This window comes from Salmonella sp. NW1250, from assembly GCF_051812965.1.
Taxonomy (GTDB): Bacteria; Pseudomonadota; Gammaproteobacteria; order Enterobacterales; family Enterobacteriaceae; genus Salmonella; species Salmonella enterica.
The window spans coordinates 1-40,872 of record NZ_JAMNDD010000021.1 but is presented as its reverse complement, the minus strand read 5'-3'; the positions used below and the strand labels follow the sequence as shown (position 1 = coordinate 40,872).

At 53.7% G+C, this 40,872-nt stretch carries 39 protein-coding genes, 1 tRNA gene and 2 pseudogenes; 32 read left to right on the top strand and 10 right to left on the bottom strand.

Translation table 11 applies throughout. The features are described from left to right. The first annotated feature begins 240 nt into the window (after window positions 1-240). Window positions 241-1,044 (top strand): 2,5-didehydrogluconate reductase DkgB, encoded by an 804-nt coding sequence (dkgB, locus tag NBA72_RS23470; RefSeq protein ID WP_000154871.1) that lies wholly within the window; start codon window positions 241-243, stop codon window positions 1,042-1,044. A 20-nt stretch (window positions 1,045-1,064) separates the two neighbouring features. Here dkgB and yafC read toward each other — a convergent pair whose 3' ends face one another. Next, the gene (gene yafC, locus NBA72_RS23465; protein ID WP_000648534.1) at window positions 1,065-1,979 is read right to left on the bottom strand and encodes a DNA-binding transcriptional regulator YafC; all 915 of its coding nucleotides are present in this window, start codon (window positions 1,977-1,979) and stop codon (window positions 1,065-1,067) included. 104 nt (window positions 1,980-2,083) lie between these two features. Between yafC and NBA72_RS23460 the strand changes: the two genes are divergently transcribed. From NBA72_RS23460 to NBA72_RS23450, 3 genes are all read left to right on the top strand, one after another. Beyond that, on the top strand, window positions 2,084-3,259 hold the full coding sequence (locus tag NBA72_RS23460) for an MFS transporter (RefSeq protein ID WP_042948242.1): 1,176 nt from the start codon (window positions 2,084-2,086) through the stop codon (window positions 3,257-3,259). Between the two features lie 131 nt (window positions 3,260-3,390). Continuing rightward, window positions 3,391-4,191 carry an endonuclease/exonuclease/phosphatase family protein gene (locus NBA72_RS23455; RefSeq protein ID WP_001230970.1) on the top strand — a complete coding sequence of 267 codons (801 nt, stop codon included), beginning with the start codon at window positions 3,391-3,393 and terminating at the stop codon, window positions 4,189-4,191. A gap of 77 nt (window positions 4,192-4,268) precedes the next feature. Beyond that, window positions 4,269-5,039, top strand: a complete 771-nt coding sequence (locus NBA72_RS23450) for a class I SAM-dependent methyltransferase (RefSeq protein ID WP_042948241.1) — start codon at window positions 4,269-4,271, stop codon at window positions 5,037-5,039. 55 nt (window positions 5,040-5,094) lie between these two features. Here the strand turns inward: NBA72_RS23450 and mltD are convergent, their stop codons facing one another. Together mltD and gloB are read right to left on the bottom strand one after the other, a co-directional pair. Further along, a complete protein-coding gene (mltD, locus tag NBA72_RS23445; RefSeq protein ID WP_000644706.1) occupies window positions 5,095-6,462 on the bottom strand; it encodes a murein transglycosylase D in 1,368 nt (455 codons plus the stop codon). A 71-nt stretch (window positions 6,463-6,533) separates the two neighbouring features. Next, a complete protein-coding gene (gloB, locus tag NBA72_RS23440) occupies window positions 6,534-7,289 on the bottom strand; it encodes a hydroxyacylglutathione hydrolase (protein WP_001052773.1) in 756 nt (251 codons plus the stop codon). A gap of 34 nt (window positions 7,290-7,323) precedes the next feature. On the opposite strand from gloB, the gene NBA72_RS23435 reads away from it, so the two are divergent. After that, window positions 7,324-8,046: a class I SAM-dependent methyltransferase gene (locus NBA72_RS23435; RefSeq protein WP_000801242.1), complete on the top strand. Its 723-nt coding sequence runs from the start codon at window positions 7,324-7,326 to the stop codon at window positions 8,044-8,046. On the opposite strand, the gene rnhA is transcribed toward NBA72_RS23435, so the two are convergent. Next, window positions 8,043-8,510 carry a ribonuclease HI gene (rnhA, locus tag NBA72_RS23430; protein WP_042948239.1) on the bottom strand — a complete coding sequence of 156 codons (468 nt, stop codon included), beginning with the start codon at window positions 8,508-8,510 and terminating at the stop codon, window positions 8,043-8,045. The genes NBA72_RS23435 and rnhA overlap by 4 nt on opposite strands. Window positions 8,511-8,573: 63 nt before the next feature. On the opposite strand from rnhA, the gene dnaQ reads away from it, so the two are divergent. Together dnaQ and NBA72_RS23420 are read left to right on the top strand one after the other, a co-directional pair. Further along, the gene (dnaQ, locus tag NBA72_RS23425) at window positions 8,574-9,305 is read left to right on the top strand and encodes a DNA polymerase III subunit epsilon (protein ID WP_001670675.1); all 732 of its coding nucleotides are present in this window, start codon (window positions 8,574-8,576) and stop codon (window positions 9,303-9,305) included. 133 nt (window positions 9,306-9,438) lie between these two features. Then, window positions 9,439-9,515, top strand: a tRNA-Asp gene (locus tag NBA72_RS23420). A 320-nt stretch (window positions 9,516-9,835) separates the two neighbouring features. On the opposite strand, the gene NBA72_RS23415 is transcribed toward NBA72_RS23420, so the two are convergent. From NBA72_RS23415 to tagK, 6 genes are read right to left on the bottom strand one after another with little or no spacing between them, the layout of a single operon-like run. After that, a complete protein-coding gene (locus NBA72_RS23415; protein ID WP_042948237.1) occupies window positions 9,836-10,891 on the bottom strand; it encodes an ImpA family type VI secretion system protein in 1,056 nt (351 codons plus the stop codon). Between the two features lie 10 nt (window positions 10,892-10,901). After that, window positions 10,902-11,897 (bottom strand): type VI secretion system baseplate subunit TssG, encoded by a 996-nt coding sequence (gene tssG / locus NBA72_RS23410; protein WP_042948235.1) that lies wholly within the window; start codon window positions 11,895-11,897, stop codon window positions 10,902-10,904. Further along, the gene (gene tssF, locus NBA72_RS23405; RefSeq protein WP_023254759.1) at window positions 11,894-13,777 is read right to left on the bottom strand and encodes a type VI secretion system baseplate subunit TssF; all 1,884 of its coding nucleotides are present in this window, start codon (window positions 13,775-13,777) and stop codon (window positions 11,894-11,896) included. Before tssF ends, tssG begins: the two co-directional genes overlap by 4 nt. A gap of 15 nt (window positions 13,778-13,792) precedes the next feature. Continuing rightward, window positions 13,793-14,287 carry a type VI secretion system baseplate subunit TssE gene (gene tssE, locus NBA72_RS23400; RefSeq protein ID WP_000108007.1) on the bottom strand — a complete coding sequence of 165 codons (495 nt, stop codon included), beginning with the start codon at window positions 14,285-14,287 and terminating at the stop codon, window positions 13,793-13,795. After that, complete coding sequence (locus NBA72_RS23395; protein ID WP_023223890.1) at window positions 14,284-15,108, bottom strand: type VI secretion system accessory protein TagJ; 825 nt, start codon at window positions 15,106-15,108, stop codon at window positions 14,284-14,286. The genes tssE and NBA72_RS23395 overlap by 4 nt, the downstream gene beginning before the upstream one ends. Next, complete coding sequence (gene tagK, locus NBA72_RS23390) at window positions 15,095-15,997, bottom strand: type VI secretion system-associated protein TagK (RefSeq protein ID WP_001524811.1); 903 nt, start codon at window positions 15,995-15,997, stop codon at window positions 15,095-15,097. Before tagK ends, NBA72_RS23395 begins: the two co-directional genes overlap by 14 nt. 367 nt (window positions 15,998-16,364) lie before the next feature. Between tagK and tssH the strand changes: the two genes are divergently transcribed. From tssH to NBA72_RS23265, 25 genes and pseudogenes are all read left to right on the top strand, one after another. After that, window positions 16,365-19,004 carry a type VI secretion system ATPase TssH gene (gene tssH, locus NBA72_RS23385; protein ID WP_042948232.1) on the top strand — a complete coding sequence of 880 codons (2,640 nt, stop codon included), beginning with the start codon at window positions 16,365-16,367 and terminating at the stop codon, window positions 19,002-19,004. A 99-nt stretch (window positions 19,005-19,103) separates the two neighbouring features. Beyond that, the gene (tssB, locus tag NBA72_RS23380; protein WP_000996815.1) at window positions 19,104-19,646 is read left to right on the top strand and encodes a type VI secretion system contractile sheath small subunit; all 543 of its coding nucleotides are present in this window, start codon (window positions 19,104-19,106) and stop codon (window positions 19,644-19,646) included. A gap of 23 nt (window positions 19,647-19,669) precedes the next feature. After that, a complete protein-coding gene (gene tssC, locus NBA72_RS23375) occupies window positions 19,670-21,178 on the top strand; it encodes a type VI secretion system contractile sheath large subunit (RefSeq protein WP_000013884.1) in 1,509 nt (502 codons plus the stop codon). Between the two features lie 14 nt (window positions 21,179-21,192). Next, window positions 21,193-21,351, top strand: a complete 159-nt coding sequence (locus tag NBA72_RS23370; protein ID WP_139764317.1) for a BPSL0067 family protein — start codon at window positions 21,193-21,195, stop codon at window positions 21,349-21,351. 12 nt (window positions 21,352-21,363) lie between these two features. Continuing rightward, window positions 21,364-21,810 (top strand): STY0301 family protein, encoded by a 447-nt coding sequence (locus NBA72_RS23365; RefSeq protein WP_001662106.1) that lies wholly within the window; start codon window positions 21,364-21,366, stop codon window positions 21,808-21,810. 253 nt (window positions 21,811-22,063) lie between these two features. After that, complete coding sequence (locus tag NBA72_RS23360) at window positions 22,064-22,549, top strand: Hcp family type VI secretion system effector (protein WP_042948231.1); 486 nt, start codon at window positions 22,064-22,066, stop codon at window positions 22,547-22,549. A gap of 67 nt (window positions 22,550-22,616) precedes the next feature. After that, window positions 22,617-22,811, top strand: a pseudogene (locus tag NBA72_RS23355) (type VI secretion system lipoprotein TssJ); the annotation flags it as partial. A gap of 42 nt (window positions 22,812-22,853) precedes the next feature. Then, complete coding sequence (locus NBA72_RS23350; RefSeq protein WP_001081550.1) at window positions 22,854-23,339, top strand: type VI secretion system amidase effector protein Tae4; 486 nt, start codon at window positions 22,854-22,856, stop codon at window positions 23,337-23,339. After that, the gene (locus NBA72_RS23345) at window positions 23,324-23,707 is read left to right on the top strand and encodes a type VI secretion system amidase immunity protein Tai4 (RefSeq protein ID WP_077917535.1); all 384 of its coding nucleotides are present in this window, start codon (window positions 23,324-23,326) and stop codon (window positions 23,705-23,707) included. The genes NBA72_RS23350 and NBA72_RS23345 overlap by 16 nt, the downstream gene beginning before the upstream one ends. A gap of 142 nt (window positions 23,708-23,849) precedes the next feature. After that, the gene (locus NBA72_RS23340) at window positions 23,850-24,335 is read left to right on the top strand and encodes an Hcp family type VI secretion system effector (RefSeq protein WP_000119443.1); all 486 of its coding nucleotides are present in this window, start codon (window positions 23,850-23,852) and stop codon (window positions 24,333-24,335) included. Between the two features lie 66 nt (window positions 24,336-24,401). Next, window positions 24,402-24,938, top strand: a complete 537-nt coding sequence (tssJ, locus tag NBA72_RS23335; RefSeq protein WP_001045936.1) for a type VI secretion system lipoprotein TssJ — start codon at window positions 24,402-24,404, stop codon at window positions 24,936-24,938. Window positions 24,939-24,941: 3 nt separating this feature from the next. Beyond that, window positions 24,942-26,285, top strand: a complete 1,344-nt coding sequence (gene tssK / locus NBA72_RS23330) for a type VI secretion system baseplate subunit TssK (RefSeq protein ID WP_023205893.1) — start codon at window positions 24,942-24,944, stop codon at window positions 26,283-26,285. Further along, on the top strand, window positions 26,282-27,586 hold the full coding sequence (gene tssL / locus NBA72_RS23325) for a type VI secretion system protein TssL, long form (RefSeq protein ID WP_000132483.1): 1,305 nt from the start codon (window positions 26,282-26,284) through the stop codon (window positions 27,584-27,586). Before tssK ends, tssL begins: the two co-directional genes overlap by 4 nt. A 4-nt stretch (window positions 27,587-27,590) precedes the next feature. Next, window positions 27,591-28,364 (top strand): Rap1a/Tai family immunity protein, encoded by a 774-nt coding sequence (locus NBA72_RS23320; protein WP_023165879.1) that lies wholly within the window; start codon window positions 27,591-27,593, stop codon window positions 28,362-28,364. A gap of 202 nt (window positions 28,365-28,566) precedes the next feature. Next, window positions 28,567-28,998 (top strand): Shiga-like toxin A subunit SciR, encoded by a 432-nt coding sequence (gene sciR / locus NBA72_RS23315; protein ID WP_077905250.1) that lies wholly within the window; start codon window positions 28,567-28,569, stop codon window positions 28,996-28,998. Between the two features lie 33 nt (window positions 28,999-29,031). Beyond that, window positions 29,032-32,901 carry a Type VI secretion protein IcmF gene (gene icmF / locus NBA72_RS23310; RefSeq protein ID WP_042948227.1) on the top strand — a complete coding sequence of 1,290 codons (3,870 nt, stop codon included), beginning with the start codon at window positions 29,032-29,034 and terminating at the stop codon, window positions 32,899-32,901. Beyond that, window positions 32,901-33,668 (top strand): TagF domain-containing protein, encoded by a 768-nt coding sequence (locus NBA72_RS23305; protein WP_001254130.1) that lies wholly within the window; start codon window positions 32,901-32,903, stop codon window positions 33,666-33,668. Before icmF ends, NBA72_RS23305 begins: the two co-directional genes overlap by 1 nt. Window positions 33,669-33,710: 42 nt before the next feature. After that, complete coding sequence (locus NBA72_RS23300) at window positions 33,711-34,181, top strand: glucosaminidase domain-containing protein (RefSeq protein WP_000501517.1); 471 nt, start codon at window positions 33,711-33,713, stop codon at window positions 34,179-34,181. Continuing rightward, window positions 34,166-34,627, top strand: a complete 462-nt coding sequence (locus NBA72_RS23295; RefSeq protein WP_001529547.1) for a hypothetical protein — start codon at window positions 34,166-34,168, stop codon at window positions 34,625-34,627. The genes NBA72_RS23300 and NBA72_RS23295 overlap by 16 nt, the downstream gene beginning before the upstream one ends. A gap of 8 nt (window positions 34,628-34,635) precedes the next feature. Continuing rightward, window positions 34,636-34,758, top strand: a pseudogene (locus tag NBA72_RS23290) (TagF domain-containing protein); the annotation flags it as partial. Then, window positions 34,755-35,171 carry a DUF2195 family protein gene (locus NBA72_RS23285; RefSeq protein ID WP_001596567.1) on the top strand — a complete coding sequence of 139 codons (417 nt, stop codon included), beginning with the start codon at window positions 34,755-34,757 and terminating at the stop codon, window positions 35,169-35,171. The pseudogene NBA72_RS23290 and the gene NBA72_RS23285, both read left to right, overlap by 4 nt. A 23-nt stretch (window positions 35,172-35,194) precedes the next feature. After that, window positions 35,195-35,716: a DUF2778 domain-containing protein gene (locus tag NBA72_RS23280; RefSeq protein WP_023994364.1), complete on the top strand. Its 522-nt coding sequence runs from the start codon at window positions 35,195-35,197 to the stop codon at window positions 35,714-35,716. A 395-nt stretch (window positions 35,717-36,111) separates the two neighbouring features. Then, on the top strand, window positions 36,112-38,301 hold the full coding sequence (locus NBA72_RS23275; RefSeq protein WP_042948222.1) for a type VI secretion system Vgr family protein: 2,190 nt from the start codon (window positions 36,112-36,114) through the stop codon (window positions 38,299-38,301). A gap of 23 nt (window positions 38,302-38,324) precedes the next feature. Further along, on the top strand, window positions 38,325-38,771 hold the full coding sequence (locus NBA72_RS23270) for a DcrB-related protein (RefSeq protein ID WP_000375832.1): 447 nt from the start codon (window positions 38,325-38,327) through the stop codon (window positions 38,769-38,771). An 18-nt stretch (window positions 38,772-38,789) separates the two neighbouring features. Beyond that, the coding region (locus NBA72_RS23265) for a DUF6531 domain-containing protein (RefSeq protein ID WP_439005033.1) at window positions 38,790-40,872 on the top strand (2,083 nt) is incomplete at its 3' end.

Genomic DNA, 40,872 nt, shown 5'->3' with positions numbered 1-40,872 from the left:
GAGCGGTAGTTCAGTTGGTTAGAATACCTGCCTGTCACGCAGGGGGTCGCGGGTTCGAGTCCCGTCCGTTCCGCCACTTATTAAGAGCCCTGAGCATTAGCTCAGGGCTTTTTCTTTGCATGTCATTTAATTATTGCTCAATTCGCAAAAATCCTCTGCATTTCTCGCTCTTTTTCTACAAAGCGCTGAAGGTCATAATTCCCTCAGTTAACGAACATAGTGATTAAAAAGAGGAATTCTATGACTATCCCTGCATTCGGTTTAGGTACTTTTCGCCTGAAAGACGACGTGGTTATCGCTTCTGTTAAAACGGCGCTTGAACTGGGCTACCGTGCTGTCGACACTGCACAGATCTATGATAATGAAGCGGCTGTTGGACAGGCGATTGCTGAAAGCGGTGTACCACGTAATGAGCTGTACATCACCACCAAGATCTGGATTGAAAACCTTAGCAAAGACAAGCTAATCCCAAGCCTGAAAGAGAGCCTGAAAAAACTGCGTACCGATTATGTCGATCTGACGCTGATCCACTGGCCATCTCCGGGTGATGCCGTGTCTGTCGAAGAATTTATGCAGGCATTGCTTGAAGCTAAAAAACAAGGGCTGACTCGCGAAATTGGCATTTCAAACTTCACCATTCCGTTGATGGAAAAGGCTATTGCCGCGGTGGGCGCAGACAATATCGCCACCAACCAGATTGAGCTATCTCCGTATCTGCAGAATCGTAAGGTGGTTGACTGGGCGAAAGCGCACGGTATCCATATCACCTCTTATATGACGCTGGCATACGGTAAGGCGCTGAAAGATGAAGTGATTGCGCGCATTGCGGCTAAACATAATGCGACCCCGGCGCAGGTTATTCTGGCATGGGCAATGGGTGAAGGTTACTCGGTGATCCCTTCATCCACCAGGCGTGAAAACCTGGCAAGCAACCTGCTGGCGCAGGATCTGCATCTGGATGCCGAAGATAAAAATGCGATCGCGGCACTGGACTGCAACGATCGTCTGGTTAGCCCGGAAGGACTGGCTCCTGCCTGGGATTAATTACCCGATCCTTTGTACCTTTAACCCTCTTTCACAGCTCCTGCGGGGGCTGTTCTTATATATTCGCTCAAAAAGTCGATAAATGCCCGAATGCGTGTGCTGACGGCGCGATCGCTGTAGTAAACGGCGCTGAAAGGCATTTCTACCGGCAGACGTTTATCGGCCAGCAGTTCCACCAGTTCTCCCCGCGCGATCTCTTTATCAATCATATAATCTGAAAGACATGCAATGCCGTTACCGTTCAGGCAAAGTTGTTTTAACGTTTCCCCGCTGTTGGAAGAAATCCCACATTTGATCTCATGGAGCTGCCCGTCGCTACAGGCAATCGGCCAGGTATTGAGCGAAACAGGTTCTGAGAACCCCAGGCACAGATGCCGTTTTAACTCTTCAACGGTCTCTGGCTTGCCAAAACGGGCAATATAATCCGGTGAAGCGATAATCTTACGATAACTGGTAAATAACGGACGCGCGCGCAGACTTGAATCTGTCAACGTGCCTGCGCGTATCGCAACATCCACTTTTCGTTCAATAAGATTGATGAACGTTTCTGAGGAGACAAGAGACAACGTTATTTCCGGATACCGTTCACGAAAAGGTTTAATCAGCGGCATCAGGAAATGCAGCATTACCGGCGTTGCCGCATCAATACGCAGTAAGCCGCGCGGGGTATTACGCGACTCCATGATTTCCGTTTCTGCGGCGGCCATTTCTTGCAGTATCTGCTGCACGCGCCTGAAGTATCGCTCTCCTTCTTCAGTCAGGCTCAGCTGTCGGGTCGTACGATTAAGCAGACTGACGCCGAGCTTCATCTCCAGCTTTTTAACTGCCCGGCTGACAGCGGAATTGGCCTGTCCAAGCTGCTCTGCCGCCCGGCTGAAGCTGCCGCTTTCCACGACAGCGACAAAAATTGCGAGTTCTTCGGAGGTGGCTTTCATTTTTGCTCCTGAAGCAAAATTAAATTGATATTTTGGCTATTTTTGTCATTAAAACATCCAGGCATACTGCGTGTCATCTGATTACTGCTGTTATGGAGTTATGTATGCCTCTCGCTTTATTTGCACTGACAATAAGTGCTTTCGCTATCGGTACGACTGAGTTTGTGATTGTCGGCCTGGTGCCGACCATTGCACAACAACTGGCTGTTTCGTTACCTTCCGCCGGAATGCTGGTTTCAATCTATGCGCTGGGTGTGGCTATTGGCGCGCCGGTGCTGACCGCGCTGACCGGACGCCTGCCGCGTAAACAGTTACTGGTCGCGCTGATGGTCTTGTTTACGGCGGGGAATTTGCTGGCATGGCAGGCACCGGGCTATATGACATTAATCGTCGCCCGTCTGCTGACGGGCCTGGCGCACGGCGTGTTCTTCTCGATTGGATCTACCATCGCGACAAGTCTGGTGCCAAAAGAGAAAGCGGCTTCTGCGATCGCTATTATGTTTGGTGGTTTAACGGTAGCGCTGGTCACGGGCGTGCCGCTGGGAACATTTATCGGTCAGCATTTTGGCTGGCGTGAGACCTTCCTTGCGGTATCACTGTTAGGCGTGATTGCGCTGATGAGCAGTCAATTGCTGATTCCGGCCAATATTCCCGGTCGGGCGGCCGCCAGCATTCGTGACCAGGTGAAAGTACTGACTCATCCTCGTCTGTTGCTGATTTACGCCGTTACGGCGCTGGGCTACGGCGGGGTATTCACGGCATTCACCTTCCTGGCGCCAATGATGCAGGATCTGGCGGGATTCTCCCCGGCAGCGGTAAGCTGGATCTTACTGGGGTATGGCGTATCAGTGGCTATCGGCAATATCTGGGGCGGTAAACTGGCGGATAAGCATGGCGCCGTGCCGGCGCTGAAATTCATTTTCGCCGCACTGTTTGTTCTGCTGATGGTCTTCCAGGTGACGGCTTCCACGCAGTATGCCGCGCTGGCTACCATTCTGGTGATGGGGATCTTTGCTTTCGGTAACGTACCAGGGTTGCAGGTCTACGTGGTACAGAAAGCGGAACAATTCACGCCTAATGCGGTAGATGTGGCGTCAGGTCTGAACATTGCGGCGTTTAACATTGGTATTGCGCTGGGCTCCGTGATTGGCGGGCAAACGGTGGAGCATTACGGTTTGGCGCAGACGCCGTGGATTGGCGCCCTCATTGTTCTGGTGGCTTTCCTGCTGATGGGTGTCAGCGGACGTCTTGATAAACCTGTACGCATTGCTCTGGAGTAAATTATTGATGTAAGCGCCTACTTACAAAACAAACTGCAATTGTTCGTTGAAAGTGAGTGCTAAAATCCCTATAACAGAAGAACCAGTCCGGTTGAGGACTGGTTGACGTTACAGAGGTTTGAAAGTCAAAAGTGCGAAAAAACACCTATGCGATGCGCTATGTTGCCGGACAGCCCGCCGAGCGGATTTTGCCGCCAGGGTCGTTTGCGAGCATTGGCCAGGCATTGCCCGCCGGGGAACCGCTAAGCAGTGAAGAGCGGATCCGTATCCTCGTGTGGAATATATTCAAGCAGCAGCGAGCCGAATGGTTATCGGTGCTGAAGAACTACGGCAAAGATGCGCATCTGGTCCTGTTGCAGGAGGCACAGACGACGCCTGAACTGGTACAGTTTGCCACCGCTAACTATCTTGCCGCCGACCAGGTTCCCGCTTTTGTACTACCTCAGCATCCGTCTGGCGTCATGACGCTTTCTGCCGCCCATCCTGTTTACTGCTGCCCTTTACGGGAAAGAGAACCGATTTTACGTTTGGCGAAATCAGCCCTGGTGACGGTATATCCCTTGCCGGATACCCGTTTATTAATGGTAGTAAATGTTCATGCGGTAAATTTTAGTCTGGGCGTGGACGTATACAGTAAGCAGTTACTTCCGATCGGCGACCAGATTGCGCACCATAGCGGCCCTGTCATTATGGCGGGTGATTTTAATGCCTGGAGCCGCCCACGTATGAATGCGTTGTACCGCTTTGCACGTGAGATGTCGCTGCGCCAGGTGCGTTTCACTGACGATCAGCGCCGTCGTGCGTTTGGACGACCGCTGGATTTTGTTTTTTATCGTGGGTTAAACGTGAATGAAGCCTCCGTACTGGTGACGCGCGCTTCCGATCACAATCCGCTACTCGTTGAATTCAGTCCCGGCAAACCTGAGCAATAAAGGTGAGTCAGGTCTGCCGTGGGGCAGGCCTCTGCGGGTACTGCCCTATATTTTTCTCATAACAGAAGGGCACTACCATGACAACGCATTCCCACCATGACAATGTTGAAAAGCAGTTTGGTTCACAGGCGAACGCCTATTTACATAGCGCCGTTCACGCAGCGGGTCGTGACTTAGCGCGGCTGGCGCAAAGGCTGTCTGATTTTTCCCACGCGAACGTACTGGATATGGGATGTGGAGCTGGACACGCGAGTTTTGTCGCTGCGCAACATGCCTACTCGGTCGTGGCATACGATTTATCCGCCAGCATGCTTGAGGTTGTCGCTGGAGCGGCGGAAGAAAGACATTTAAGTAATATTACTCTCCGCCAAGGCTATGCCGAAAAACTGCCCTTTGAAGATGCATCGTTTGAGGTGGTGATTAGCCGCTATTCCGCGCATCACTGGCACGACGTTGGTCAGGCATTGCGTGAGGTTTATCGTGTATTAAAACCCGGCGGCGTGCTGATTATCATGGATGTCATGTCGCCTGGACATCCTGTACGCGATATCTGGCTGCAAACGGTGGAGGCGTTACGCGACACGTCGCATGTCCGTAACTATTCCAGTGGCGAATGGCTGGCGATGGTCAATAATGCGATGCTGGTAACGAATACCGTGATAACCGATCGTTTATCGCTGGAGTTTCGCTCATGGGTAACGCGGATGCGTACGCCAGCGCCGTTGGTTGAGGCGATTCGATTATATCAGGCGAGCGCCCCGGTAGAGGTGAAGCGTTATTTTGAGTTGCAGGATGACGGCTCGTTTAGCAGCGATACTATCATGCTGGAAGCGCATAAAGCGGTATAGCAATTTAAAAGGCGCCGGGGGAAGCGGCGCCTTTTGGCTTTTTCGTCGGACAATATCAGGAGTCTGGCGTGCTATTGTCCTTCACAAACAACGTAAGCTGATCGCCCGGTTGTAGATTATCCGTATCATGGTTCCAGCGCATCACATCTTTGATATTCACCCCGTGACGTCTGGCGATACTGGAAAGCGAATCGCCTTTACGGACACGATAGGTAATGCTATCGCTATTGTTTGCCAGTCGTTGTGCGCTGCTGCCAGCGCCCACGGTCAGGCTTTGCCCGATTTTCAGGCGCGAACCACGCAGGTTGTTCCACTGCTGCAAGTCCTTCGTGCTTACGCCAAGCCGCGAAGCAATACCGGAAAGCGTATCACCAGAGCGCACCTTATAGCTACGGCTATTCAACGGCGTATTGTCGGCGATCAGTTGGGACTGAACGGCGTCAATCTCACCGGAAGCCAGCGACTCACGCAACTGCTCGGCATGCTTTTTGGGCACCATAACATATTGCGGACCGCTTACGCCTAAGGTAGACCCTTTTACACCGGCATTAAACGTCTTCAGCTTGCTGATAGACATGCCCGCCATATCCGCAACCTGCGCCATTTCAACTGGACTGTTTAAACGAACTCGTGCCAGCGCTCGGCTTTCATCTGTTGTTGGCAGACGTACGCCGTAGCGTTTGCTGTTTTTGAGAATTTCACTCAATGCCAGCATCTTAGGTACGTAGAGTTTTGTTTCTCTGGGCAAAGAAAGCGACCAGAAATCCGTCGGTTTTCCACGCGCTTTGTTTGCTTTAATTGCCCGCATAACACGGCCTTCGCCGCTGTTATACGCTGCAACGGTTAACAGCCAGTCGCCGTCAAACATTTTGTTCAGACGCTGCATCATGTCTAACGCGGCGGTCGTAGAGGCTACAACATCGCGACGCGCGTCATAATTACGGGTCTGCTTTAAACCATAATTGCGCCCTGTGCTCGGTATGATCTGCCAGATGCCTGCGGCATTGGCGCCAGACGTTGCGTGAGGATCAAAAGCGCTCTCCACTATGGGTAGTAGTACCAGCTCCATAGGCATGTTACGTTTCTTAACCTGCCCCGCTATCCAGTACATATACGGCTCTGCCCGTAAAGTTACATCGTGGAGATAGCTCTTATTGCGTAAATACTTCTGTTTCTGTTCGCGAATCCGGCTGTTTTCCGGAATTCCCATCTTTAGCTCGTCGCCAATGAAAGCCCACAAGTCCTGATCTGGCGCGATAGACGTTCCGTCGTCCATCCATCGTGCCTGACTCGTAAACTTTCCTGCTTCCCCTTGACCAGCTGCAGAAAGGCTCTGTGCGTGCTGTTGGACGTTGCCAGTGTTCTGAGACGTCTGGCACCCCACAAGCAGGACAGAGGCGAGTAATATCGCTTTTGCCTTCATGTGTGTGTCAATAGTTGCTTAAAAGACGACCGATCATAACGGCGAAGTTAGCGAATGACAAGTAAGAATTATCAGAACGTGTCTTTCTTTGACCTTAACCATGCAAAACGCGCTTCTGGTTGTTGCAATATTGTTTCTTTGTTTATTTCGTTAATTAAATCAATATCTTCAGTTCTTAAAAAAAGATTAATCTTACGCTCATTTTTAAGAATAACGGGTAATGTCATTTGTTTTTTTACACGTAACTCTTTAACTTTACGATAATATTCATTTATGAACGAATCGTGCGGAAGTATGCTCAATGCGAACTTAATGTTAGCTAAAGTGTATTCGTGAGCGCAGCAAATGAGTGTGTCGTCAGGCAGAGAATTAATTTTCATAAGTGACTGATACATCTGTGATGGCGTGCCTTCAAACAGTCGACCACAGCCGCCAGAGAACAGCGTGTCGCCGCAGAATAAGTAAGGATGGCTAAAGTAACAGACGTGTCCTAACGTGTGGCCCGGCGTGGCAAAAAGAGTAAATTTCTCGCCTAAAACGCGAATAGTATCGCCATCGCCAACAAGATGGGTTGCTCCCTTGTCTTGTGTTTCCGCCGGTCCATAAACCGTCATTTGCGGGAAGTGTTGCAACAGCTCTTTGACTCCGCCAACATGATCGTGATGGTGATGCGTCAGAAAAATCGCCTCCGGCATCCACTTATGTTCAGCAATGGCCTTTAAGACGGGGGCCGCTTCGCCGGGATCAACAATCACACAGCGGCCTTCATCATTGGTCAGCACCCAGATGTAATTGTCCTGAAACGCGGGAATACTGTTAAGATTCATATATTACCTCTCAAATAATTAGCGGAAGGTTGCGATGAAACCGGCAAGGCTCTCTCAAACTGTCGTTGCGCCCGGATGTTGGGGTGAGTTGCCCTGGGGCAATTACTACCGTGAGGCGCTGGAACAGCAGCTAAATCCGTGGCTTGCAAAAATGTATGGTTTCCATTTGCTTAAAATCGGTAATTTAAGCGCAGAAATCAATTCCGAAGCGTGCGCGGTCTCCCATCAGGTGAATGTTTCATCGCAGGGCTCACCGATGCAGGTTCTGGCCGATCCGCTACACCTTCCTTTTGCGGATAAATCCGTCGATGTTTGTCTGCTGGCGCATACTTTGCCGTGGTGTACCGACCCGCACCGTTTATTGCGGGAAGCCGACCGCGTATTGATTGATGACGGTTGGCTGGTCATCAGTGGATTTAACCCGCTGAGTTTGATGGGGTTACGTAAACTGGTACCCGTTTTACGTAAAACACCGCCCTATAATAGTCGGATGTTTACCCTTATGCGGCAACTGGACTGGCTGTCTTTACTCAATTTTGAAGTGCTACATTATAGCCGTTTTCATGTCTTACCCTGGAAAAAGCAGGGGGGGCGGCTTTTAAATACGCATATCCCGGCGCTGGGCTGTTTACAGCTTATTGTGGCCCGTAAGCGGACCATCCCGCTTACGCTTAATCCGCTGCGACATAATAAAAGTAAAACCCCTATCCGCCAGACCGTTGGCGCCACCCGGCAATATCGCAAACCGGATGGCTAAGCCTCCGCCTGGTAGCCACTATCTTCCTGCGTGGGGTTCATTGCCGCGGCGCGCGCCAGTTCATCACAACGCTCGTTTTCGGGATGGCCTGCATGGCCTTTGACCCATACCCATTTGATCTGATGCTGACCTAACGCAGCATCGAGACGTTTCCACAGATCGACATTTTTTACGGGTTTCTTTTCCGCTGTTTTCCAGCCGCGTTTCTTCCAGTTATGAATCCATTGGGTAATTCCTTGCCGCACATATTGGCTGTCGGTGCTCAATGTCACTTCGCAATGTTCTTTTAACGCTTCAAGCGCGACGATCGCCGCCATCAGTTCCATACGGTTATTGGTGGTCAGCGTGTAACCTTCACTAAACGTTTTTTCATGACCGCGATAGCGTAAGATAGCGCCATAACCACCAGGCCCTGGATTCCCCAGGCAAGAGCCATCGGTGAAAATTTCTATCTGTTTAAGCATCTCTGGTAGACTTCCTGTAATTGAAATCGATAACAAAACGCAAGTCTGACATAAATGACCGATATGAGCACTGCAATTACACGACAGATTGTCCTCGATACCGAAACCACCGGTATGAACCAGATAGGCGCGCACTATGAAGGTCACAAGATTATTGAGATCGGTGCGGTTGAGGTGATAAACCGTCGTCTGACCGGTAATAACTTCCACGTTTACCTGAAGCCGGATCGGCTGGTGGATCCGGAGGCTTTTGGCGTACACGGCATCGCCGATGAGTTTCTGCTGGATAAGCCGGTTTTTGCTGATGTGGTCGATGAGTTTCTCGATTATATCCGCGGCGCGGAGCTGGTCATCCATAACGCATCGTTCGATATTGGCTTTATGGATTATGAGTTTGGTCTGCTTAAACGCGATATTCCTAAAACCAATACTTTCTGCAAAGTTACCGACAGCCTGGCGTTGGCGCGGAAAATGTTCCCCGGCAAGCGTAACAGCCTTGATGCGCTGTGTTCGCGTTATGAGATAGATAATAGCAAACGTACTTTGCACGGCGCATTGCTCGATGCCCAGATCCTTGCCGAAGTGTATCTGGCGATGACGGGCGGACAAACGTCCATGACGTTTGCGATGGAAGGAGAGACGCAACGGCAGCAAGGTGAGGCGACCATTCAGCGAATCGTTCGCCAGGCCAGCCGGTTACGGGTCGTTTTTGCCTCTGAGGAAGAGCTGGCTGCGCATGAATCGCGGCTTGATCTGGTGCAGAAAAAGGGCGGAAGTTGCCTTTGGCGGGCGTAATTTATTCCTTTTTAGGCTATAAAAATCATCATTCGGGCGATTTTTGCAGCAACTGATTCAAAAGGTGAGAAAAAGCGTTGACGGGCGACACCGCAAACCGTAATATTCGCCTCGTTCCCAGCGGGAACATCACGGAGCGGTAGTTCAGTTGGTTAGAATACCTGCCTGTCACGCAGGGGGTCGCGGGTTCGAGTCCCGTCCGTTCCGCCAGATACAAATCTCAGGGTGTTTTTATACATCCTGTGAAGTAAAAAAAACCGTATCACTGTAAAAGGGATACGGTTTTTTTTCGTCTTCAGCAGTGCCACCGCCTATCGTGGAATCTAACGCAAATGGGCCTACGCCTGGATGACGAACAGGATATTACCGCCACTTCTTTCACTGTCATGGCTATTTTGATCCCACTGGCATTTAAGGCGCGGCCTCATGGCGGTGCTTAACCGGGATCGGGACATGTTCAGCGCAGAAGCAGACTGCGTAATGTTGATGTCACTCAGATAATCACGGAGAACCGCCAGACATGCGCATCATCATTCCAGGGCATCCCACTTCTCCAGCAACTCCACCGGGATCTCATTGATCACCTCCGAGAACCGTTTTCCCACCAGTCTTTCAGCCTGGCGTAACAGTGGGATGGTCGGGCTACTGGGTTCACTGCTCTCAAACCAGCGACGAATGCACCGCAGGCGCTCCAGCGCATCATTACGATCGCGAATTGGCCCCGGTTCAGCATTGTGTGGGAGGGATATACCGGGTGGCGCGTTGACAGGCGGCACATCCTCAGCCCGTGCCGGAACGGCATTATCCATAACCGTGCCTGCGGGAGCTGGCACTGGCGCTGGCGACGGAGGGATTTCCGGTGTGGTTGTCTGTACCACGTCAGGCAGCAGCGCTAACAACTGCCGCAGGCGTGAAAAATCTGGAGCCAGATCGCCTAATGTCTCACGCGCCCACACTTGCAGGCGTTCTGCGCTTTCCTGCGCTTCGCGAAACGCTGCCAGCGGTAATGCCCCACGGGCTTCGAGGTCGGCCAGTTGCTGGCGGACGGATTCGGGGGCCAGCGCATCAGCCGGGCGAGGGGCGGATAACGCTCGCTCCACATCCCGTACCTGCAGGCGCAGGGCGGCACTGTTTGACAGCGTGATACCGCGAATGTCTGCCATCACGCCTTCGTGATCCAGCAGCGCCGCCAGGGCATTACTGCGCGCCAGCGCCGCATCTTCAATAGATTCTGCGGATGCGCCTTCGCCGGTAAGCAGCTGTGGATGGAGTGCATCAGACCAGATTACGCTCAGTTCTGCCAGTTGTGTGAGCATTTCCGCCAGTCCCTGTGCGCCAGCCTGCTGGATGCGACTGCGCAGCAGCAGGATCAACACCCGGATATCCTTACTGCGCGTGAGCAGACGGCGCGCATCACGCTCAATTTCCGGCCAGTTCACGGCTTCCGGCGTACTGACAAAATCACCATATTGCGCCTCCGCCTGGGGGGCGGCGCGGCTGAACAGCAGCAGGTATTCCGGATCGTACTCCGGATCGGGGCCGCAGGGTTGTTCCGCGCTTACCGGTTTAGTCAGGGACATGTCCATATCATTACTCTCAGTGGGTTAAGCCGTGTTCAGGTTCAAAAATCATGCCTGTCACCGGACGGTCATGCATGGCTTTACCTGCCCAGGCCGTCCAGCCAAGCCGCTGCGCGCCGCCGATCATCGCAGGCGGTGCGGCATGAGGCTTCAACTGCAGCTCAATTTCCCAGCAATATTCAAAACCAATGAACGTACGCACCAGTTCTGTCAGCACGGGCAGATTGTTGCCGCCGGGCAGAAAACGCAGGTAATCCTCCAGCGTGAGCGGGCCGATAATTAGCCGGAATTTGTACTGCATATCCGGTACGGCCTGGCCGATAAGCGCCCCGTTGCCCAGCACCGAAGACTGCGCGGGCGTGCCCAGACGGGTGATTTCATCGTTCGCCACCGTTATCCAGTGCAGGGCGAATTCTTTCACCGCAAAAGGTACGCTGAAATAGTGCGCCAGCGTGGCGGCCAGCCCGTCAGGATTGCGCGATTCGCGTACCAGATGGGCGGAGGCTGCCAGGCGAACATGATCTGACAGCGGGCTTTCGGCGCTTTCCCGTAGATCCTGCCCGCTGAGACTGGCGATATAAAACGCAAAACGGTCGTGTTCCGGTTTGTCCAGCCCACCACCAGCGGACTGGGCGCTGCGCCATGCCTGCCAGAACTGCGTCAGCCAGCGGTGGTGAAAAATATTGGAAAAATGAACCAGCGTCGGATCGTGACGGCTCTCTGAGCGGTTTAGCGCCAGCTCGGTATAGTGCAGCGGCAACGGGCCGTTTGGCCCCCATAGTCCGAGGCTGTACAGGCTCAGGTGCAGGCGTCCATCCTGCCAGCTGACCTGGGCGATTTCCCGTGGCGCAAAGGTCATCGTCGGCGTCTGTCCCAGACGGAATTTTTCCATCCGTGGCTGCCAGATACTGCCTGCCGGAGTATCACAGAGCTGGGCATCCACGCGCCGCATCAGGTTCAGGAATCCGTAACGCCAGGGGGTTTTCTGCGCCTGGTCGAGAGCGCCGGTCATACGCTCCCCCGTTGCCCGGTTCTGACCGGCCAGGTCATGACATGCCCGCGTTGCATCGAGTGCAGCGTCATCTGCGAGAAGGTATTAATGGAAACATGGCGGGCAATATAGTGTTCCAGCACCAGACCGAACAGGTAAGGACTGATACCGGAAAATCCTTCTTCGTCCACGGTCAGTTCGCAACTGACGCCCCGGCCATAGACCAACAGGCCGGAGCCGGGCAGGCGGCGGGTCACCGGGGTGGTTTTGCAGCCAATCAGGCTGCGCACCTGGCGCGACTGCGGGCTGTCGTGAGCCGGGATAAACAGATTCAGCAGATCGCGCAGCGCCTGACCGCCGGTACGGTGATCCAGATCGGCCAGCGGCAGATAATTAAACGACAACTGCCGGATCAGCCGCCAGGCCATTTCGCGTTCAGCCAGCGGCGGCTGCGGCGGGCGCGGCGGTCTGATAAGACCCACGCCCGCCACCGGAATCGCCGCATCTACGGTCAGATCATCCCGGCCATTACGTGGAATAAGGCAGGGCAGATCGCGGTTAGTCACCATTGCCGTGACGGTGATATGGCGCAGATTTTCCGGGTAGGGCGCTTCATGCTGATCAACCAGCGACAGGAAGACTTCCGAGCCGGTATAAGGGGTTCGGGTGCCATAGCGGCGGGCGTTTTCTGACGAGCGGCGCGGCTCACGACGCAGTGAAAAATAACGCCCGTGGTTGCCTTCGTCATTATTACGGGTGTGATACAGCGGACGAAAAATCATCTTCCGTGTGGTTTCCGCTTCCAGGCCTTCGACTTCCTGAACAGAAAACACCTCGTAATCCAGCGGACGGGTACGATCCACCACCAGATGCTGTTCCGTCACGCTATGAGTAACTTCAATCCGGGTGGTGGTGCGGGGAAACAGGTTGATCACCGGCGTACAGAACAGGCTGAACTGTGCAGCGTCCGTCTGATGAATCAGCCAGTCCGGCGGCAGGCGGTTAAGCAGTATGACAATTTCCGCCACATTGCCCTGCACCTTTTGTAACCCGGCAGACAATCCGGTCGGGGTGAAGAAGTAAAACCGTTCCGGACAGGCGAAAAATTCATGCAGCAGATTATGGCCGTGAAACACGTTCCAGGCGAGCGGCAGCAGCCCCTGCCCTGGCTCCAGCCCTTCGTGCGCCACCGGGTGTTGAAGATTCACATTCAGTTCGCCGTCAAAGTGACCGGGTTCACCGGCCAGTGTGGCGACGGCGCTGGTATGCAGCAGCTCAAACAGGTGTGACGCAATGCGTTCTTCGCCGCAGAGGTAAAAGGGCAGCCGTGTCGGACCGGCCAGCTCGCTGAAAGTCAGTTCCCCGAAGGTTCGCAGGGTGATGCGCAATGCCCCGGCGACATGAATATTAGGCGGCAGATAGCGGTGCAGGGCGGGCATATCCGGCGGCGCGGCGGTCAGGCGTACCTCCTCGATGGACAGCGGCCACAGCGTGACGTCCTGGCTGCTGCGAAACTGGCAGGCGGTATTTTCGCCTTCCGGGATGGGGGAAACGAACGCGGTATCGCGCGGCACGGTGACCCCTTTCGCCAGGTCGCCTTCCTGCGTATCGGGATACAGCTTTACCACTGCCATCGATGGCGTGGGGGTGACGTAATTGGGGCTGACGACTTCCAGTAATCGCTGTGTGAAGCGGGGAAACTCGGCGTCAATTTTTAGCTGAGTACGGGCGCTCAGAAAGCTGAACGCCTCGATCATGCGTTCCACATACGGGTCGGCAATATCGGTTCCCTGCATCCCCAGTCGGGCGGCAATTTTGGGATGGAGGGTGGCGAACTCAGCACCGGTCTCCCGCAGGTAGCTCAGTTCGCGGTTGTAATACTCCAGTAGCCGTGGATCCATGAATAATGCCCTGTATTAAAAGAACGTAATGCGGCTCAGCTCCATATCCAGCGCGCTGCGTACCAGAAACTCCGTGGGATACGGCTGCGTCAGAATTTGTCCGCGAATTTCAAACTGTAGCGTGTTATAGCTACCCTGCCGGGTTTTATCGAGCAAGGGCGTGACCCTGAGTGTGGCGGCGTTCAGCCGGGGTTCGAAACGGATAATGGCGCGCCGGATCGCCTCGCTGATATCGTCCCACTTATGCTCATACATAAAGCTGCCCGCCAGCGGCGGCAGACCATAGTTGAGCACTGACGCCGCCGCCTGCGGATAGCGCCGGGCGTCGATGTCACCCTCGTGGCTAATGGTATTGAGCAAAAAGGAGAGATCCCGACGAATGATCTCCTTCAGTTGTACCGGCGTGACGCTGATATCCCGGTCAATTTTCTGATACGGGGCATTGTCACACAGCCGATCAAATAGGGTGGGCAGCAGGTGGTTAGCGGGTGTAAAACGAGACGTGCTCATGCGCCATCGTTTTCCTGAGCATGAAAGGTACAATGGGCCATGTCCAGCAGGCTGATATCGCCGTGGCTGGTCAGCCACACTTTCTGCCCCAGCGCCCGCACGGTGGTTTCGCCGGGGCCATCCTGCCAGGCGGTTTCCCGGCACAGACGCAGGGCGTCAGATGCACTTTCCGAACCGCTGTAACGGGTAAAGAGCCAGGCGCCGTGCGTATCGCCATTCACCAGGGTGATATTAACGGGTTTCCACAGCAGATCGGTCAGGCGCGCCGGTTGCGGCGATTCCAGCGAGCATATTTGCGAAAACGGCAGCCAGATATACACGCCGCCGGTGACCAGCTCAAGTACCGGGCCAAGGCGGGAATCGCTGTCGCTCGCCCAGTCAAATGCGCCGCCGTTCCACTGCCCGCCCGTGTCTGTTATGGCTTCCAGTGCGGTATTACGGTGTTTATCAACCTCACCGGTATCGTCATGACAGGCGAGTGCCGCCAGCAGTGACTCCACCCAAACGGGTTGCGGCAGAAGGAAACCGGGTCGTTGTTCACCCTGAAAAACGGTGCGGCGGAACATTTCGCAGCGAACCAGCTCCCGGTACAGCCGGGCCTCCTGGGTATAATTGGCCTCCATCCTGGCACATAGCTGAAGCTGGTGTAGCGCCCGCGACCAGTCTCCGGCCACACACAGCAACTGAAACAGGCTGTGGCGGCAGAGCGCCTTCGCCGGATTTTCCCGAACCTGCTGCTCCGCCATCTGAATCCCCTCCGCAATAGAGTATTCCTGTAGCAGCGCGGACAGGGTAGCAGGAAGCGTGTCAGTTTTTTTCATGGGCGGTATTTCCATTTTTCTGTGTCGGAGTGATTCGGTAGTGGCTATCGATGCCAATAATACGATGCTCGCGGCGGGTCAGATCGGGCAGTATCTCGCTATGTGCGGTTTTCCCCGCCTGTTCCGGCGAGAGCAGTTGCAGGATATCGGGCATTGATTCCATCGCCAGCCAGTGCATTTCACCCTCACCGGTCGTGTCCAGCGTATCCAGAATGGCATCAATACCGGGCGCGCCTGCCACCATATCCTGTAACGTGTCGGTATCGCCCTTTTTATCGTATAACGACGTCAAATCCTGGGTGACAGCGTCTTCATTTCGGGGAAACGGTTTAGGACGGAGGGGCTTTTCCTGCCCGGAGGGCCGCAATGCCTGCTGATATTCCTGGTAAAGCTGGTGTAGCGTGCTATCCGCTTCATGGCCGGTGTAAGAGGATGCGGTTTCCCGGACGGGAATAATATCGAACGGGTTCTGCGGATTGAGCTGTTGTTGTTTAAACCAGTCCAGATCCAGGTACTCAGCAACGGATTCAGATGACTGAACCAACTGAGGAAACGAAACATCGGGACGGGACTCATCATTGGTGCGGGCAAGGCACCAGGATGACAGACCCCATTCAATCGTATCTCCATCATTCAGCCGCATACGGTGATGAGGTTCCATCACCTGCTCATTGACGGCACAGCACAGTTCATCGGAGTGATTAACAATCCACCACGCCTCTTCGTGGCGAACAAGACTGAGCGCGATATCGTCTTTCCCATGTTGCTCAAAAAGCGGAATGTAGGGGGCTGCGGCAGTAAATACGATGTATGTCCCTGCGGGATACTGTGCGTTATCCGTTATACCCTGCGACTGTATTTTCCGTAATTCCCACATGTCTTGTTTCATTATGTCCCTTAAATGTATTTATTTTTCTGGAGGAAACGTTTAGGGAGTTTTAATTCATAAATAATTTTAACTAAATTCATAGAGAGTCATTATTGATGACACCCTTTTTATTATTTTCGTCGTGAATGCATTGTTGTATGCATAGATGTCTTTTTTGAAATATTATTTCTTTTAATTCTGCAATTGCGATTTTTATCTTGCTGTTCATTGATTATCTAATATTAACGGCTTAGTTGCTAATTAGTCCCTGATCTGTATCATTGTTTTGTTTCGATATTTTTTCGAGGCTATCAATAAAGAATTGTTTATATATTTATATGCATTGATGCATTATTTTTATGAATTTTTATGTCACAAGGCATAACACATGGAAACTCCTGTTTCACGCAGTGCGTTGTATGGAAAACTGGCCGGCCCACTATTCCGGTCGCTGGAATCGGCAACGGCATTTTGCAAACTACGCTCTAATCCCTGGGTTGAGCTGACTCACTGGCTGCACCAGTTAACACAGCAGCCCGATAACGATATTCTCCACGTTCTTCGGCATTACCAGATCCCTCTTTCTGATGTGGAGAAAGCGTTACTCCGGCAACTGGATATGCTGCCCGCCGGGGCCAGCGCCATTAGTGATTTTTCTCACCATATCGATCTCAGCGTTGAAAAGGCCTGGATGCTGGCGAGCGTCCGTTACGGCGATAACAAAATTCGCAGCGGCTGGTTGCTGCTGGCCTTGTTGACCACGCCAGAACTGCGTCGGGTACTGAGCAGTATCTGCGCGCCGCTGGCCACGCTTCCGGTTGATGAACTGACGGAAATACTGCCCTCGTTGATCGAAACATCGCCGGAAGCGCAGGAGCGCCCTTACGACGGCTCCGGCCTGGCATCAGCCATTCCCGGTGAAAGCAGTCAGGCGATTCCCAACGGCGGGCAGGACGGTAAATCCGCGCTGGCGAAATACTGTCAGGACATGACGGCACAGGCGCGCGACGGCAAAATCGACCCGGTGACGGGGCGTGAGCATGAAATCCGCACCATGACGGATATTCTGCTGCGCCGTCGCCAGAATAATCCACTACTGACTGGTGAGGCGGGCGTCGGAAAGACGGCGGTCGTCGAAGGTTTTGCCCTCGCGATTGCGCAGGGGGAAGTGCCGCCCGCGCTGCGGGAAGTACGGCTGCTGGCGCTGGACGTTGGCGCTCTGTTGGCCGGAGCCAGCATGAAAGGCGAGTTTGAATCGCGTCTGAAAGGGTTACTGGAAGAGGCCGGGCGCTCGCCGCAGCCGGTTATTCTGTTTGTCGATGAAGTTCACACTCTGGTGGGCGCGGGCGGCGCATCCGGCACGGGCGATGCCGCTAACCTGCTGAAACCGGCGCTGGCGCGCGGCACCCTGCGGACTATCGGCGCCACCACCTGGAGCGAATACAAGCGCCATATTGAGAAAGATCCGGCGCTGACCCGTCGTTTTCAGGTGTTGCAGATTGCCGAACCGGAAGAGATCCCCGCAATGGAAATGGTGCGTGGTCTGGTGGATACGCTGGAAAAACACCATAACGTACTGATTCTGGATGAGGCGGTACGTGCGGCGGTACAGCTTTCTCACCGCTACATTCCCGCCCGGCAGTTGCCGGATAAGGCCATCAGCCTGCTGGATACCGCCGCGGCCCGCGTGGCGCTGACGCTGCACACGCCGCCTGCCAGCGTACAGTTCCTGCGCCAGCAGCTAAAAGCGGCGGAAATGGAACGGTCGCTGTTGCAGAAGCAGGAAAAAATGGGGATTCAGTCAGATGAGCGGCGCGATGCGCTGACGGCGCGAATTTTCTCGCTCAACAATGAACTGACTGCATCCGAATCCCGCTGGCAGCGGGAGCTGGAACTGGTACATACGTTGCAGGAACTGCGTCTCGCAGAGTCAGATGCTGATGACAAAACCACGCTGCAACAGGCCGAAACGGCGCTAAGGGAGTGGCAGGGTGATGCGCCGGTGGTGTTCCCGGAAGTCAGCGCGGCGGTGGTCGCGGCGATTGTCGCCGACTGGACCGGTATTCCTGCTGGGCGCATGGTGAAAGATGAGGCCAGCCAGGTGCTGGAACTTCCTGCCCGACTGGCGCAACGCGTTACCGGGCAAGACGGCGCGCTGGCGCAGATTGGTGAACGTATTCAGACCGCCAGGGCGGGACTGGGCGATCCACGCAAACCGGTGGGCGTGTTTATGCTGGCCGGGCCATCCGGTGTCGGTAAAACCGAAACCGCGCTGGCGCTGGCGGAGGCTATCTACGGCGGTGAGCAGAACCTGATTACCATCAATATGAGCGAGTTCCAGGAGGCTCACACCGTTTCCACGCTGAAAGGCGCGCCCCCCGGCTATGTGGGCTATGGCGAGGGTGGTGTGCTGACGGAAGCGGTGCGTCGCCACCCCTGGAGCGTAGTGCTGCTCGACGAGATCGAAAAAGCGCACCATGACGTCCATGAACTCTTCTATCAGGTGTTTGACAAGGGCGAGATGGAGGACGGTGAGGGAACACATGTCGATTTCAAAAACACCACGCTATTACTCACCACCAACGTGGGTTCCGACCTCATCAGCCAGATGTGTGAAGATCCGGCCTTAATGCCCGATGCTACGGGGCTTAAAGAGGCGCTAATGCCGGAATTGCGCAAGCATTTCCCGGCGGCATTTCTGGGCCGCGTGACGGTGATCCCTTACCTGCCGCTGGACGAAACGTCGCGTGGCGTGATTGCCCGTCTGCACCTTGACCGGCTGGTGGCGCGGATGGGTGAACAGCACGGCGTGACGCTGACGTATAGCGAGGAACTGGTCGCACATATTGTGGCGTGCTGTCCAATGCATGAAACGGGCGCGCGGTTGCTGATTGGCTACATCGAACAGCACATCCTGCCGCAACTGTCGCGCTACTGGTTGCAGGCCATGACGGAAAAAGCCGCTATCAGGCAAATTGATATCGGCGTTAATGGTGATGAGCAGATTGTTTTTGAGATCGTTTGCTGAAACCGGCCGTTCGAAGTGTCCGTAGTGCGATTTTAAAAACTGTACCGGTATACCGCTCCCCTTGCGGCAACCAGTTGACTAAAAAGGAAATGAAGGATTATGGCTATCAACAATAGCGCGCAGAAATTCATCGCGCGCAACCGCGCGCCGCGCGTGCAGATTGAATATGACGTAGAGATTTACGGTTCCGAGAAAAAAATCGAGCTGCCGTTCGTGATGGCGGTGCTGGCCGATCTGGCCGGGAAACCGCGTGAAGAACTGCCGCCGGTGACGGATCGCAAATTCCTCGATATTGATATTGATAACTTCAATGAGCGCATGAAAGCCATTGCGCCGCGCGTGGCGTTCGCTGTGCCGAATACGCTGACGGGTGAAGGTCAGTTGATGGTCGATATCACGCTGGAAAATATGGACGACTTTTCGCCGGCACAGATTGCCCGCAAGGTGGACGCCCTGAACCAGTTACTGGAAGCCCGCACTCAACTGGCGAACCTCCAGACCTACATGGATGGCAAGGCCGGGGCGGAAAATCTGGTCAATAAACTGTTGCAGGACCCGACTCTGCTGAAAACGCTGGCGAATGCGCCGAAACCGGCCGCTACCCAGCAAGGTGTGTCAGCGGATAATGAATCAGCGGAATAACGTCGAATTTTTAAGGAATTTTCATGGCAAACAGTAATATGCAGGCAACCGACGCGGTTGCTCAGGATACCGTCTCCGCATCCGGTGAATTTGATGCGTTGCTGAATCAGGCCTTCCGACCCAAGACTACCCAGGCGGCAAAAGCCGTGGAAGCCGCGGTGCAGACGCTGGCGCAACAGGCGCTGGCGAACACGATCACCGTCAGCGATGACGCCTATAAAAGCATCAGCGCTATTATTGCGCAGATCGACTTTAAACTGACCGAACAGATCAAACTGATTCTGCAACATCCCGACTGGCAGAAGCTGGAATCCTCGTGGCGCGGTATGGAGCATCTGGTTTACAACACCGAGACCGACGAAAAGCTGAAAATCCGCTTCATGAATCTGTCAAAAGATGAATTGCGGCGCAACATGAAGCGTTACAAGGGCATCGCCTGGGATCAAAGCCCGATGTTCAAGAAACTGTATGAAGCTGAATACGGCCAGTTAGGCGGCGAACCCTATGGCTGTATCATTGCGGATTACTACTTCGACCATACACCGCCCGATGTGGATCTGCTTGGCTCTATCGCCAAAGTCGCCGCGTCGGCCCATGCGCCGTTTATTGCCGGGGCTTCCCCCTCGGTACTGCAAATGGACTCCTGGCAGGAGCTGGCGAATCCCCGCGACCTGACCAAAATCGTCACCCAGAACCTGGAATATGCGCCGTGGAACTCGCTGCGGGCTAGCGAAGACTCCCGTTATATTGGCCTGACGATGCCGCGTTTTCTTGCCCGCCTGCCGTATGGCGCAAAAACCAACCCGGTGGACGAGTTTGATTTTGAAGAAGATGCGGATGGTTCTGACCATACCAAATACGTCTGGAGCAACGCGGCCTACGCGATGGGCGTAAACATCAACCGTTCCTTCAAACACTACGGCTGGTGTACGTTGATTCGCGGTGTGGAATCAGGCGGTGCGGTGGAAAATCTTCCCTGCCATACCTTCCCGACTGACGATGGCGGCGTGGACATGAAATGCCCGACCGAAATCGCCATCTCTGACCGCCGCGAGGCTGAACTGGCGAAAAACGGTTTTATCCCGTTGATCCACCGTAAAAACTCAGACTATGCCGCCTTTATCGGCGCACAATCGCTGCAAAAACCACAGGAATACTACGATCCGGACGCGACGGCCAACGCTAACCTGTCTGCCCGTCTGCCGTACCTGTTCGCCTGCTCGCGCTTCGCTCACTTCCTCAAATGTATCGTCCGCGACAAAATCGGTTCCTTTAAAGAGCGTGAGGATATGCAGCGCTGGCTAAATGAATGGATTATGAATTATGTCGACGCCGATCCGGTGAACTCCTCGCAAGAAACTAAAGCCCGTCGTCCGCTGGCTGCCGCTGAAGTAGTGGTGGAAGAGGTCGAAGGCAATCCAGGTTATTACGATGCGAAATTCTTCCTGCGTCCGCATTTCCAGCTTGAAGGGCTGACGGGATCGCTGCGCCTGGTGACAAAACTGCCGTCAGTGAAGCAGGGCAATGCCTGATATATATTTTGTGAATGTTTAAGCGAGTGAAATCAGAGAAGATAGAGAATATAAAGAGGGATATGAAGAAAAGAATTTTGTCTCGCCCACGGTCTCGTAAAGGTGGGGTACGTAATGATGACACATATCCGAATGCCAGTAACAATGCCGAAGCTTTTTATATCATTGAGTAGGAAATACATATTATGACCATAAGCCCAACTTTTCATCTGTTACCTGGTATTGTTCTGCTCTTTTCACAATATGCTGTAGCCTGGGAAGTCAGTTGCCCGGCTGTTATTGATACTCAGTCTTCTGCTGTGAGCCTGAAGTCTGATGTCCCAGCGCCGTGGCAGCTTTCTCCCCGATATATGTCGCGTTTATGGTTAAGTAGTATTGGGGTAACGCAGGGTAAACCTGAAAACCTGATGGATCTCAAACCAGAGACTAAAAAAGTAAACGGTGAAAATTGGTCTGTATGGGAAACAGAACGTGTTAGCGATAAAGAAACCGATCGCTATTGGGTTTCGTGTATTTATGGTCATGAACAGATATGGTTGACGCAACCAATACCTGCTTCTTCTACTCGCTGTAAGACTCGTAATTTTGAGGGATCGCCAGAAGACCAGTCTGTATCTTTTATCTGTAATTAGCGATTTGAGACGTGAAAATTTCAGTACAGGTTATGGTTTTTATTATCAGAAGTTATGAAGCATTATTTATACGCATTAAATAATGCGAATTCATAAAATAACTAAATACATTATCGGTACCGGAAAAATATACAGTCCTCTGTTCTCCTGAAGTTATTGGAGAAGGATTCTGTACGGCAATGATTTATCTATAAACAAAAAGATATAGATAAAATCAGGTTTATTTTAAGTAAAACTTAATAAGGATATAAAAATGGCTTATGACATTTTTCTGAAAATTGACGGCATTGATGGCGAGTCAATGGATGACAAACACAAAAATGAAATTGAAGTACTGAGCTGGCGCTGGAATATTCATCAGGAATCCACCATGCACGCCGGTAGCGGCCTCGGCTCCGGTAAGGTCTCCGTCACCAACCTGGATTTTGATCACTATATCGATCGCGCCAGCCCGAACCTGTTCAAATACTGCGCCTCCGGCAAGCACATTCCGCAGGCCATTCTGGTTATGCGTAAGGCTGGCGGCAATCCGCTGGAGTACCTCAAGTATACCTTCACCGACCTGATTGTCGCCGTGGTTTCCCCGAGCGGCAGCCACGATGGTGAAATCGCCTCCCGTGAAACGGTGGAGCTCTCCTTCAGCACCGTGAAGCAGGAATACGTGGTGCAGAACCAGCAGGGCGGCAGCGGCGGCACCATCACCGCAGGCTACGACTTCAAGGTCAACAAAGAAATTTAACGGCTGTTTTTCCGGCCAGATGTTATGTCTGGCTGGTTTTATTGTTTTGATTTTAAAGGAATTTACAGTGAATAAATGGCGTAACCCCACTGGGTGGTTATGTGCGGTAGCTATGCCTTTTGCACTGCTCCTGCTTTCCGGATGCGGCAGTAGCGATTCGCTACCTGACCCCTAATCGCAGCGGCCTGGCCTGAGCGTGAAAGCGTTTTACAAGGTGAATTCTGACAATCAGAAGAAAGCGGCGTCCATGAAGATACGTGTTGAGAATTAATGACCTACACAGAATTTTTAGAGGTTAAGCAAAATGAACAGACCTTCATTCAATGAAGCGTGGTTAGCTTTTAGGAAGGTGAATCATTCCGTCGCTGATGTGGGTAGCATTATTGGTGGAAACGTTGGGAAAAATATAACTGGTGGTTATTTTCAAAATGCCTGCCCTATTCGAATGAGCTATGTTTTGAATGCGACAGGGTTCCCAATAGCCCGTAACTCTCCGTATGCAAAGGTTAGTGGTGCCGATAATAAATTCTATATTTATCGCGTGAATGATATGATTGATTATCTTACTCATACTATGGGCAAGCCTGATCTTATTGTTAATAATCCGAAACAGAGTGACTTTATCGGGAAGAAAGGAATTATCGTAGTAAAAGGGCATGGCTGGAGCAATGCCAGAGGACACGTTACATTATGGAATGGCAGTATCTGTTCAGATCAGTGCCACTTATTAAATGACCCAGATAATGGACCATTTGTTCCTGAAGTTGGGACTCTGTGGATACTGCCGTGAAATGGTTAATATCAGTTACTTTCAGCATAAGTGGAATGCTGGTATGGCAGCCATCCTTTGCACAAGAAGCATTGACCACACAATATTCACAGTCGGAACTCTTAAAAAATTGGGCGCTGAGTCATTGTCTGGCATTAGTATACAAAGATGATGTCGTTAAAAACGATGCCAGAGCTACGGCCAGTGCTTACCTTGAATATGGTAAACAATCTGTGGAGATTTACCATGAAATTGATGAGATTGCGAAAAAATATTCAGGGTTGAAATATAACGGTTCGATATCATCAGATTTTAATACCATGAAGTGCATAGATTTTATCCATGACAGGGAATTAAATGAATTAATTAAAAGGCGTGTCGAGAAGTAAAATTCAAAGATATTAAAAGCATACGTTCTCTTGCTCTGATGAATTTATGGGTAAGAAAGAGCTGTACAGGAATAGTTAATCTGTTCACCTAATAAAGCAGATAAATCAGGGCTTAATTTAGGTAGTTAAAAGGATAGTAGATATGTCTTATGACATTTTTCTGAAAATTGACGGCATTGACGGCGAGTCAATGGATGACAAACACAAAAATGAAATTGAAGTACTGAGCTGGCGCTGGAATATTCATCAGGAATCCACCATGCACGCCGGTAGCGGTCTCGGTTCCGGTAAGGTCTCCGTCACTAATCTTTCATTTGAACATTACATCGATCGCGCCAGCCCGAACCTGTTCAAATACTGCTCTTCCGGTAAGCACATTCCGCAGGCCATTCTGGTTATGCGTAAGGCTGGCGGCAATCCGCTGGAGTACCTCAAGTACACTTTCACAGATCTGATTATTGCAATGGTATCGCCCAGCGGAAGCCAGGGAGGGGAAATTGCGTCTCGCGAATCAATTGAACTCTCCTTCAGCACCGTGAAGCAGGAATACGTGGTGCAGAACCAGCAGGGCGGCAGCGGCGGCACCATCACCGCAGGCTACGACTTCAAGGCCAACAAAGAAATTTAACGGCTGTTTTTCCGGCCAGATTTATATCTGGCCGGATTTATTGTTTTGATTTTAAAGGAATTTACAGTGAATAAATGGCGTAACCCCACTCGGCGGTTATGTGCGGTAGCTATGCCTTTTGTACTGCTCCTGCTTTCCGGATGCGGCAGTAGCGATGCGTTACCTGACCTCGAATCACAGCGACTCGACCTGAGCGTGAAAGCCTCCGATAAGGTGAATCCTGACAATCAGAAGAAGGCCGCGCCCATTGAGATTCGTGTTTATGAACTAAAAAATGACGCCGCTTTCACGACAGCTGATTACTGGTCGCTCCATGACAACGACAAATCCGTCCTTACCGACGATTTAGTGCGTCGCGACAGCTTTATTTTGCGTCCCGGCGAAGAGAAAAAACTGCGTCGCCCGCTGAATGCGCAGACCACGGCAATCGGCGTACTGGCCGGATACCGTAACCTGGCCAAATCGGTCTGGCGGGTAACCTACAAAATCCCGGAAGCCCCGGAAAAAGCCTGGTACAGCAGCTTCGTACCGGGGAAAGGAAAAGTGCAGTTGGAGGCGGAACTGGAACAAAGCGCCATTGTAATTACGGAACGGGATAAATGAATTATGAGCTGGAATGACCGCGTAGTCTGGAGTGAAGGACAATTTTTACTGCCGCAGATGTTTCAGCAGCAAGAGCGTTATCTGGAACACGTCATGCATTACCGCAGCCTGCCGCTGACCCCCTTTTTCTGGGGATTCAGCCACTACAATATTGATGGCGAAGCGCTGAACATCGGTAAACTGATACTGAAAGAGGCATCAGGGATTTTTCCTGACGGCACGCCGTTTAACGCACCGGACCACACCCCGCTGCCGCCGCCGCTGACCATCCTGCCGGAGCACCTGAACCAGCAGATTTGTCTGGCGGTACCGGTTCGCGCGCCGAACAGCGAAGAAACTACGTTTGACAATAACCCGGAATCACTGGCGCGTTTCTCGGTACATGAACACGACATCCGCGACGCCAACTCGCTGGGACGTGGCGCGCAGTTATTACAGCTCAGTCACCTGCGCCTGCGGCTGCTGCCGGAAAAAGCGGTGACGGGCGCCTGGATTGGCCTGCCGCTGACCCGCATCACCGGGCTGAACCCTGACGGGCGGATAGATATCGACCACGACCTGATCCCGCCCATCATTAATTATCAGGCCAGTTCACTGATGTGTACCTGGCTGTCGTGGATCAACGATCTCATCCGGATGCGGGCCGATTCGCTGGCGGAACGGCTGACAGGCAGCGACAACCACGGCCATGAAGCAGCGGAGGTCTCCGATTACCTGCTGCTGCAAATTCTCAATCGCTTTGAGCCGCTGTTGACCCACCTGGCGAAAACGCCGCTGGCCCCGGAAGTGTTGTATCGCTACCTGTCCGAACTGGCCGGGGAACTCTCCACCTATGTGCGTCCACAAACGCGACGGCCCGCTGAATACAAAGAGTACAAACACCTGACGCCCTATGCCGGGGTGAAATCGCTGGTTGATGAGGTGCAGTTCCTGCTGAATGCGGTACTGATCCGGGGCGCGCAGCGCATCGAGCTGAAAGAGGGGACTTACGGCATCCTGAATGCGGTGGTGGCCCCTTCCGATCTTGCCGATTTCAGCACGCTGGTACTGGCGATAAAGGCTTCAATGCCGACCGATGTGCTACTGCAACATTTTGCCGCCCAGACCAAAATCGGGCCATCCGATCGCCTGCCGGAACTGATCCGCTCGCATCTGCCGGGGCTGGCTTTGCAGGTTCTGCCTGTACCACCGCGCCAAATCCCGTTTCAGGCCGGATACATCTATTACGACATCCGCCGCGAGGGAGCATTGTGGGAACACATTGCCCGTTACGGCGGGATGGCCATGCATACCGCCGGGGAATTTCCGGGGCTGGAGACAGAACTGTGGGGAGTGCGCGATAAATGACAGACAGTACCCTGACGCCGCCAGCGGCGGACATGATGTCCTTTTTGTCCACCACGCCGGAGCATAAGGACAGTGAATATGAAACGCCGGTACACACCAGCCAGCGCACGGAACTCAATGTCATCGTTGAAGACGGTCCGGACAGCAAACTCCGGCTGGCTGAAATCAGCGCGGCGGCTAACCCGTTGCTCGCCGCTGCCCGGCCTTTATTGTGCGCTCTCGCAGCCATGCCCGCTAAACTGGATGCGGCCCTGGTAGAGCCTTACCGTAATCTGTTGGTACGCGAGATGCATCTGTACCAGACATTATGCGATCAGGCGAACCTGCGGCGCGAGCACGTACTGGCGGTACGTTACTGCCTGTGTACGGCGCTTGATGAAGCCGCCAATAACACAACCTGGGGACGGCGCGGCGTCTGGGCCGGAAAAAGCCTGCTGGTAACATTTCATGGTGAAAGCGAAGGCGGGATAAAACTTTTCCAGATCATCGGGCGTCTGGCAGCCAGCTTCCAGGAGCATGGCAACGTACTGGAGGTTATCTACCACCTGCTGGGGTTGGGATTTGAAGGCCGCTACAGCGTGCAGCCAGACGGGCGTAAGCAACTGGACAATATTCGCCAGCAACTGCTGACACAGCTTTCACAGCGTCGCGATCCGGTTATGCCCGCGCTCTCGCCTGACTTTCAGGGGGCGATAAGCGGACGACTGCGGCGGATGCGCCGGGTGCCGGTCTGGCTGAGCGCCGGGATAGCCCTGTTGGCGATGCTGACGCTGTTTGGCCTTTACAGCCACCGGATGGATGTGCAGACCGTCACCGTACAACAGCATATTGATGCGATTGGTATAAAACTGCCGCCGCCGCCCGTGCCGGTTCATAAGCTGCGGCTGAAAATCCTGCTGGCAAACGAAATCGCCCGTGGCCTGCTGACCGTGGACGAAGATGACCAGCACAGTAGGGTGGTCTTCCGTGGCGACGCCATGTTTGTACCGGGACAGAAAACGGTGAGTGACGCAATCCGGCCAGTGATTAACAAAGCGGCGCGGGAAATCGCCCGCGTGGGCGGCGCAGTCACTGTAACGGGTCACACTGACAGCCAGCCCATTCATTCGGCTGAATTCCCATCCAACCTGGTGCTATCGGAAAAACGGGCGGCGGAAGTTGCGGCGTTACTGACCTCCGGCGGCGTACCTGCCGGACGGGTACATATCGTCGGCAAGGGCGATACGGTGCCGGTGGCGGATAACGGCAGTAAAGCCGGGCGGGCGAAAAACCGTCGGGTGGAAATTCTGGTAGTGGAGTGAATGAATGATGAAAAAATCAACCTATGATGTGTCTCATCATTCGGCAGTATGTGGCGTGACGGGGGATTATTATCGGATCTCAGCGACATATCACATAACACGATCTGTTCGTGTTTTTTTGATCATCTTATGTTGCCTGTTATCCGGTGGCGCTTTTGCCGGATCCCCGATTAACGCAGGATTCATTTCCCCCGATAATGTCAACCTCAGTACTCGGGATTTCCTGAAATTTTATGCCACTGACAACGTACAGAAAAAAGACAATGCTCTGATGTATATGCTGGGGGTGGCGGATGCTACAGAAAGTAAAGCCTGGTGTGGATATGGTCAGGTTGACAGTATAACAATAAACCATACTGTGCTGACCTGGTTTGAACAGCACGCAGTGAAAAAGCCTGATGTAAGGGCTTCAATACTAATAGAGGAAGCATTAGTTAAAAATTTTCCCTGTCAGAGGACAGACTCCTCCATAAAAATTGCTTCCCGGTCATCTCCCATTTTATCCCTGACTCCGGATGCGCTTAATCTTTCAGGTAATGACTTTTTTAAATTTTGGGTGTCTGGTAATCAACGGGATAAACTCAGGGCGGGTGTCTATCTGCTCGGCGTGGAGGATGCGACAGAGAACAAACTGTGGTGTGGATACGCTTTATTTAAGACGCTAACATTAAATGAATTAGTCTATGTTTCTCTTAAAAATAAAACCAATGAGGAACTGAATTCTCGCGCGGCTGAACTTATCATAAATAAATTAATAGAGTACCCCTGTAAGATATAAAATCATTCAAGTTGCATCAAGGCGGCAAGGAAATAAATCCCCGGGAGCATACATTGGTTCGTGACTGGGGTAAGAGAGTAAAGCCAGCGCACATGTAGCCTGAAATGTGACAGGTATACCCTGTGATAATGTTATCGCTGCCAGTTCAGATAAAGTCTTGGTGGTAAAGTCTTGGTAGTAAGGGATTGATATGTTTAAGATAATGGTCTGTCTGTTGGTGGGTATTCCTGCCATTTCTTATGCGCACGATTATGGGTGTGCTACGGTTGGAGCATCAATGGAGTCATCATTATTTGATGCCATAAAAAATGACCTGAATATAGATGTCGCTACTATTATAAAGGATAAAACAAAGGTAGAGATTCTTGATATCTCGCCTGTATCTAAGGTCTATGCAGAATCTCTGGCCAGGATGGATTATGAAAAAGATAAGGCCAAAAATAAAGTGGCAATATTAGATAAAAAATCCTATTTCGATAGTTACTATGAAAATCAGGTTAAATCTATCGTGGCAAAATATACCTATATTAACAAAGATAAAGAAAAAGATATTTTCATTGCATCCAGCTTCATGAATGCTGATGAGTGTTCTGTAAGATTTAATGGTTATATTACTTTATTCAGGGAATTTTAAAATATTGATTATTGGGTGGCGAGTCGAAATATAATGCAAAAATTTCTTAGTCTGCTTTTTTCCCGGCGCGCGCTGGCAGTTGTGGGCGTTCTGGTTCTGGCGCTGCTGGTCTGGTTTGTCGGGCCGCTGGTGTCATTTGATACCCTGCGCCCGCTGGCCTCCGTGGGTAGCCGGGTAGTGACCATTGCCCTGTTGCTGATGCTGCTGGTACTGTGGCTGGTCAACTGGTCGATGAGTATCATCGGCATCAGTGTCCTGTGCCTGGCGATTGGCTTCGTCACACCGCTGCTGGCCCTGGGCGATGTCCATCCGTTTGCGCCGCTGTGGGTCCGCCTGACATTAATTGGTTTCATCCTGCTGATGTACGCGCTGTACGGCCTGTACCGGCTGTGGCGTGCGCTGCGTATGGATGAACAACTGCTGCGTCGCTTCCTGCATCCGCGCGGGGAAGAGGTACCGGTGGCAGGCGAGATCAAAGCCGACCTGCGCACCGTCAACCATATTGTCACGCAGGCCATCCGGCAGCTGCGGCAGTTGCGGGTGGATATGCCTGGCTGGCGTAAAATCTTCGAGGGAAAACGCTTTCTGTATGAGCTGCCGTGGTTCATGGTGGTCGGCAGTCCCGGCGACGGCAAAACCACGGCCCTGCTGAACACCGGATTGCAGTTCCCGCTGGCGGAGCAAATGGAGCAGACCTCGCGTATCCTGACAGTGCCGGGTGGCGGCACGCTACACTGCGACTGGTGGTTTACCAACGAAGCGGTGTTGATTGATACCGCCGGACGCTACGCCCGCCACGATGACGGCGGCGAAGCGAGCGCCGCGCAGCGTAACGCCGGAGAGTGGCAGGGCTTTCTCGGTCTGCTGCGTAAACATCGCCCCGGCGCGCCGCTTAACGGCGTGATCCTGACGCTAAACGTGGCGGATTTAACCGCACAGTCACCGGCGGAACGCCTGGCGGCCTGCGCCGCTCTGCGGGCGCGACTGGCAGAACTGCGCGAGACCCTGGGGATTCGCTTTCCGGTCTATCTGGTGGTCACCAAAATGGATTTGTTGCCGGGGTTCAGCGAGTATTTTCGCACGCTGACCAGCCATCTTCGCGCACAAATCTGGGGCTTTACGTTGCCGTACAGCCGCAGGCGAAAAACGGGCGACCCGCAGGCGCTGCATGCCGCCTGCGCGCAGGAGCTGGCGCGCCTGACGCTGCGGCTGGATCAGGGACTGGATACCCGGTTACAGGAAGAGTACGACCTTAAAAGCCGCCAGCGGCTGTATACCTTCCCGCGTGAGTTCGCCGCCCTCGGCGAGCCGTTGCTGGAGGCTATTGAACAGATCTTCCTCGATTCAAAATTCGATGCCACGCAACTGAATAACACGCTGCGCGGGGTGTTTTTCACCAGCGCCGCGCAGGCGCAGGCCGACGCCGTGGCCGACCAGTTGAGTATCTGGCAGCGCTTTGTCCGGGCGATAAAAACCGCCCGTGGCGAATCCTCCGCCTCTCTCCCACACGCTCTGCCGGACGGCAACCGCAGCTACTTTCTGCATGATCTGCTAACACAGTTTATTTTCCGTGAAGCGCACCTGGTGGAGCCAAACCTCCAGTGGGCCTGGCGTTACCGCCTGCTGCGCCTCGGCGGGCACCTGCTGGTACTGGTGCTGGCATTCCTGTTGTGGCAGGGGATGCAGACCAGCCAGCAGACCAACGGCGACTATATGAATGAAATCAGCGCCCGCGCGACCCGGCTGGACGGTGAAGTGAAAGCCTACACCGGTAAACCGGCGATGGCTCCCGTCCCGGCACTGCTGGATAGCGCAAGGGAACTGTCCGCCTGGCCGGAACTGGACCCGGACGCGCCGCCGCTGACCTGGCGCTACGGCCTGTACAGCGTACCGCCGGTAACCGACAGCGTGGCGTCGCTGTACAACCGCCTGCTGGATCAACTGCTGCTGCCGCCGCTGGTGAAACGGATGGAGTATGTGCTGGCGGACGCCATTGCCCGTCAGGACAGTAAAGCGGCCTACGATGCCCTGCGCATCTATCTGCTACTGAATCTGGATAAAGATCACGAAGATAAATACAACGCGGCGGAGATCCAGTCGTGGGTGATTAACGATCTGGGGAACAGCGACAGCGTGGCCGGGTTCGGCGGGCGCGCCGCCGTGCTGACGCATATCGAAGCGCTGTTTGACGGCAGCCGGGTGGTGCATTCACCGTATGAGAAAAATGAGGCACTGATCCGCCAGGCGCGGGCATTCCTCGACGGTCACACCAGTACCGAGCGTATCTATGCGCGGGCGCTGGCGGCAATGGAGAGCGAAGCGCCGCAGGAGTTCACGCTGGTACGCGCTGTGGGCGCGGATGCGGGAACGGTGTTTGTGCGTAGCAACGGCGCGCCGCTGGATCGGGGCGTGCCGGGTATTTTTACCCGTGAAGGTTACCGGGAGCTGTTCGACAAACGATTACCGGAATTTGTGGCGGCGGCGACGGCGAACGATGGCTGGGTGATGGGCCGGGAGAGTACGCCAAAAAAGCTGACTGACAGCCTGCGCAGCCAGATACCGGGGCAGGAGCAGTCTGTCGCCCGCGAAGTCCGCCGTTTGTACCTGACGGAATATGCCCGCCGCTGGCAGGATTTTCTGGACAGTATCCATAGTATCAACAGTGCCGGGGAAGAGGGCAGTTCCGGCCTGGCCTATGATTTACAGGTGCTGCGCACCCTGGCGTCGCCGGACTCACCGCTGATGCGGCTGGGAAAAGCGGTGGTGGAGCAGACCACGCTGGTGCCGCCGCCGGACCCGCAGGCCAGACAGAAACAACTGGCGCAGCGCGCATCCGGTAACGCGGGGAAAGTGGTACAGACGGCAAAACTGTTCCAGGATATTCACCCGGAAGAACGGCTGGAAAAAACGCTGGTGGATGACCGTTTCGCCGCGCTGCGCGAGGTCATTGCCGGGCGGACGGACGGCGGACAGAGCGGCGGTGGGACGATGCAGATCGCTTCGCTGCTGACCATGCTCAACGAGTATTACACCCAACTGACCATTGCTGATAGCGCGCTGGCGGCGGGGACGTTGCCAGCGCGCATTACTGCCGCAGACAAGTTGCAACTGGAGGCGGCGAAACTGCCTGCGCCGCTGAAAAACATCCTGCTGGATCTGACGAAGCAGGGAACGCGCAAAATCAACGCCGGGACCGGCGACGTGCTGAACACCCAGATGGAGGCGATGATGGGCGACGACTGCCGTGACGCCATCGACGGGCGCTATCCGTTCGCCGACAGTCCGCAGGAGGTCAGCGCCGAGGACTTTAACCGCATTTTCGCCAGCGGCGGCGTACTGGATGCTTTCTGGAGCAAACAACTGGCTCCGCTGGCGGACACCGCCAGCGACCCGTGGCGCTACAAACCGACCGAAGGCAACATGACATTGCAGGGGCCGGATTTAACGCCGTTTCAGCAGGCGAAGCAGATCCGCAGCGTGTTTTTTAACAGCGAGGGCGGGAAAAAATTTTCTTGGTCGATGCAGATTAGCGTGGTGGATATGGACCCGGCCATCACGGAACTGGTGATTGATATCGACGGTCAGGTGCTGCGCTACGCCCATGGTCCGGACCGGCCCCTGAAAGTGACGTGGCCGGGACCGCGCAACGGCTCGATGGCGGAAATCACCGCCAGCCCGCGTATTCGCCAGGACACCTCAACGCTACTGACCGGCGGGCCGTGGGCGCTGTTTCATCTGCTGGACGCCGGAATGGTACAGGAAACGGCGGTGCGGGGGCGTCAACTGGTGGAATATGATTTTGACGGTCGCCGGGTGGTGCTGGAAATCACCGCCGGGCGGGATTTTAACCCGGTCAGCCGGGAGCTGTTGCAGAACTTCAGTTGCCCGGCGAGGGCGCTGTAATGCGCCGGCCAGCAGTGGTATCAGCCCCGGCGATGTTCGGCAGGCTGCCGGACCAGCGCGACTATGTGCGCTGGCGAGTGGGCGCTGAAGAGGGACGAATATGGCAGGACTGGCTGAACCGCCAGACATGGGTGGGCAGCGGGCGGCATATCGTGTTGCCGGAAGGCCAGACGACCGATGAAGAGCGTGACGGCTGGATGCACCTGTCGCCGCGTGGCGAACATGATATGCCCGCGCCGGAACACCATCCGCTGCCGTGGAGCTTTGTGATGTCGCCGGGATTTTTGCCGATGGGTGGGACGACTGACTGGCTGACCGGAGTGCTGATGGCGTCACGGGATAGCGTGGGACGCCCGTGGCCGCTGGTGATTTACCAGCGCTGCGGTCGGGAGTGGCTGGACGAGAGTTTGCAGGAGACGCAGGGCTGGCTGTACTGGCTGGCGAGGCTGGCGGCGCAGCATATCACGCCGGACACGATGCGGCGCGGGCGGCTGACGGAGCAGGTGGACCAGCTATGGGCGATGTGGCAGCCGGGGCCGTGGTGGGCGCAGTGGCTGCGCGGGTTACGACGAACATCGCAGCGCAGCCGGGAACTGACCGGGCTGCCGGATGAAGCACCGGTAGTAGAACTGCCGGGCGTGCGTTATCTGCCGTGGCCGGGCTGGCCGGGTAAGACGCTGGGGCAGGCAACACCGGGGCAAGGCTGGTTCTGGCAGCAGAACAGTGAAGGGCGGTATGTGGATGCGCTGCGACTGGTGGAGAAATAATGAACATGGTGGTTTTAAAAACACCTGCTAAGGAATGAAGAAATGGGTGCTTATGATAAAGCGTGTAATAACGTGGGCGCGGTAAGATTTGTCCAGGAGCACATGAAGGTTTGTGAGATAATTGCAAAAGAGCTTGACGTACCGGTAGAGAATATACTGGGTCTTGCTGCTGCCGAAAGTCAATATGGTACAGGTCGTATTGCCAGGGAATATAATAATTACTTTTCTCTCCAGGCTCCTGCATCATTTCAGTCAGGTCGGGTTCATCCAAAGGATAGTAACAAAACTTGGGTGGCTATTTTTTCTTCGTTTTCAGTTTGTGCGCGATCTTTTGCTGTCAAGTATGGTGACGCTGTTCGGGGGAAAAAAGATGCTCTGGCCTTCTCTGAAGCTCTGGTAGCAGCTGGGTTTAATTCAGGATCTCATATTACTGGTGGTACGGATAATTACGCCAGGATAACTGCTGGAATAATTATTATGGTCGGTCGGAGAATAGCATGCCCCGTAAAATAATGCTTGTTTTTTTTCTCTTTATATCTGAGTTCTGTTATGCCCAAGCGGTTGTATCTGAATTTAATTTGTCAGATATAAATCGCGGTGGAATGACGAAAGCACAGGCAGAAAAACTACTCATTATTGCACTTAAATATCAAAAATATGATTTATCGCTGGATGGCGTTTTTGTTGACGGTGATTTGCAGGATAAACACGGAAATCCTCCCCATCCGGGATATTATGATTTTAGCCTTGGCTATGATACACCGACTGCCGGAGCAATCGATTATTGGGGACTGTTTTCAGTAAGTTCTCAAACTGGTGATATATGGGAAATAAATAAATGTGAGAGAGTTATATTTCCGCAGTTGCAAAAAATACAACAAGAAATAATGAAAAAAACTGGCGCGACATTTGCCAGTGAAGTGGTACAGCGCCGGGGGCTGGGCTGTACAGATGAATAGCGGGATAGTTGGATCTACCGGGCATACGTTACCTGCCAGGGCAAGGCTGGTTCTGGCAGCAGAACAGTGAAGGGCGGTATGTGGATGCGCTGCGACTGGTGGATGAAAAAAATAGAGGTCAGATGCTGTGAAAAAGTACGCTGTAGAGGTTCTGTTTATGTCTGCCTGTGCAGGAATGTTCCTGCCCGTATTTGCCTGGGGCGGAACAGATGTAAACATTGATAACCCGCTGGCGGAGTGTGTGGATATCCATCCCGTTCATCGTCAGGAAATGGATAACCTTACCATTCTGAAAACAACGGTCACACTGAAAAAAAGTACCGGTGAATGTGGCTGTTTCTCAACATTAATCAACTATACCAGCTTACTGGCGCAGGATGTTGAGGGTTACGGACGCGGAAGTGCATATTCCCTTCAGGAGGGGAATATCTCACTGGCGAAGATGCAGGGACGTTATCCTTTCAGCTTTGTATTATCGGTGGATAACCAGTCTGTACGGGATCAGAAGCTGGCGCTAATGATACGTTGTACACCACCGCTGTAATACACAGAATAGTCAGGGAGAAGATGATGGCGGTAAGACTGACTTTTGACGGGCAAAAGCTGACATGGCCTGGTATCGGGATATTTAAGGCGACCACGGGGTTACCGGATTTACAGTGGCCAGATAAACAGTGTGTGCCGGATGCGGCGATACCGGAAGGGAATTATAAATTGTTTATTCAGTTTCAGGGGGAGGCACCGATAAGAAATGCTGCGGATTGTGATCTGGGACCATCATGGGGCTGGAGTACCATTCCGCGAGGCCAGGCTGCCGGAACATGTGAGATGTACTGGGCTAACTGGGGATATAACCGTATCCGGCTGGAATCAGCGGATGAGAAGACCCGAAAAGCCTGTGGGGGCAAGCGGGGTGGTTTTTATATCCATGATTCCACCAAAGGTTACAGTCATGGTTGTATTGAAGTGGAACCGGTGTTTTTCCGTATTCTGAAACAGGAGACGGAAAAAGAAAATGGTGAAAAGACATTTACGGTTAATGTTAAGTATGTTTCTGGTCAGCAAACGAATGGTGGAACAAAACAATAATACCGTTAAAACCGGCTGAAATTATCGTGTCTGGACGTGCTGTGGTTGACAATCATTACAATGGTGGCCAGATAAGTAATGAGCACGATGATAAAGTATATGACTGGCGGTGTGCTGGTTATTAATCAAATTTCTATAAAATGCAATGTGAATCTGGTAAGCGTAATAAAAATAAAATCATAATATTGTTATATTCATTTCCTTATTTATGTAATTCAGTATTTATGTTATGTGCTAATTTTTGTGTTTTTATTTTCATGGCTCTTGTCAGCAATATACCCTGTTCTTCTGGTAAATATTTAAATATAACAGGCTGGTTGCATTATAAAGTGCGGGGCACTGTTTCCTGACGGTGAGTCTATTTATTTTAATCCGGTATTAAAGGAGTCACTACCATGAGTTTTGTATCCACAAATAATAAATCCGGTATGGGAGGGCTGACGACAACCACGCCGCCGATAACCGGAGAAAGTGGCGGTGTCACCGCAGATTCAGTCGCCGGAAGCGTGGCAGATGCGGCGGAAGCCGCCGTGGAACAGGCTGCGGGATCGCTGTTTGGCGCATTGCCGGAGCCATCAGGACTGGTGAAAGCCGCGGTAGCAGCGGCGCAGGCTGCCGCCGCCGCAGGTATGGCGCAGGATGCGGTATCGGCCATCGTCTCTGCTGTTGCAGGCGGGCCGGGGGCGCATAATGTGACGGTCAGCGGCAGCGCCGTACCGCCGGGCGCATTACTGTTCGCCAGCCTGGACGGCGGCGAAACATTAAGTGAACTGTTCAGTTATGTGGTACAGCTAAAAACGCCCGACACCCTGAATCTGGGCTATGTCTCCCCGGCGGCCAACCTGCCGCTCAAACCGATGGTGGGCAAAGATCTGTGCGTCAACATCGAACTGGATGGTGGCGGTAAACGACATATCAGCGGGCTGGTCACGGCGGCGCGGGTGGTGGGCCATGAAGGGCGTTCGGTTACCTATGAGCTGCGTATGGAGCCGTGGGTAAAACTGCTGACCCATACCAGCGACTACAAAGCATTCCAGAATAAAACCGTGGTGGATATTCTGGATGAAGTGCTGGCGGAATACCCCTACCCGGTGGAAAAGCGGCTGGTGGAAAGCTACCCGTTACGCACCTGGCAGGTGCAGTACGGTGAAACTGATTTTGATTTTCTTCAGCGACTGATGCAGGAGTGGGGTATCTACTGGTGGTTTGAGCACAGCGAGGACAGCCACACGCTGGTGCTGGCGGATGCCATCAGCGCCCACAAAGCATGTCCGGACTCGCCGTTGGTCGAGTGGCACCAGGAAGGGCTGAAGCTGGACAAGGAGTTTATCCACACTATCACGGCAAACGAGAGTCTGCGGACTGGCCAGTGGGTGCTGGATGATTTCGATTTTACGAAGCCACGTTCATTGCTGGCAAACACCGTGGCAAACCCGCGTGAAACCGGTCATGCCACCTACGAGCATTATGAGTGGCCGGGAGACTACTTCGACAAGAGTGAAGGCGAGATGCTGACGCGCATTCGTATGGAAGCGCAGCGCAGCCCCGGCAGTCGGGTGCTGGGGGGAGGGAATATCCGCACACTCATGACCGGTTATACCTTCACGCTGGAAAACTATCCCACTGCCGAAGTCAATCAGGAATACCTGCTGATGCAGACCTTGCTGTTTGTGCAGGACAATGCGCAGCACAGCGGGCAGGACCAGCACTTTACCTTTTCCACCCGTTTTGAACTGCACCCGACCCGTGAGGTGTTCCGCCCGCAGCGGACGGTGAGCAAACCCCACACCAAAGGGCCGCAGAGCGCCATCGTCACCGGCCCGTCGGGCCAGGAAATCTGGACGGATCAGTACGGGCGGGTAAAGGTGCAGTTTGGCTGGGATCGCTACGGCAAAATGGATGAAAACAGCTCCTGCTGGATACGCGTCAGCTACCCGTGGGCGGGCAAAGGCTTCGGGATGATCCAGATCCCGCGTATCGGCCAGGAAGTGCTGGTGGATTTCAAAAACGGCGATCCGGATCTGCCGATCATCGTGGGGCGCACCTACAACCAGGACACCATGCCGCCGTGGGGACTGCCGGGAATGGCGTCGCAGAGCGGGATCTTCAGCCACTCGCTGTATGGCGGGCCAACGAACGGCAACATGCTGCGTTTTGACGACAAAACGGGCGCGGAGGAAGTGAAGTTCCACGCGGAAAAAGATCTCAACACCACGGTGAAGAATAATGAAACGCATACGGTTATGGTGGATCGCACTAAAACCATTATTAAAAATGAAACCAACAGTATTGGTGAGGACAGAAACACCACGGTAACGAAGAATGACGGCCTTTCCGTAAAACTGGCGCAGACGATCAATATCGGCACCACTTATCGTTTAGATGTTGGCGATCAATTCACGCTTCGCTGCGGCAATGCGGCGCTTGTTTTACATAAGGACGGCTCCATTGAGTTTTGTGGCAAGCAACTGATGTTACATACCAGCGATGTCATGCAACTGATTGGTAAAGGTATTGATATGAACCCGGATGGCGGCACAGCCGTAACCGCCGATGATATTGCCCCCCTTCCCACCTCTGAGTGATCTGAATTAAACCTGGAGTTCTCATGGATCGACCATACCGCATACAGGAAGGGTGTTTTGTCCTGCCTGAAACATTTACGGATCGCAGCGTCAATATTTTTATCCTGGAGGGCAATGAACGAACATCGCCCAGCCTGAATATTTCCCGCGATACGCTAAAACCTGATGAAGACCTGCCCGCCTATATTGACCGCCAGATTGCACTGATGAAAAAAAATCTCGGTCAGCACCGGGTATTGTCGCGAGCGCCTGCACAGGCAGGAACGGGCAATGATGCCCTGATGGGGGAACAAATTGCCGCCACCCATAAATCCGGGAAAACGGAAGTGTACCAGCGTCAGGCCGGGTTTATTGCAACCCCTGGCAAGGTACTGGTCTTCACCCTGACCAGTCCCCGTCCTTTTGATGATAAAGCAGACCTGCTCTGGAACACCTGGCTGGCAGGCTTTCAGCCGGATAAAAACGAATAATCACACGGAGGTGTGACCATGTATGAAGCAGCCCGTGTGGATGACCCTATCTACCACACCAGTGCGCTCGCCGGGTTTCTTATCGGCGCTATCATCGGCATCGCCATTATCGCGCTTGCCGCCTTTGCCTTCTTTAGCTGCGGTTTTCTTGCCGGGCTGATTCTGGGTTTTATGGCCGATCAAATAGCCTCCGGGGTATTGCAACTGGGCGAGGCCATCGGGCGCTCCAACCACCACACGGCAGGAAAAATCCTCACCGGTTCGGAGAATGTCAGCACCAACAGTCGCCCGGCGGCGCGCGCGGTACTGAGTACGGTGAAATGCGATAACCATATCGCAGAAAAACGCATCGCCCAGGGGTCGGAAAATATCTACATCAACAGCCAGCCCGCCGCCCGTAAGGATGACCACACCGAATGCGACGCGGTGATTGAAGACGGTTCGCCGAATGTGTTTCTCGGCGGCGGCACACAGACGGTACTGGAAATCAGTTCTGAAATTCCGGACTGGCTGCGCAAGGTGGTGGATGTATTGTTTGTCGTGGCGAGTCTGCTCGGCGGGCTGGCCGGGGCGTGGCGGCAGGCGGCAAAGCTGGGGACGAAATTTGGCACTAAATGTGCCGCTAAGTTTATCGGCGGGGAGCTTGTCGGGATGGCCGTGGGTGAGGCTATCAGCGGGCTGTTCAGCAATCCGGTGGATGTGACCACCGGGCAGAAAATCCTGCTGCCGGAAACGGACTTCACCCTGCCCGGTCGCCTGCCGGTCACCTGCTCGCGTTTTTACGCCAGCCACCTGGAAACCGTGGGACTGTTGGGACGGGGCTGGCGGCTGAACTGGGAAACCAGCCTGCGCGAGGACGATGAACACATCACGCTGACCGGCGTACAGGGGCGGGAACTGCGTTACCCGAAAACGATGCTGACGCCCGGCCACCAGATATTTGACCCGGAAGAACAGTTATACCTCAGCCGCCTGCATGACGGGCGTTACGTGCTGCATTACACCGATCGCAGCTATTACGTATTTGGTGATTTTGACAGTGACGGCATGGCATACCTGCTGTTTATGGAGACGCCGCACCGCCAGCGCATTGTCTTCGGGCACGAAGGAGGCAGACTGGTACGGATAGCCTCCAGCAGCGGGCATCACCTGTTACTGCACCGCACACAGACCCCGGCAGGGGAGCGGCTGTCGCGAATTGAACTGGTGCAGGGCGGCACCCGTGGCAATCTGGTGGAGTACCGGTATGACGATAACGGTCAACTGACCGGCGTGGTGAACCGGGCGGGAACGCAGGTGCGGCAGTTTGCTTATGAAAACGGGCTGATGACGGCGCACAGCAATGCGGCGGGGTTCACCTGCCGCTACCGCTGGCAGGAACTCGACGGCGCGCCGCGCGTGACGGAGCACGACACCAGTGACGGTGAACATTACCGCTTTGACTATGATTTTGCCGCAGGCACCACCACCGTCACCGGCAGGCAGGGGGAGTCATGGCAGTGGTGGTACGACAGGGAGACGTATATCACCGCGCACCGGACGCCGGGCGGTGGAATGTACCGCTTCACGTACAACGAAGACCACTTCCCTGTCAACATTGAGCTGCCCGGCGGTCGCACGGTGGCGTATGAATATGACATCCAGAACCGGGTGGTGAAGACGACAGATCCGGAAGGCCGGGTGACGCAGACGCAGTGGAACGGTGAGTTCGACGAAATCACGCGCACGGCGCTGGACGATGACGCTGTCTGGAAAACGCAGTACAACGCCCACGGCCAGCCAGTGCAGGAGACGGACCCGGAAGGGCGGGTGACGCAATACGCTTACGATGAACAGGGGCAGATGTGCAGCCGGACGGATGCGGCGGGTGGCACGGTGGAGACGGCGTTCGACAGCCGGGGGCAGATGACGCGGTACACCGACTGTTCAGGGCGCAGCACAGGATATGACCACGATGAGGACGGCAACCTGACGCGGGTGACGGACGCGGAAGGGAAGGTGGTACGCATCAGCTACAACCGACTTGGGTTGCCGGAGACGGTGAACTCACCGGGGAAACAGCAGGACAGGTATACCTGGAATGCGCTGGGGCTGATGAGCA

Coding starts and splice junctions, on each gene's coding strand:
- dkgB (WP_000154871.1), top strand. CDS start 241: ATGACTATCCCTGCATTCGGTTTAGGTACTTTTCGCCTGAAAGACGAC.
- yafC (WP_000648534.1), bottom strand. CDS start 1,979: ATGAAAGCCACCTCCGAAGAACTCGCAATTTTTGTCGCTGTCGTGGAA.
- NBA72_RS23460 (WP_042948242.1), top strand. CDS start 2,084: ATGCCTCTCGCTTTATTTGCACTGACAATAAGTGCTTTCGCTATCGGT.
- NBA72_RS23450 (WP_042948241.1), top strand. CDS start 4,269: ATGACAACGCATTCCCACCATGACAATGTTGAAAAGCAGTTTGGTTCA.
- mltD (WP_000644706.1), bottom strand. CDS start 6,462: ATGAAGGCAAAAGCGATATTACTCGCCTCTGTCCTGCTTGTGGGGTGC.
- gloB (WP_001052773.1), bottom strand. CDS start 7,289: ATGAATCTTAACAGTATTCCCGCGTTTCAGGACAATTACATCTGGGTG.
- NBA72_RS23435 (WP_000801242.1), top strand. CDS start 7,324: ATGAAACCGGCAAGGCTCTCTCAAACTGTCGTTGCGCCCGGATGTTGG.
- rnhA (WP_042948239.1), bottom strand. CDS start 8,510: ATGCTTAAACAGATAGAAATTTTCACCGATGGCTCTTGCCTGGGGAAT.
- dnaQ (WP_001670675.1), top strand. CDS start 8,574: ATGAGCACTGCAATTACACGACAGATTGTCCTCGATACCGAAACCACC.
- NBA72_RS23415 (WP_042948237.1), bottom strand. CDS start 10,891: ATGGACATGTCCCTGACTAAACCGGTAAGCGCGGAACAACCCTGCGGC.
- tssG (WP_042948235.1), bottom strand. CDS start 11,897: ATGACCGGCGCTCTCGACCAGGCGCAGAAAACCCCCTGGCGTTACGGA.
- tssF (WP_023254759.1), bottom strand. CDS start 13,777: ATGGATCCACGGCTACTGGAGTATTACAACCGCGAACTGAGCTACCTG.
- tssE (WP_000108007.1), bottom strand. CDS start 14,287: ATGAGCACGTCTCGTTTTACACCCGCTAACCACCTGCTGCCCACCCTA.
- NBA72_RS23395 (WP_023223890.1), bottom strand. CDS start 15,108: ATGAAAAAAACTGACACGCTTCCTGCTACCCTGTCCGCGCTGCTACAG.
- tagK (WP_001524811.1), bottom strand. CDS start 15,997: ATGAAACAAGACATGTGGGAATTACGGAAAATACAGTCGCAGGGTATA.
- tssH (WP_042948232.1), top strand. CDS start 16,365: ATGGAAACTCCTGTTTCACGCAGTGCGTTGTATGGAAAACTGGCCGGC.
- tssB (WP_000996815.1), top strand. CDS start 19,104: ATGGCTATCAACAATAGCGCGCAGAAATTCATCGCGCGCAACCGCGCG.
- tssC (WP_000013884.1), top strand. CDS start 19,670: ATGGCAAACAGTAATATGCAGGCAACCGACGCGGTTGCTCAGGATACC.
- NBA72_RS23370 (WP_139764317.1), top strand. CDS start 21,193: ATGTTTAAGCGAGTGAAATCAGAGAAGATAGAGAATATAAAGAGGGAT.
- NBA72_RS23365 (WP_001662106.1), top strand. CDS start 21,364: ATGACCATAAGCCCAACTTTTCATCTGTTACCTGGTATTGTTCTGCTC.
- NBA72_RS23360 (WP_042948231.1), top strand. CDS start 22,064: ATGGCTTATGACATTTTTCTGAAAATTGACGGCATTGATGGCGAGTCA.
- NBA72_RS23350 (WP_001081550.1), top strand. CDS start 22,854: ATGAACAGACCTTCATTCAATGAAGCGTGGTTAGCTTTTAGGAAGGTG.
- NBA72_RS23340 (WP_000119443.1), top strand. CDS start 23,850: ATGTCTTATGACATTTTTCTGAAAATTGACGGCATTGACGGCGAGTCA.
- tssK (WP_023205893.1), top strand. CDS start 24,942: ATGAGCTGGAATGACCGCGTAGTCTGGAGTGAAGGACAATTTTTACTG.
- tssL (WP_000132483.1), top strand. CDS start 26,282: ATGACAGACAGTACCCTGACGCCGCCAGCGGCGGACATGATGTCCTTT.
- NBA72_RS23320 (WP_023165879.1), top strand. CDS start 27,591: ATGATGAAAAAATCAACCTATGATGTGTCTCATCATTCGGCAGTATGT.
- sciR (WP_077905250.1), top strand. CDS start 28,567: ATGGTCTGTCTGTTGGTGGGTATTCCTGCCATTTCTTATGCGCACGAT.
- icmF (WP_042948227.1), top strand. CDS start 29,032: ATGCAAAAATTTCTTAGTCTGCTTTTTTCCCGGCGCGCGCTGGCAGTT.
- NBA72_RS23305 (WP_001254130.1), top strand. CDS start 32,901: ATGCGCCGGCCAGCAGTGGTATCAGCCCCGGCGATGTTCGGCAGGCTG.
- NBA72_RS23300 (WP_000501517.1), top strand. CDS start 33,711: ATGGGTGCTTATGATAAAGCGTGTAATAACGTGGGCGCGGTAAGATTT.
- NBA72_RS23295 (WP_001529547.1), top strand. CDS start 34,166: ATGCCCCGTAAAATAATGCTTGTTTTTTTTCTCTTTATATCTGAGTTC.
- NBA72_RS23280 (WP_023994364.1), top strand. CDS start 35,195: ATGATGGCGGTAAGACTGACTTTTGACGGGCAAAAGCTGACATGGCCT.
- NBA72_RS23275 (WP_042948222.1), top strand. CDS start 36,112: ATGAGTTTTGTATCCACAAATAATAAATCCGGTATGGGAGGGCTGACG.
- NBA72_RS23270 (WP_000375832.1), top strand. CDS start 38,325: ATGGATCGACCATACCGCATACAGGAAGGGTGTTTTGTCCTGCCTGAA.